Here is a 54,853-nt window from a genome sequence, read left to right on the forward strand (position 1 = left end):
CCACCCGGGCGGTGATCATCCAGTTGAACAGGGCGAGCAGGAGCACGAAGGCGAGGCCCCGCACCGGGGCCGGCCCTCCGCGCGTCAGGACCGGGCCAGCAGCCGGCGCGGGTCCTCCAGCAGGCGGGCGGTGTCGGCCAGCACCCGCGAGCCGAGCTCGCCGTCGACCAGACGGTGGTCGAAGGAGAGCGCGAGGGTGGTCACCTGCCGGGGCCGGACCTTGCCCTTGTGCACCCAGGGACGCTCCCGGACCGCGCCGAAGGCCAGGATCGCGGCCTCCCCGGGGTTGAGGATCGGGGTGCCGGTGTCGACACCGAAGGTGCCGATGTTGGTGATCGTCACGGTGCCGCCGGCCAGCGCGGCGGGCGTGGTGCGCCCGGCCCGGGCGGTGGTGACCAGCGCGTCCAGTTCCTCGGCCAGCCGGCGCAGGGTCAGCCGGCCGGCGTCCTTGACGTTCGGGACCAGCAGCCCGCGCGGGGTGGCCGCGGCGATGCCGAGGTTGATCCGGCCGTGCTGGACGATCTCCTGCGCGTCCTCGTCCCAGGAGGCGTTGATCTCCGGGTGCCGGGCGATCGCGGCGAGCAGGGCCCGGCAGACCAGCAGCAGGACGTTGACCCGCACGCCGGACAGTTCGGGATCCTCGCGCAGGGCCTTCACCAGCCGCATCGTCCGGGTGACGTCGACGGTGACGAACTCGGTGGCGTGCGGGGCGGTGAAGGCGCTGGCCACCATGGCCCGCGCGGTGGCCCGGCGGACGCCGCCGACCGGGATCCGGCGGTCCTGCGGGCCGTCCGCCGGGGCGGGCGCCGCCGGGGCGGGCCGGGCGGCGGCCAGCACGTCCTCCCGGGTGATCACGCCGTCCGGGCCGGTGGGCGGGACGGCGGCGAGGTCCACGCCGTGGTCCCGGGCCAGCTTGCGGACCGGCGGCTTGGCCAGCGGCAGGGCCGACGGCGCGGGACCGGCGGCCGGCCCGGACACGGGCCCGGGCCCGGACACGGGCAGGGACACAGGCGCGGGCACGGCCGCGGGTGCCGCGGTGGCGGCGGGTGCGGCCGGCGCGGGGCGCGGGCGGCGGCGGGCCGGTTCGGCGGCGCCGTAGCCGACCAGGTTGGGCTCCCGGGCGACGGGCGCCGCGGGCTCCGGGCCGGGGCCGGTGTCCACGGTGATGATCACCGTGCCGACGTCCACCGTCGTGCCCTCGGGGAAGCGCAGCTCGTGCACCACTCCGTCGTAGGGGATCGGCAGCTCGACGGCGGCCTTGGCGGTCTCCACCTCGCAGACCACCATCCCGTCGTGCACCGGGCTGCCGGGCGAGACGTGCCACTGGAGGATCTGTGCGTCGGTCAGCCCCTCGCCCACGTCGGGCAGGACGAACTCACGAATGCGGCTGGTCACGGGTTCCTCGGGTGCTCGGATGAGGGGGTCAGAACGAGAAGGACCGGTCGATCGCGTCCAGGACGCGGTCCGGCGTCGGCAGGTACTCCTCCTCCAGCCGGGCCGGCGGGTACGGCGCGTGGTAGCCGCCGACCCGCAGCACGGGGGCCTGGAGGTGGTAGAAGCAGTCCCGGGTGATCCGGGCGGCGATCTCCGCGCCGGCCCCGAAGAAGACCGGTGCCTCGTGCACGACCACCAGCCGGCCGGTGCGCCGCACCGACTCGGCGAGCGTGGCGGTGTCCAGCGGGGAGACCGAGCGCAGGTCCACCACCTCGACGCTGCGCCCCTCCGCCGCCGCCTCCTCGGCCACCTGCAGGCAGGTGCCGACGGTCGGGCCGTACCCGGCCAGGGTGATGTCCCGGCCCGGGCGGCGGACGACGGCCGCGTGCAGCGGGTGCGGCGCGGCGGCGGTGTCCACCGGGCCCTGCTGGTAGTACCGGCGCTTCGGCTCGAAGTAGATCACCGGGTCGTTCCCGGCGATGGCCTGACGGAGCATCCAGTAGGCGTCCTCGGGGGTCGACGGGGAGACCACCTTGAGCCCGGCGACGTGCGCGAACAGCGCCTCGGGGGACTCGCTGTGGTGCTCCACCGCGCCGATGCCGCCGCCGTAGGGGATCCGGATGACGACCGGCAGCGCGAGCGCGCCCTCCGAACGGGCCCGCAGCTTGGCGAGCTGGGTGACGATCTGGTCGTAGGCGGGGAAGACGAAGCCGTCGAACTGGATCTCCAGGACCGGGCGCCAGCCGCGCAGGGCCAGGCCGATCGCGGTGCCGACGATGCCGGACTCGGCGAGCGGGGTGTCCAGCACCCGGCGGTCGCCGAAGTCCTTGTGCAGGCCCTCGGTGATCCGGAAGACGCCGCCGAGCCGGCCGATGTCCTCGCCCATCAGGACGACCTTCGGGTCCGCCTCCATGGCGTGCCGCAGGGCGGTGTTGATCGCCCGGCCGAGGCTCAGCACGGCCGGCGTCCGGTCCGGGTCGGTCCCGGTGTCCGTGCTCTCGGGTGTCATGACGGCCATGTCAGCGGCTCTCCGCTCCGGCGAACGACGCCTGGTAGGCGCGGAACTCGGCGCGCTCCTCGTCGACGAGCGCGTGTCCGTCCGCGTGGATGTGGTCGAAGATGGCCTCCGGACGCGGGTCGGCCATGGTGCGGACCCCCTGGCGCACCCGCAGCGCGGCGGCCTCGGCGGCCTCGTCGACGCCGGCGAGGAAGGTCGCGTCGGCGAGGCCCTCCAGCTCCAGGTGGGCGCGGAGCCGGGCGATCGGGTCGCGCCGGGTCCACTCCTCGACCTCGGCGGCGTCCCGGTAGCGGGTGGGGTCGTCGGAGGTGGTGTGGGCGCCCATGCGGTAGGTGTAGGCCTCGATCAGCATCGGGCCCTGGCCGGTGCGGGCCCGCTCCAGGGCGGCCCGGGTGACCGCGAGGCAGGCGAGCACGTCGTTGCCGTCGACCCGCACGCCCGGGAAGCCGAAGCCGGCGGCCCGCTGATGGATCGGCACCCGGGTCTGGCGGTGGTTGGGCTCGGAGATCGCCCACTGGTTGTTCTGGCAGAAGAAGACCACCGGGGCGTCGTAGACGGCGGCGAAGTTGAACGCCTCGCTGACGTCGCCCTGGCTGGTGGCGCCGTCGCCGAAGCAGACCAGCACGGCGCTCCCGGCGTCCTCCATGGCGGCGCCCATCGCGTAGCCGGTGGCGTGCAGCGTCTGGGAGCCGATCACCAGGGTGTAGAGGTGGAAGTTGTGCTCGGCCGAGCGCCACCCGCCGTTGCTGACGCCGCGGAACAGGGCGAACAGCTTCAGGGGATCGAGTCCGCGGCAGAGCGCGAGGCCGTGGTCGCGGTAGCTCGGGAAGACGTGGTCGTCGCCGGCGAGCGCGTGGGCGGCGCCGACCTGGGCGGCCTCCTGGCCGAGCAGCGAGGGCCACAGGGCGAGTTCGCCCTGGCGCTGGAGGGTGATGCCCTCGGCGTCGATCCGCCGGGCGACCGTCATGTCGCGGTAGAGCGCGCGCAGCAGGTCGGGCCCGGCGTCGAGCCGGTAGTCGGGGTGGGCCACGCGGCGGCCGTCCGGGGTCAGCAGCTGGACCTGGTCGGGAGCGGTGGGCGGGATGGGATGTGCCACGGTGCTACTCCGGGGTTTCGTCGTTCGCGGGGCCGTGGTCAGGCGTGGACCGGGGTGGGCGCCGCCATCTGGGCGGGGACCCGGTACAGGGAGAGGTCGCCGCGGCCGGGGGCCTGGTCGAGCGTCGGGTCGGAGGTGAGGATCGCCTGCTGGAGGGTGCGCACCCGCGGGGACGGTTCGAGGCCGATCTCGTCCACCAGGGTGGTGCGCAGCCGGCGGTACACGTCCAGGGCGATCGGTCGGCGGCCGGCCCGGTAGAGCGCCAGCATGTACTGGGCCTGCAGGCTCTCGTGGTACGGGTGGCTGATGGACAGCGCGGCCAGGTCGCCGAGCACCTCGTGGTGGCGGCCCAGGCGCAGGTAGGCCTCGACCCGGTGCTCGACCGCGGCGAGCCGGCACTCGTCCAGCCGGGCCCGTTCGGCCTCCAGCAGGCGGCCGACGCTGACGTCGGCGAAGGCCGGGCCGCGCCACAGGGCGAGCGCCTGGTCGAGGACGGCGGCCGCCTCGTGCTCGCGCCCCTCGGCGAGCAGGTGGCGGCCGCGGGTGGTGAGCGTCTGGAAGACCTCCAGGTCGAGGGTGCGCCCGGCGGTCTGGAAGAGGTAGCCGCCGGCCCGGGTGACCAGGACCTCCTTGGCCGTCGTGTGGTCGGCGAGGCCGAGTGCGGTCACCAGCGCCTTGCGCAGCTGGAGCACGTAGGTCTGCAGCGTGGTCATCGCGCTGACGGGTGGTTCGGTGCCCCACAGCTCGGCCATCAGCGCCGAGAGCGGGACGATCTGGCCGCCGTGGGCCAGCAGGAGCGCGAGCAGCTTGCGCGGCTTGGGCGCCACCTGGTCGAAGGCACACTCGTCTGACTCGACCGCCAGTGGCCCCAGTACGCGGATATCCATCGTTTCCCCCCGTGGATCTGTTAAAAAATCAAATTATCTCGTCGAACTCCCGAGATATCCGGCGTCCCTCCGCCGCGCCGTCGAGCATGCGCCAAGATATGGCGGAGCCTCGCAATCCGGATTGGTTAACCAGCGTACGGTAGGCGGCTTCCGGCGGCGGTCGCTCCTTCTGTGATCTCGATCACGACAGGGCGAAAAGGTCAATTCTTGGACATGTCGGAGCCGCCGTGAATTTCCCGAATCCTCCTTCCAGCCGGTCTCCAGCGGCGCTCAAGGTGGCGGTCGCAGGCTTGGTGGGGTCGGCACGGAGCGTCCGGTGCCGGGGCGTCGCGGTTGCATGTACGCGACAATGTTCAGGTGGAGGAGTGCGGGGAACTTGACCAGGAAAGTGGCAATAACGGGAATAGGCGTGGTGGCCCCCGGTGGGACCGGAACAAAGGCGTTCTGGCAGCTGCTCACCGACGGCCGGACCGCGACGCGTACCATCTCTTCATTCGACGCCTCACCCTTCCGATCCCGGGTCGCCGCCGAATGCGACTTCGACCCGGCCGCGAACGGACTCTCCCCCCGGGAGATCCGCCGGCTCGACCGGGCCGGGCAGTTCGCCCTGGTCTCGGCGCGGGAGGCGATCGCCGACAGCGGGCTCGAGGTCGAGGGGCTCGACCCCCACCGGATCGGGGTCTCGCTCGGCAACGCCGTCGGCTGCCCGACCAAGCTGGAGCAGGAGTACGTCGTCACCAGCGACGGCGGCCGGCACTGGGAGGTCGACCACCGCTACACCGTGCCGTACCTGTTCGACTACCTGGCGCCCAGCTCGATGGCGGCCGAACTCGCCTGGGACGTCGCGGCCGAGGGACCGGCGGCGATGATCTCCACCGGCTGCACCTCCGGGCTCGACTCGGTCGGCTACGCCGCCGACCTGATCCGCGAGGGCGGCGTGGACGTCATGCTGGCCGGCGGCACCGAGGCGCCGATCTCGCCGATCTCGGTGGCCTGCTTCGACGTCATCAAGGCGACCACCCCCCGCAACGACGACCCCGAGCACGCCTCCCGGCCGTTCGACATCAGCCGCAACGGGCTGGTGCTGGCCGAGGGCGCCGCGGTCTTCGTCCTGGAGGAGCTGGAGCACGCCCGCAGGCGCGGCGCCCACGTGTACGCGGTGATCGGCGGGTACGCCACCCGCTCCAACGCGTTCACCATGACCGGCCTGCGCCCGGACGGCCGGGAGATGGCCGAGGCCATCCGGGTCGCCCTGGACGAGGCGAAGATGGACGGCGACCGGATCGACTACATCAACGCCCACGGTTCGAGCACCAAGCAGAACGACCGGCACGAGACCGCCGCGTTCAAGCGCGCCCTCGGCGACCACGCGTACCGGACCCCGGTCTCCTCCATCAAGTCGATGATCGGGCACTCGCTCGGCGCGATCGGCTCGATCGAGATCGCGGCCTGTGCGCTCGCCATCGAGCACAACGTGGTACCGCCCACGGCCAACCTGCACCAGCCGGACCCGCAGTGCGACCTGGACTACGTACCGCTGACCGCCCGGGACCACCGCACCGACGTCGCGCTCACCGTGGGCAGCGGCTTCGGCGGCTTCCAGAGCGCGATGGTGCTCGCCCGTCCCGAGGAGGTGGCCGCATGAGCACGACCGTCATCACCGGCATCGGCGTCGTCGCGCCGAACGGCCTCGGCACCGAGGCCTACTGGTCGGCCACCCTGGCCGGCTCCAGCGGCATCGCCGAGCTGACCCGCTTCGACGCCTCCGAGTACCCCGTCCGGCTGGCCGGCGAGGTACCGGGCTTCGAGCCGGCCGAGCACCTGCCGAGCCGGCTGCTGCCGCAGACCGACCACATGACCCGGCTGGCGCTGGCCGCCGCCGACTGGGCGCTGGAGGACGCCGAGGCCGACCCGGCCGCGCTCGGCGAGTACCAGGCCGGCGTGGTCACCTCCGCCACCCTCGGCGGCTTCGAGTTCGGCCAGCGCGAGCTCCAGCACCTGTGGAGCCAGGGCCCGGGCTTCGTCAGCGCCTACCAGTCCTTCGCCTGGTTCTACGCGGTGAACACCGGCCAGATCTCCATCCGCAACGACCTGCGCGGCCCCTCCGGCGTGCTGGTCTCCGACCAGGCCGGCGGCCTGGACGCGATGGCCCACGCCCGCCGGGGCATCCGCAAGGGCCACCCGATGATGGTCACCGGCGGCGTGGACAGCGCGCTGTGCCCCTACGCCTGGACGCCCCGGATGGGCACCGGCGAGATGACCACCGTCGCCGAGGCGGACCGCGCCTACCTGCCGTTCGACGAGGCCGCCAGCGGCTACGTCGCCGGCGAGGGCGGCGCCATCCTGATCGCCGAGGACGCCGAGTCGGCCCGGGCCCGCGGCGTCGAGCGGCCGTACGGCGAGATCGCCGGCTACGGCTCCACCTTCGACCCGCCCCGGGGCAGCGGACGCCCGCGCGGCCTGGCCCGGGCCATCCGGCTCGCGCTGGCCGACGCCGGGCTGGAGCCCGGCCGGATCGACGTGGTCTTCGCCGACGCGGACGGCCGGCCGCAGGAGGACGCCGACGAGGCGGCCGCGCTCAACGAGGTCTTCGGCACCGGCGGCGTCGCCGTCACCGCCCCGAAGACCATGACCGGACGCCTCGGCGCCGGCGGCGCTCCGCTGGACGTGGCCGCCGCGCTGCTGTCCATCCGGGACGGCCTGGTGCCGCCCACCGTCAACCTCACCAGCCCGCGGCACGGCCTGGACCTCGTCCTCGGCGAGGCCCGGTCCATGCCGGTGAAGGCCGCGCTGGTACTGGCCCGCGGCCGGCACGGCTTCAACTCCGCGATGGTCCTGCGCGCCTGCGCCTGATGACCCCCGGGGCGGGGGATCGCCCCCGTGCCCCCGCCCCGGCCCCCTCTTCCTCCCCGAGCTCCGCCGAGCACCGCCGAGCTCCATCGAGCACCACCGAACAGAGAGTGAGCAGACCATGAGCCGCATCACCATCGAGGACCTGACCCGGATCATGCGCGAGTGCGCGGGCGAGGACGAGGCGGTCGACCTCGACGGCGACATCGCCGACACCCCGTTCGAGGAGCTCGGCTACGACTCCCTCGCGCTGCTGGAGGCCGTCGCCCGCGTCGAGCGCGAGTACGGCGTGAAGCTCGCCGACGACCTCGCCGGCACCGCGGAGACCCCGCGCCAGTTCGTCGACCTGGTCAACGACGCCGCCCCGGTGGCCGTCTGATCGGCCCCGGCCGCGGGCGCCCACCCCTTGCGCCCGCACGGAGAAGCGCCCGGACCCCTACCCCTGGTCCGGGCGCTTCTCGCGTTGTCGTCCCGCCGGAAGCCCGCCGGAAGCCCGCCGGAAGCCCGCCGCCCCCGCCGGCCGGGCCGACGGGGGCGGACGGCGGCGGGTTCAGTCGCGCGCGATCAGGTCGTCGCGCAGGATGTGCCGGCTGCGGATCAGCCAGCCGCCGTGCTCGCCGCGGACCAGGACGTCCTCGCAGAGCGTGCTGCAGTAGATCTCGGTGCGCGCCTTCGGCAGGGTCTCCAGCACCATCACGTACGAACGGGTCCGCACCGAGCCGTCCGCGGCCGGCTCCAGGGCCAGCGTGGTGAGCACGTGCCGGCGCACCACCCCGGTCGGCCTGCGGGCCTCCTCGCCCGCCGCGGTGGCCGCCTCGATCGCCGCCCGGCCGACCACCGGCTCCGGGAAGGCGTTGGTGGAGAACACGCCGTCCTCGGTGAAACCGGCGGCCCAGGCGGCGACGTCGCCCAGGTCCACGGCCTGCATGTGGCGGGCGTAGAAGTGCTGGATCTCCAGGTGGAGCGCGGTGTCGACGGCCCCGGTGGTCGTCGCGGTGTCGAACAGTGCGGTCATCTGACGTCTCCTCGGGTCTGCCTCCGGAACGGGCGCTCCGGCGTCCGCCGAGCCTGTCGGGCGCCGCTGGAGGGCCGCTGGAGCCGGACTGGACCCGTCCGCCGCGTCCAGTCCGGCTCCAGCGGCCCTTGAGGGGCGCCCGTGAGCATCGAGACCGCGCCGGCCCGTTCGCGGGGCCGGGCACGGAACCGAACGGACGGAGTGGCAATGGGCGGGGAGCGGAACCGCGGCAGCGCGGTGATCACCGGCGGCACCAGTGGGATCGGCCTGGCGGTGGCCCGGCACCTCGGCGCGGCGGGGTACCGGGTGTTCGTCGGCGCGCGCGACGAGGCGGTGGTCGAGGCGACCGTCAAGGAGCTGGTGGGCGAGGGGATCCAGGCCGCCGGCGCCCGGCTGGACGTCCGCGACGTACGGAGCGTCGGCGGGTTCACCGCCGCCGCGGTGGACGCGTTCGGCCCGGTCGAGGTGCTGGTCAACAGCGCCGGCCGGGGCGGCGGCGGCACCACGGCGGAGCTCGCCGACGAGCTCTGGGAGGCCGTGATCGACACCAACCTCAACGGCACCTTCCGGATGGTCCGCGAGGTGCTCACCACCGGCCGGATGCACGAGCTGTCCCGCGGCCGGATCATCAACATCGCCTCCACCGGCGGCAAGCAGGGCGTGGTGCTGGCGGCGCCGTACTCCGCCTCCAAGCACGGCGTGGTCGGCCTGTCCAAGGCGCTCGGCCTGGAGCTGGCCAAGACCGGGATCACCGTCAACGCCGTCTGCCCGGGCTTCGTCGAGACGCCGATGGCCGAGGAGGTGCGCAAGGGCTACGCCGCCGTCTGGGACACCACCTCCGAGGACGTCCTGCGGCGCTTCGAGGCGCGCATCCCGCTGGGCCGCTACACCACACCGGAGGAGGTGGCCGGTCTGGTCGGCTACCTGACCACCGACCTGGCCGCCTCCATCACCGCGCAGGCGATCAACGTCTGCGGCGGTCTCGGCAACTACTGACCGGCCCGCACACCGACCGGCACGATCCACGAGGGGGAAGTACCCATGGCAGAGAACACCGCCGACGCCGGCCGGCCCGCGGCCGGCGCCGCCCACGAGGTGACGCACACGATCACCGTGGCGGCACCCGCCAAGGCCGTCTACGACCTGGTCGCCGACGTCACCGCCTGGCCCCAGGTCTTCGGGCCGACCGTGCACGCCGAGCGGCTCGGCCTGGCCGACGGGCAGGAGCGGATCCGGCTCTGGGCCTTCGCCAACGGCGAGGTCCGCAACTGGACCTCGCTGCGGCAGCTCGACCCGGCCGGGCTCGGCGTGTCCTTCCGGCAGGAGCGCTCCAGCAGCCCGGTGGCCGCGATGGGCGGCGCCTGGCGGCTCACCGAGCAGGCCGACGGCACCACGCTGGTCGAGCTCGACCACTACTGGCGGGCCGTCGACGAGGACGACGAGCAGGCCGTCCGCTGGATCGAGCGGGCCTGCGACCGGAACTCCACCGCCGAGCTGGCCGCCCTGCGGGCCGCCGCCGAACTCGGCGACACGGCCGGCGAGCTGTCCTTCAGCTTCGAGGACACCGAGGAGATGCCGGGCGCCGACGCGGCCGCGGTGTACGCGTTCCTGCACCGCTCCGACCTGTGGCCGCAGCGGCTGCCGCACGTGTCCCGGCTGGACCTCACCGAGGACGAGGACGGCGTCCAGACCATGGAGATGGACACCCTCGCCGCCGACGGCTCCGTCCACACCACCAAGTCCGTCCGGCTCTGCTTCCCGGACCGCATCGTCTACAAGCAGACCGGCCTGCCGCCGGTGATGACGGCGCACACCGGGCAGTGGCTGTTCACCCCGGTGGAGGGCGGCGTCCGCGTCACCTCGCGCCACTCGGTGGTGCTCGACCCGGCCGCGCTGGCCGCCGCCTTCGGGCCGGACACCGACTACGCCCAGGCCCGGACCACCGTCCGCGACGCGCTCGGCATCAACAGCCGCACCACGCTCCGCCACGCCCGTGCCCACGCCACCCCCGGGGAGAACCAGTGACCGACCCGATCGCCGCGCCGTTCCTCAGCCACGGCACCGAGCTGCCGCCCGTACCCGGCGGCAGCGTGGACGGCCTGCTCACCCGGGCCGCCGAGCGGTTCGGCGACCGCCCGGCCGTGATCGTCCCCGGTGCCGGGCAGGTCACTTTCGCCGAACTGGACCGCCAGGCCGACGCCTACGCCCGCGGCCTGGCCGGGCTGCTCGGTTCGGACGGGGCGCCGGTGCTGCTCTCGATGGCGCTGGTCCCCGAGTTCCCGGCGCTCTACTACGGCATCATCCGCAGCGGCAACGTGGTCAACCCGGCCAACCACATGTACAGCGCCGAGATGCTGGAGCACGCGCTCAGCCTCTCCCGGGCCCGGGCCGCCGTGGTCACGCCCGAGGTGTACCAGCGGCTGGCGCCGCTGCGCGAGCGGCTGCCCGACCTGGAGCACGTGCTGCTGATCGGCCCCGCCCAGGACGGCGTCCCGTCGGTCCTGGACCTCCTGGCCGACGCGCCGGCCGGCCCGGCACCGGTACCGAGCCAGGGCGAGGCCACCGCCTGCGTCCTGTTCACCAGCGGCTCGACCCGCAAGCCCAAGCCGGTGCAGCTCAGCCACCGCAACCTGCTGACCGGCGCCGTGCAGCTGTCCACCGCGCACGAGCAGGACGCCGGCTCGGTGGTGCTCAACGGGCTGCCGCTCTACCACCCGATGCACATGAACGCCTCGACCCACGTGGGCGCCACCCACGTCCTGTCCGGCGGGGACGTGGTGGACTCGGTGGGCCACGCCAACGAGTACCGGGCGACGCACTTCTACACCCTGCCGTTCCGGCTGATCCAGCTCTCCGGCCACCCCCGGCTCGGCGAACTGGAGCTGGCCACCGTACGGATGGTGGCCTCCGGCGGCTTCCCGCTGCGCCCCACCGTGCTGCGCGCGCTGGACCGGCAGTTCGGCGTCCCGATGCTCCAGGGCTACGGCATGTGCGAGACCTCCTCGCTGGCCGCCTCGGACCTGCTCTCGGCGCCCCGGCCCGGCTCGGTGGGCCGCCCGCTGCCCGGCAGCCGGCTGCGGATCGTCGACCTGGAGTCGCGGCTTCCGGTGGCCCCGCACGCGATCGGCGAGATCCAGGTGCAGGGCCCGAACGTGATGAAGGGCTACCTGGTGCCGCAGCCCGAGGAGGCCGTCGACGCGGAGGGCTGGCTCTCCACCGGTGACGTCGGCTACCTCGACGAGGAGGGCAGCCTGTTCTTCCTCGACCGGGTCCGGGACGTCTTCACCACCGGCGGCGTCCTGGTCGCCCCCGGGCAGATCGAGTGCTTCCTGGCCGAGGAGCCCGAGGTCGCCGAGTGCGCGGCGGTGGACGCCCCGGAGGGCGGGGAACTGGTGCCGGTGGCCTTCGTGGTGATCCGCCCGGCGCACCGCCCGGACGGCCCGCAGGCCCTGGCCGCCCTGCTGGAGGGGGTGCGCGAGCGGGTCAACGCCCAGCTGGAGCCGCACCAGCGGCTGCACCGGGTGGAGGCGCTGGACGAGCTGCCCCGGCTGGCGAACACCAAGGTGGACCGGACCGCGCTGCGCAAGCGCGTCCGCTGAACACCGGTACCGAGTGAACCGACCAACAACGCTGCGGGAGACGAGAGCATGCGACTGATCGACCTGTCCTCGCCCATCGACGCCGACTTCTGGGAGGCGGAGCCGATGGAGCACAAGGTCATGACGCCGGCCGAGGCGGCCGTCTACATGACCGACGGGATGCGCGAGCAGTTCGGGGTCGACCTCGACCCGGCGGTACTGCCGGACGGCGAGTTCCTCAACCAGGACATCCTGACCGTCAGCACCCACATCGGCACCCACGTCGACGCCCCCTCGCACTACGGCACCCGGACCGGGCACGGCGGCCCGCCGCGGACGATCGACGAGATGCCGCTCGACTGGTTCCAGCGCCCGGCCTTCGTCCTGGACGTGCGCGGCGCCGGCACCGGTGCGGTGGGCGCCGACGTGCTGGCCGAGGAACTGGCCCGGATCGGCTACCAGCCGCAGCCGCTGGACATCGCGCTGATCCACACCGGCGCCTCCGCGTGGGTCGGCACCCAGCGGTACTTCACCGAGTTCACCGGGCTGGACGGCTCGGCGGTGAACTTCCTGCTGGACTTCGGCGTCAAGGTGATCGGGACGGACGCGTTCAGCCTGGACGCGCCGTTCTCGGACATCATCCGCCGCTACCGCGAGAGCGGCGACCGCTCCGTGCTCTGGCCCGCGCACTTCGCCGGCCGCGAGCGGGAGTACTGCCAGATCGAGCGGCTGGGCGGGCTGGACGCGCTGCCCCGGCCGTCGGGGTTCACCCTGACCTGCTTCCCGGTGAAGATCGCCCGGGCCGGCGCCGGCTGGACCCGCGCGGTGGCCACGGTCGAGGACTGACCCGGCACGAGCCGACACGACGAGGGAGGGTCCGCCCCACCGGGGCGGACCCTCCCTCGTCGTACGACCCGGGAACGTCAGTCCTGCCACGCCGGCCGGTGCTCGATCTCCAGTACCGCACAGGACCAGGTGAACCCCGCCCCCACGCCCATCACCAGGCACCGCTCACCGGGCAGGAGCCGCCCGGTGGCGGCCAGGTGGTCCAGCCCGGCGAACTGGTCGGCCGCGCCGAGGTGGCCCACGCCGCTGCCGAACTCCCAGGTGGTGCGCGCGATGTCGACGCCCAGCCGCTCCAGGAAGACGGCCTGCAGCCGGCGCCGGCCGAAGTGCGGCAGCACCAGGGTGGCGATGCCGTCGAGGTCGGTGTCGGCCTCCGCCAGCGCCTGCTTGAGCGCGGCCTCCTGGCCGGCCAAGGTCCGGGCCAGTACGAAGGACTTGCCGGCGGTGGCCAGGAACTGGCGCTTCAGCGGGTCCAGGTCGATCGGGGAGCGCAGCGCGCCGAGGCCGGTCTCGAACGGGTCGTCGCCCCGGTGCATGCCCTCCAGCTCCGGGTCGGAGACGGTCACCAGGCTGCGCAGCCGGGCGAAGCCGCCCCGGCGGCTGAGCACCAGCGCCGAGCCGCCGTCCCCGTAGACCGTTCCCGGGTCGCTGCGCCAGCGGTCGAAGTGCCGCCCGGCGAAGCGGTCGGCGGCGGTGAGCACCGCGGCCGTGCCGTGCTGCCCGGCGGGGGAGCCGAGGAAGGCGGCGGCGAGTTCCAGCGCGGCCATGCCGCCGTTGGACATCTGCCGGACCTCGACGGCCGGGCACTGGTTGCCGATCGCCACCCGCTGCACGTACGAGGCCGGCGGCCAGAGGTCGTGGCCCTGGTACCAGACGGTGGCGTGTAGCAGCAGCTGCACCTCCGCGGGCGCGTGGCCGCTGCGGGCCAGCGCGTCGGCGGCGGCGCGCGCGGCCAGTTCCGGCGGGGAGTCGCCCGGCCCGGCGACGGTGACCGCCCGGATGCCGGTCGAGACGGCGGTGCGCCGGTCGACCAGGCCGGCGGCCAGTGCCTCCTCCACCGGCATGCCCGGCGGCAGCGCGCTGCCGGTCGCCGCCACGTACACATCCTCGTACCTCATGCGTCCTCCGCTGCTCGAACTGGCCGGGCCGCCCGGCCGGTTGACGGGCAGCAGCCGTCCCCCACCCTGGGCGGGACGGCTCGATCTGCCCTCGAACCGGGCTGGAGAGGCGCTGGTGGCGGGGCTTCTCCAGCGGAGTTCCAGCGGGCTTGGAGGTGCGGGGGACAGGGTCGGGTACCCGGACCGTCGTCAGGGCGGCCGGTGGATTCTCGATGGGTGGGGGCGGCGTCATGGTCGATCAGGACTGCGCGATTGTCAGGGGCATGGTCAGGCTGGAAGGGGCCGCCGACACGTTCGCCGCGCCGGGCTGGGCCGGGCTGCTGCTGACCTGGCTCGGCGTCGGCCCGGAACGGCTGCCGGTCCGCACCCGCTTCGTCGTGGCCGGCCCCTACGCGGCGGACCCGGCCGGCCCCTACCCGGTGGAGCCGGTCGCCGGCTCCCGGGCCGCGCTGTTCGCCGCCTGCCGGGCGCTGGAGCGCGGCGAGGCGGACACCGTGGTCGCGGTCGGCCTGCACGAGCCGCAGCCCGGGGCCGTCGCCGCCGTGGTGCTGCGCCGCTCGGTGGAGGCGCTGGCCGAGGGCGAGCGGGTGCTCGGCCTGCTGCGCGCCTGCCCCTGGCCGCCGGCCGTCCCCGAGGGGGAGCCGGTCTCCGTCATCAGCGACCTGCGTCCGCTGTTCGGCTGGGGCGCGTGGCCGACCGACGCGGTGCTGCGGCCCGGTCCCGAGCCCACCGACGGCCGGGCGGTGCTGCTGATGCCCCCGGGCGAGCGGCTCAGCCGCAGCCCCGGCGTCGGGCCGTACCTGCACGCCTGGTCGGCGCAGGACGCGGAGGCCGAGGAGCGGATGCGCGACGAGGCGCTGCGGGCCCTGGAGTCGGAGCGGTGCGCACCGCTGCCGGAGCTCTTCCGGCAGCCGGTCGAGCCGGTCCGCGGCTGCCTGGTGGCCGCCTCGCGGGAGGAGGCCGTGGCGGCGCTGCGGACCGGTGGCCCGCTGCTGCGCGGCACCGTGACCGAGCGCCGGGGCGTCGCGCTGCTCTTCCCCGGCCAGGGCTCGCAGTACCCGCGGATGGGCGCCGGGCTGTACGGCCACGAGCCGGTGTTCACCGCCGCCGTCGACGCGGTGCTGCACCTGCTGGAGGACGGCGACCGGGTCCGCGACGTCTGGCTGTCCGGCGAACCGGTCGACGCGACCGAGTACTCCCAGCCGCTGCTGTTCGCGGTCGGCTACGCGATGGGCCGGCTGGTGATGAGCTGGGGCGTGCGGCCGCACGCGCTGCTCGGGCACAGCATCGGCGAGATGGTGGCGGCGACCCTGGCGGGCGTGTTCACCCTGCCGGACGCGGTGCGGCTGGTCCGCGAGCGGGTGGAGCTGGTGGCCGACGCCCCGCCGGGCGGGATGCTGGCGGTGGCGGCCGCTCCGGACCGGCTGGCGCCGTACCTGATCGGCGACGTGGTGGTGGGCGCGGTCAACGGCTCGCGGCAGTGCCTGCTGGCCGGGCCGGACGCCGACCTGGCCAAGGTGGCCGGGGCGCTGGAGGACGACGGCATCACCTGCCGTCCGGCCAGGTCCCACAAGGCCTTCCACAGCCCGGCGCTCGCCCCCCACGCGGCGGCCTCCACGCCCTCGTTCGCCGCGGTGCGCCGCAACCTGCCCTCGATCCCGGTCCACTCGGCGGCCGGGGGCGGTCCGCTGACCGCCGAGCAGGTCGCCGATCCCGCCTTCTGGGCGGGGCAGCTGGCCGGCCCGGTGCTGTTCGGTCCGGCGCTGAACAGGCTGCTGGCCGACGGGGACTACCTGCTGGTCGAGGCCGGTCCCGGACAGGGGCTCGCCGCCCTGGCCCGCCGCCATCCGGCGGTCCGGGCCGGGCGGAGCGCCGTCACGGCGTTGCTGCCGACCCGGCCGGGAACGCCGGAGGATGACCGGCGGGCGCTGCTGTCCGGGGCCGGCCGGCTCTGGGTGGAGGGCCACGACCTGGACCGGGACGCCCTGCAGCCTCCCAAGTGAGCCGTCAGCCGGCCTGGCCGCCCAGGGTGGCCTGGCCGGCCACGACCTTCTCCAGCAGCCGGCGCAGCGTGTCCAGTTCCTCCGTGGAGAGGAACTGGCCGAAGTGCCGGCGGATGTTGCCGATCTGGGTGGGCAGCGCCGAGGTGAGGGTGATCCGGCCGGTGTCGGTGATCACGGCGTAGGTCACCCGGCGGTCGTCGGTGGAGGTCTGCCGACGGACCAGGCCGGCCAGTTCCATCCGGTCGATCAGCTTGGTGACGCTGGCCTTGGACACCACCAGCGACTGGGAGAGCTCCTGCATCCGCAGCCGCCCCTCCGGCCGGCGGTGCAGCCGGGCCAGCACCTCGAACCAGGCCAGCGAGACCCCGTGGGCGTCCATCAGCTCACGGTCGAGGGTCTTGGAGACCAGCGAGAACGCGTGGACCACGGTCATCCAGGCCTGGAAGCCGGCCTCGCCGGCCTCCGGCGGGGCGCTGCCCAGGGGGAGTGACGCCGAATGTTTGATTGACATGGAAACCATCATACGGCTAGATTGCCGATCGGAACGGTTTCCAAGTTAATTAATCTCAACGCGCCCCCCTAGTGCGCGGCGCGTACCTCCTGAGGGGACGTCATGTCCGAACGTGTAACTCTCTCGGCTGATTCGGCGACCCGTGGGCACCCCGTCCGGACCGCGATCGTGGTCGGGATCGCCTTGTTCATGGCCTCGTTGGACAACCTGATCGTCACCACGGCGCTGCCGAGCATCCGCGAGGAACTGCACACGGACGTCGAGGGCCTGGAATGGACGGTCAATGGCTACACATTGACCTTCGCGGTCTTTCTCATGATCGCTTCGGCGGTCGCCGACCGGTTCGGCCGCAAGCGGCTCTTCGCGGTCGGACTCGCGATCTTCACCGGCTCCTCCGCGCTCGCCGCGCTCTCCAGCAGCATCGAGACGCTGATCACCGCCCGCGTCATCCAGGGCCTCGGCGCGGCCATCGTGCTGCCGCTCACCCTGACCATGCTCTCCGCCGCCTTCCCGCCCGAGAAGCGCGGTGCCGCGCTCGGCGCCTGGGGCGGCATCGGCGGCCTGGCCGTCGCGCTCGGCCCGCTGGCCGGCGGCGTGGTGCTGAACAACCTCTCCTGGTCCTGGATCTTCTGGATCAACGTGCCGATCGGCATCGTCCTGCTGGCGCTCATCCCGGGCTGGCTCACCGAGAGCCACGGCCCGAGCACCAAGCTCGACCTGGTCGGCACCCTGCTCGCCGGGCTCGGCATGCTCGGCCTGGTGCTCGGCATGGTCCGGGCGGGTGAGCGCGGCTGGACCGACGGCCAGATCGTCGCCAGCCTGGCCGCCGGCGTGCTGTTCTTCGCCGCCTTCGTCTGGTGGGAGGCCCGTACGCCCACCCCGATGCTGCCGCTGCGCTTCTTCCGCAGCGCCACCTTCACGGCGGCCAACCTGGCCTCGCTCTTCATGTACTTCGGCATGTTCGGCGTGGTCTTCCTGATCACCCAGTACCTGCAGACCGTGCAGGGCGCCTCGCCGCTCGGCGCCGGCGTCAAGATGCTCACCTGGACCGGCATGACCCTGCTCGCCGCCCCGGTCAGCGGCATCCTGTCGGACAGGATCGGCGGCAAGCCGATCGTCGCGGCCGGCCTCTTCCTCCAGGCCGCCGGCATCCTCTACCTGGCCGTGGTGGTCAGCCCGACCGCGTCCTACGCCGTCCTGATCCCCGGCTTCATCGCCAACGGCCTCGGCATGGGTCTCTACTACGGCCCGGTCGCCAACCTCGTGCTCGGCTCGGTCGGCCGTGCCGAGGAGGGCATCGCCTCCGGCGCCAACAACGCCATCCGCGAGCTCGGCGGCGTGTTCGGCATCGCCGTGCTGGCCTCGATCTTCACCGCCGAGGGCGGCTACGGCAGCGCCCAGAGCTTCACCGACGGCCTGGCCCCGGCGCTGTGGGTCGGCACCGCGGTGGTCATGCTCGGCGGCGTCTCCGCGCTGTTCATCAAGAGCCGTCCGGCGGCGCAGGCCACCGGGGCGCCGGCCGGACCGGCCGCCGAGCCGGTCAAGGAGGCGGCGGGCCGTCCCGGCGGCGCCGTCCTCACCGAGATCGAGATCTGACCCGTTCCGTACCGGCGCGGCCCCCGGGCAACCGCCCGGGGGTCGCGCCCACGACCGAGAGGTTAGGCCGCCGTGGCGCGTCCGGTCATGCTGCTCGCCCTGGTCTGCACCGGCCTGTTCGCCGGGTTCTGCTTCTGTTACGCCTTCGCCGTGGTCCGCGCCCTGGCGCGGCTCGACGACCGGGCCTACGTCGTCGCGATGCGGCACCTGAACGAGGCGGTCCCCAGCCCGCCGTTCCTGGTGGTGCTGGCCGGGACGGCGCTGCTGCCCTGGGCCGTCCTCGCGGGCGGCTTCGGCGACGGGGGTTCGCGCACCTGGCTGCTGGGCGCGGCGGCGCTCTGCGCGGCCGGGGCGATCGCCGTCACCCTGCTCGGCAATGTCCCGATGAACGCCCGGCTGGCCGCCGGGAACCCGGTCACCGAGGCGGACTGGCACGCGCTGCGGCAGGGGTTCGAGGCGCGCTGGAACGCCCTGCACGCCGCGCGCACCGCGCTCGTGGCGGCCGCCTTCGGCCTGCTCGCGGCCGGCGGCCTGAAGTAGCCGACGGCCCGAAGCCGCCGGCCACCCGGCGTCACCGCGGGGGCTGCCCGTGCCCCGCGGTGGCGCTACGCCCGTCCGCGCAGTCCGCGCAGGTGCTCGGCGACCGGGGCCAGCGCCTCGTACATCGCGTCGAGCTGCTCCGGGGTGAACCGGTCGATGAAGTGCGCCCGGACGCTGCGCACATGGCAGGGCGCGACCCGCTGCATGGTCTCCCAGCCCTGCTCGGTGAGGTGGGCGTAGAGGCCGCGGCGGTCGCCCGGACACTCCTGGCGCAGCACCAGGCCGGCGTTCTCCATCCGGGTGATCTGGTGCGAGAGCCGGCTCTTGGACTGGAGGGTGGCGGTGGCCAGGTCGGTCATCCGCATCCGCCGCTCGGGCGCCTCGGAGAGCACCACCAGGATCTCGTAGTCGTTGATCGCGAGGCTGTGCGGTTGGAGCTCACGGCTCAGCTGGTAGTCGAGGAGCTTGGCGACCTCCAGGTGGGCGCGCCACAACCGCTGCTCCCGGGCGGTGAGCCAGGGAGTCTCCTCCTCGGGCCGGTCGGGCGGTGGGGCCGAGGGGTCGGCGGGTTCGATCGTGTGCGTCTCCATGCGGCCCAGGATACCGCATTTAGTTCAATGTTGTACGACTTTATCCGCCGTTCACATCCGGTGGCCGTCGCGATCCGGCCACGGCGCGGCGGGGCGCCCCCCGCGCCGCGGCCGGGTGCGGTCAGAGTCCGAAGCGCCGTCCGAGGTCGCCCAGGTTACCGAGGCCGGGCACGTTCATGTTGGACGACTGGCTCCCGTGCCCCGAGGCGTGCTGGCCCGGTACCCCGCCCATCGGCACCCCGGCCTCGGCGTGCACCTGGCCGACCGCCCGCTCCGCCATCAGGACCTCGGAGGACTGCAGCAGCACCTGGCCGGCGCCGATGAACTCGAACTGGTGCTCCTCGCCGGACGCCCCGCCCACCCCGGTGAGCCGGCGCAGGCCGCCGAGCAGCCCGTGCATGTAGTCGTGGTCGTAGTGGTGGCACGGCGCCGGGCAGTCCGCCCAGCCGACCAGGGCCTGCGGGTCCACCCGGATCGGCGGCTCGACGAAGTGCACAGGCCCGTTCGAGGCGGCGACGAACTTGCCGGTGCCGATCAGGGTCAGGAAGCCCGGGATGATCGACTGCTTGAGCCTCAGGGTGGGCTCGAAGGCCAGCAGGTTGCCCGAGCGGACCGTCAGGTTCCCCTCCTCCAGGTCGTAGGAGTTGAGGTCGAAGGCCCGGTCGGCCAGCAGCAGCTTGCCGCGGCCCTCGGCGACCACCCAGTCCGCCGCGTGCATCGGCGAGTTGAAGTGCTGGCCGAGCATGCGGTCCACCGCGCCGGCGCCGACGCCCTTGAAGGAGATGTCGCCGTAATAGGCGATCATCTTGCCCTTCTGCAGGAAGTACGAGCCGTTGAGGTCCACCGAGAAGGCGTACGGGTTGACGTTGTCGTTGGACGGCAGGCTGTGCGCGTCGTGCACCACCGGGCCGGAGCCGTCCTGCGCCTTGGGCAGCGGGGCCTGCGCGCCGCCGTACTGCTCCTGGGCGTACTGCTGCGGCGGCTGGGCCGGGTAGCCGGGCGGCGGGGGCGGCGGGTAGCCGCCCTGCTGCGGGTACCCCTGCGGGGGGTACTGCTGCGGCGGGTACGGCTGACCCGGCGGCGGGTACGGCTGCCCCTGCGGGGGGTAGGGCTGGCCCGGCGGCGGGTAGCCGGGGTGACCGGGCTGGGTCGGCTGGCCGTACGGGTCCTGCGGCTGCCCGTACGGGGGCTGCGGCGGGTAGGACATCAGAGCTTCTCCTCGCTCGCCTGCACGTACACCGTGCCGTTCCCGGACAGCTCCAGCTGGAACGCCTCGCCGGAGCCGCGGCCGATCATGTCGCGCCAGCCGAGCGCGGTGGACAGCTTGTTCTGGACCTGGCCGCGGTGCGCGACGTACGCCTGCGGGTCGACGTGCACCGGCTGGTGCGGGGTGATCGGCAGCTCGAAGACACCGCCGTGCGCCATCACCGCGACCGCGCCGTGGCCGTCCAGCTTGGTGGTGAACAGGCCCTGGCCGGTCACCTGGCCGCGGACCATGCCCATCACGCCGCCCTGCGAGCCCATGAACATGGTGGACTGCTGCAGCGAGCCCTCGAAGGCGAGCAGCCGGTCCGCCTCGACGTACAGGGTGTCGCCGGTCAGGTCGATCACGTGCACGTGGTGGCCGCCGTGCCCGAACATCACGCTGCCCTGGCCCTCGACGGTCATCAGCGGGGTGTCCTCGTTGGCCACCCGGCGGCCGATCATCGACATCACGCCGCCCTGCCCGCCGGTCATGTTCGGCGTGAACCGCACCTCGCCGGTGTACGCGAGCATCGCGCCGCGCTGGCTGAACAGCCGCTGGCCCGGGACGACCAGGGCCTCGATCATCTTGCTGTTGATCTTCGTGAACGCCATCAGACGTCGCCCCCGACGGTCAGCTTCTCGGAGGGCTGCACGTAGACCAGGCCCTCGCCGGTGAACTCCACCTGGACGGCCTCGCCGCCGCCCTCGCCGATGAAGGTGCTCCAGCCGGCGCCGGACTTGATGGAACGGTTGAGGTTGCCGGTGTGGGCGACGTACGCCCCGGGGTCCACCCGCAGCGGCATGCCCTGGGAGACCCGCAGGATCACCGCCGGGCCCTTGGAGGTGACGGCGGCCCAGCCGTGGCCCTCGACCTTGGTGGTGAACAGGCCGTTGCCGGAGGAGACGCCGTTCAGGCCGGTGAAGCTGGTGCCGGTCTTCAGCGTGCCCTCGGTGCAGAGCAGGTTGTCGGACTCGACGTAGAGCGTCTCGCCGTTCAGCCGCACGAGGTTGATCTCGGTGGCCTGGTCGGCGAAGTAGCAGGTGCCCTGTCCCTTCACCTCCATGACGGTCATCTGCTCGCCGGTGAGCCGGCGGGTGACCATGCCGCGCAGGCCGTCACCGCCGCCGCTGAGCTTCTTGAAGTTCATCTGGCCCGTGTAGGCGACCATGGAGCCGTTCTTGGCCTTCACGGAATCGCCGGTCATGTCGACGGCGAGCGTCTTTGACCCCTGGAGTCGAAACTGTGCCACGGCCGCAATCTAGCGGTCGGCGGGCGCGGCGGGGGAGGGGGTGAGGGTGTTCTGGTACGTGTCTGCGACAAAGCGGGCGGCCGAGGCGGGCCGCCACCCCGGCGGCGGGTTCGGACATGTGCTCGGTGATAATGGAGCGGATCCTTGTGAGTCCGTTCACAAGCGATCTCCGAGCCCCCCGCGTATCGAGGTACCCATCGTGAACAGCAGCGCCGTCCACCGCCTGCGCCTGGTCTCCGGCCCCGAAGGGGTCTCCTTCCTGCTCCTGCTGCTCTGCTCGGTGCTCAAGCGCACCACCGACTTCAACGCCGTGCCGGTGATGGGCATGATCCACGGGATCCTGTTCATCCTGTACGTCGTCTTCTGGATCCTGGCCTGGCAGACGCAGAAGTGGGACGTCAAGCGCGGCGCCCTGCTGTTCATCCTCTCGGTCCTGCCCGGCGGCGGCTTCGTGGCCGAGCGGATGCTCGCCAAGGAGGAGCGCGGCGCGGCCGCGGTGCCGGCCGCGGCCTGACCTCCCCGCGACGCGCCGGCAGGCTGCCGGGGCCCCCTCTCCCAGTGGGCCCCGGCAGCCTGCCGTTTTTCCGGGGGTGGTCCGACGCGGCTAGTTGACGTTCACCGCGCTCCAGGCCGCGGCCACCGCGTTGTACTCGGTGCTGCTGAGCCCGTAGAGGTCCTTGGCGGCGTTCAGGGTGCCGGTGCGGGCGGCCTTGTAGTTGGTGCTGGAGGTGAAGTACACGGTCAGTGCCCGGTACCAGATGGCGGCGGCCTTGTCCCGGCCGATGCCGGTGACGGTCGAGCCGTTGGAGGTCGGGCTGTTGTAGCTGACGCCGTTGATCACCTTGGCGCCGCTGCCCTCGGCCAGCAGGTAGAAGAAGTGGTTGGCCACGCCCGAGGAGTAGTGGACGTCGATGCCGCCGATCCCGGAGTACCAGGAGTCCTTGGACGAGCCGTCCTTGGAGGGCTTGTCCAGGTAGCGCAGCGGCTGGCCGTTGCCGAAGATGTTGATCTTCTCGCCGATCAGGTAGTCCGGCACGTCCACCGGCAGGTTGGCGTACCACTCGACCAGGGTGCCGAAGATGTCCGAGGTGGCCTCGTTGAGGCCGCCGGACTCGCCGGAGTAGGTGAGGTTGGCGGTCGCCGAGGTGACGCCGTGGCTCATCTCGTGGCCGGCCACGTCGACGGCGGTCAGCGGGTTGCTGTTGCCGCTGCCGTCGCCGTACGTCATGCAGAAGCAGGAGTCCTGCCAGAAGGCGTTGACGTAGGCGTTGCCGTAGTGGACCCGGTTGCTGGCGCCGACGCCGTTGTTCTTGATGCCGTTGCGGCCGAAGGTGTTCTTGTAGTAGTCCCAGGTGGCGCCGGTGCCGTACTGCGCGTCCACCGCGGCGGACTGGGTGTCCGAGGCGAGCCCGTTGCCCCAGTTGTTGTCCGCGTCGGTGTAGAGCGCGTTGCCGCTCTTGGCGTTCCCGGTCCACTGGTTGCCGCGGGACGGGTCCTTGAGCTGGTAGGTGGAGCCGCTCTGGGTGGTGGTCAGGCTGACCGACCCGACGTGCACGCCCTTGCCGGTGCCGGCCGCGGTCTGCACCTCCTCGTGGGTGGAGAGCACCTGGCCGGTGGCGGCGTCGGTGACCAGCCGCTGGCTGCTCGGGGTGCCGTCGGCCCGCTCGCCGTGCACCACCGTCCGGTACGCCAGCCGCGGGCTGCCGTCGCCCGCCCAGACCACCAGGGCCGGGGCGCTCGCGCCGTCGACCCGGGTGACCGGCGAGGCGTCCGCGTCGGCCGGGGCGACGCCGACGGTGGCCCGGACCGCGTCGACGGCCTGGGTGGAGGCGGTGCCGGCGGATAGCGCCGGGGTGAGGCTCGCCAGTGCGAGCCGGCCCTCGAAGGCGCGGTCCACCGAGGCGATCGCGCCGTTGGCCTTCTGGTGGACGACGAGGTCGCCGCCGAGCACCGGGAGGCCGGCGTAGGTGCGGTCGTAGCGCAGGTGGCGTGTGCCGTTGGCGTCGACCACCACGTCCTTGACGACCAGCTGCTCCTGGCCGCCGAGGGCGAGCGCCCTGGCCACCGGCGCGGCCTGCTGGCCGGCCAGGGCGACGAGGGCCTCGCGCTGCTGGACGGGGGCGGCCTGGGCCGGGGCGGCGGCGACCTGGATGGCGCCGGCCAGCAGGGCGGAGGCGGAGAGTACGGCGCCGGCTGTCAGCTTTCGCTTCACGTGCGGGTTCCTTCCACGAAACCGCGGGTGCGCGGTCACGCCACGTACCGGGGCGCCGGGGTCGGCGCCAGGGGGCGGTAGGGCGCGGACGTGCTGCTGCTCCGTGCGGCCTGACGCACCGTCGATGGGTGGGGGCGACGGGCGTCCGGACGGGGCTTTGGACAGAAGCATGACAATGCAGGTCGTGAAAGAACAGGGCGCCGCCGGGGATTGGCCAGGTCTCGCCAAGACCCGCACGGGTGGTGGCGGTGGGGAGGATGTCGGGGTGTGCGCGGCGTGTTCCGTGGCGGGATCCCGCCAGCGGCGGGCCTTGTCGGCTCCGTCCGGCGTTGCTACGCGGGCCGCGCGCGCGGGCGCCCGGGGCCCTCCCCCCAGTGGGGCCCCGGACGCCCGGCGGGCGGACGTCAGTTGACGTTGACGCCGCTCCACGCGGCCGCCACCGCGTTGTACTCGGCGCTGCCGGCGCCGTAGAGGTCGGCCGCCGCGCTCAGCGTGCCGGTGCGGGCCGCCTTGTAGTTGGTGGTCGAGGTGAAGTAGACCGTCAGCGCCCGGTACCAGACCGCCCCCGCCTTGTCCCGGCCGATGCCGGTGACGGTCGAGCCGTTGGAGGTCGGGCTGTTGTAGCCGACGCCGTTGATCACCTTGGCGCCGCTGCCCTCGGCCAGCAGGTAGAAGAAGTGGTTGGCCACGCCCGAGGAGTAGTGGACGTCCAGGCCGCCCACCGAGGAGGACCAGGAGTCGGCCGAGGCGCCGTCCTTGGAGGGCTTGTCCAGGTAGCGCAGCGGGGTGCCGTCCCCGTTGATGTCGATCTCCTCGCCGATGAGGTAGTCCGGCTTGTCGGCGGGGAGGTTGGCGGACCACTCGACCAGGGTGCCGAAGATGTCCGAGGTGGCCTCGTTGAGGCCGCCGGACTCGCCCGAGTAGTTCAGGCCCGCGGTGGCCGAGGTGACGCCGTGGGTCATCTCGTGGCCCGCGACGTCCAGCGCGGTCAGCGGGTTGGTGTTGTTGGTGCCGTCGCCGTACGTCATGCAGAAGCAGGAGTCGTTCCAGAACGCGTTGACGTAGTTGCGGCCGTAGTGGACCCGGCTGGTGGCGCCGACGCCGTTGTTCTTGATGCCGTTGCGGCCGAAGGTGTTCTTGTAGTAGTCCCAGGTGGCCGCCGCGCCGAACTGCGCGTCCACCGCGGCCGACTGGCGGTTGGCGGCGGTGCCGTCGCCCCAGACGTTGTCGGTGTCGGTGAGGAGGGTGCCGGAGCCGGAGGTCTTGCCCTTGAGGTCGCTGGTGGACTGGCCGCCGCGCGAGGCGTCCTTGAGCGAGTAGCCACCGCTGGTGCTGGTGGTGGTCAGCGGAACGGTGCCGACGAAGACGCCGGTGCCGGTGCCGGAGGCGGTCTGCACCTGCTCGTGGCTGGAGAGCACCTGGCCGGTGGCGGCGTCGGTGACCAGCAGCCGGCTGCTCGGGGTCCCGTCGGCGCGCACGCCCTCCACGGTGGTCCGGTAGGCGAGCCGCGGGCTGCCGTCGGCGGCCCAGACGACCAGCTGGGCGGCGCCGGCCCGGTGCACCTCGGTGACCGGGGACTCGTCCTTGTCGGCGGCGATGCCCACGGTGGACTGCACCGCGCCGGAGGCCTGGGCGGCGGCCCTGTCGGCGGGGATCTTCGGGGTCAGGCTCGGCACCGAGATCTGCGCGGCGACGGCCTTGTCGACCGCCTTGACGGTGCCGTCGGCGGCCTGGTGCACGACCAGGTCGCCGCCGAGGACCGGCAGTCCGGCGTAGGTGCGCTCGAAGCGGAGGTGGCGCGTGCCGTTGGCGTCCACCACGGCGTCCTTGGCGACCAGCGCCTCCTGGCCGCCCAGCCCGAGGGCCTTGCCCAGCGGGCCGGCCTGACCGCTCGCCAGCGCGATCAGGTCGGCGCGGTGCTGCGCGGCCTGCGCCTGGACCGAGGGGGTCGGGGTGGCCTGGGCGGCGGTGCTCACCTGGATCACGCCGGTGAGCAGGGCGGTGGCGGAGAGTACGGCGCCGGCTGCGAGGCTTCGCTTCACGTACAGGTCCTTCCGGGAAACCGCGTGTGCGCGGTCGCGCCGCGTTCCGGGGTGCCGGGGTTGGCACCTGAGGGGCGGAACGGGCGCTGACGTGCTGCTCCGTGCGGTCCACGGTGACCACCGGTGAGTGGGGTGGCGGCCACCGGACGGGGCTGGCGGAAAGCATGACAATCCAACAAGTGAAATGACAGGTCTTGTTCATGGATTGGCCAGGTCCCGCCAACGTTGCGGAAGGTGAACAGGGTGACGAACCGGGCGAATCACCCGGTCTTTCGGCGGGTTACCGTCCGAACCGAGGCCTGGTAGCGCGGTGGACGCCCTCCGGCGGGTCAACCGTGCGGCGCGGTCGGATGGTTGGTGCCCGTTCACACCCGCGCAACGTGCTGGTACGTACCTGGCGGACCGCCTGGCGTGTTCCCGCCACGTGTCGCGCTTGTCCACCATCAGGACGCCTGCTAGCCCCGGCCCCGCCCGCCGGTACGGTAAGCGGGTGGCCAAGCCCCTCGCACTCGACTTCGACCCGATCGCCCGCGCCGACGAGCTGTGGACCCGCCGCTGGGGGGCCGTCCCCGCGATGGCGGCGATCACCTCGGTCATGCGGGCCCACCAGATCCTGCTCTCCCGCGTGGACGCGGTGCTCAAGCCGTACGGGCTGACCTTCGCCCGCTACGAGGCGCTGGTGCTGCTCACCTTCAGCCGGACCGGCGAGCTGTCGCTCTCCAAGATCGGCGAGCGCCTCATGGTCCACCCGACCAGCGTCACCAACACCGTCGACCGCCTGGAGCGGGCCGGCCTGGTCGCCCGCCGCCCCAACCCGCTGGACGGCCGAGGGGTGCTCGCCGCGATCACCGACCGGGGCCGCGAGGTCGTCGAGGGCGCCACCCGGGAGCTCATGGCGATGGAGTTCGGGCTGGAGGAGTACGGCGCCGACCAGTGCCGCGAGGTCTTCGAGCTGCTGCGCCCGCTGCGGGTCGCCGCGGGCGACTTCACCGAGCCGCCGGGCGAGGGGCCTGCGCGGTCCGGGGCGTGAGGGCGGCTACCCTCGTGTGAGCGGTGCGCGGATCAGGACGTACCCCCCCCGATGCTGCCGAGCGAGGCGATGAAGACGATGAAGGCGACCCCCCTGCTGGGCTGGTACCGCGCCCTGGCCGTTGCGACCGGTGTGGCGCTGCTGGTGTTCTGCGGCTTCATGGTCGCGAAGTACGGCTTCGACGCGGCCGAGGACCTGACCACCTACGTCGCGATGCTGCACGGCTACCTCTACATCGGGTACTTCGTGGTGACCTTCATGCTCGGCCAGAAGCTCAAGTGGCCGCTGGGCCGGATGATCTTCACCCTGGCCGCCGGCTGCATCCCGTTTGCCTCCTTCGTCGCCGAGCGCAAGGTGGCCGCCGAGGCGGCCGCCAAGCTGCCCGCCGGCGACGCCCGCCAGCCGGCCGGCGTCTGAGCGGAGCCCCGCGGCGGGAATTCAGGGCGCCTTTCCCAAGGGGGGAGGGCGCCCTTCCGCATGTCCCGCTAGCCTCTGCCGGGCGTCCATCGACAAGTAGTAGGACGTCCGAGTAAATTGGTAGGACGTCCTAACAGCTGTGCCGCCCGCTGGTGTGGCGGCCGTACGGAGCGGAGTTCGGGGTCATGGACGCCGAGGAGATCGAGCGCGGGCGGCAGCGCTGGCAGCAGCGGTACGACAGTGCCCGCAAGCGGGACGCGGACTTCACCACCCTCTCCGGGGACGAGGTCGAGCCGGTCTACGGTCCGGCCCCCGGGCAGGCCTACGAGGGCTTCGAGCGGATCGGCTGGCCCGGCGAGTACCCCTACACCCGCGGCCTGCACCCGACCGGCTACCGGGGCCGGACGTGGACCATCCGCCAGTTCGCCGGCTTCGGCAACGCGGAGCAGACCAACGAGCGGTACCGGATGATCCTGGAGGCGGGCGGCGGCGGCCTCTCGGTCGCCTTCGACATGCCCACCCTGATGGGCTACGACTCCGACGACCCGCGCTCGCTCGGCGAGGTGGGCCACTGCGGTGTGGCGATCGACTCGGCCGCCGACATGGAGGTGCTGTTCCGCGGCATCCCGCTCGGCGAGGTAACCACCTCGATGACGATCAGCGGCCCGGCGGTGCCGATCTTCTGCATGTACCTGGTGGCCGCCGAGCGGCAGGGCGTCGATCCGGCGGTGCTCAACGGCACCCTGCAGACCGACATCTTCAAGGAGTACATCGCCCAGAAGGAGTGGCTCTTCGCCCCCGAGCCGCACCTGCGGCTGATCGGCGACCTGATGGAGTACTGCGCCGGCGGGATCCCGGCCTACAAGCCGCTCTCGGTCTCCGGCTACCACATCCGCGAGGCCGGGGCGACGGCCGCGCAGGAGCTGGCGTACACCCTGGCCGACGGCTTCGCCTACGTCGAGCTGGGCCTGTCCCGGGGCCTGGACGTGGACGTCTTCGCGCCGGGCCTGTCCTTCTTCTTCGACGCGCACCTCGACTTCTTCGAGGAGATCGCCAAGTTCCGCGCGGCCCGCCGGATCTGGGCCCGCTGGATGCGCGAGCGGTTCGGCGCGAAGACCGACAAGGCCCAGTGGCTGCGGTTCCACACCCAGACCGCCGGTGTCTCGCTCACCGCCCAGCAGCCGTACAACAACGTGGTCCGCACCGCCGTCGAGGCGCTCTCGGCGGTGCTCGGCGGTACCAACTCGCTGCACACCAACGCCCTGGACGAGACCCTGGCGCTGCCCTCCGAGCAGGCCGCCGAGATCGCCCTGCGCACCCAGCAGGTGCTGATGGAGGAGACCGGCGTCACCAATGTGGCCGACCCGCTGGGCGGCTCCTGGTACGTCGAGGCGCTGACCGACCGGATCGAGCAGCAGGCCGAGGAGATCTTCCGGAAGATCCTGGACAAGGGCCGCGAGGACCACCCGATCGGTCCGGTCACCTCCGGCATCCTGCGCGGCATCGAGGACGGCTGGTTCACCGGCGAGATCGCCGAGGCCGCCTTCCAGTACCAGCGGGGGGTGGAGAAGGGCGAGAAGCGGGTCGTCGGCGTCAATTGCCACCCGCGCAGCGTCACCCCCGAGCTGGAAATCCTGCGGGTCAGCCACGAGGTGGAGCGCGAGCAGGTCCGGGTGCTGGGCGCGCGCAAGGCGGCCCGGGACGAGGCCGCGGTCAAGGCCGGGCTGGACGCGATGCTGGCCGCCGCGCGCTCCGGCGCGTCGATGATCCCGCCGATGCTGGACGCGGTGCGCGCCGAGGCGACCCTGGGCGAGATCTGCAACGCGCTGCGCGAGGAGTGGGGCATCTACCGGGAGGCCGCCCGGTTCTGAGTCCGGCCGACGGCCGCCCGGCGCCCTGCGAGGGCGACGGGCGGCCGTCGCGCGCGCTCAGCCGCTCACGGGCCCGGGAAGGTGCCGAGCAGCAGGCCGGTGAAGCGCCGGGTCCACTCGGGGGTGATCGGCTCGCCGCTCACCAGCACCCGGTGCTCGACCGTGCCGGCGATGGTGTCGAAGATGATGTCGACCTCCTCGCGGGCGGTCGCCTCGTCGTCGTCCGGGGCCAGCTCGCCGCGGGCCTGGGCCGCCGCGCGGCCCTGCCGGACCAGCCGCTTCTGCGGGTCGACGATCGCCTCCCGGATCCGCCGGCGCAGCTCACCGTCGCGGGAGCCCTCGGCGAACAGGGCGAGCAGCGCCGCCTGGCTCTCCGGGCGGGCCAGCAGTTCGGCGAACTGGGCCACCACCGCCTCGATGTCGGCCTGCAGGCTGCCCAGGTCGGGCATCGCCAGCTCGTCGAAGAGGCTGGCGACGGCGTCCACCACCAGCTCGTTCTTGGACGGCCAGCGGCGGTACAGGGTGGTCTTGGCGACCCCGGCGCGGGTCGCGACGTGGCCCATGGTGAGCCCGCCCCAGCCGAGTTCGGCGAGGGCCTCGCGGGTGGCGTCCAGGATGGCGCGGTCGGCGGCGGCGCTGCGCGGGCGGCCCTTGGTCCGGGTGACGGCGGTCTCCGGGCTCTCCGGGAGGGGTGGCTGGGGGGCCGGCACCGGGCCTCCTTGCGATTTACCGGTAAGTAACTTGGGTGGGAGCGGTAACGGTAGCGACTTTCGCGTGTCCAGGTCAGCCGGGCCGCCCGGGAAAGTGGCCCACCTCACGTCGGCCGGGGGGCGGCAGGGGTTGCGGCGGATGCCCCGGGTCCAGTTACGCTACGACTCGTAGCGAAAGCGACGATCAGGCGCCGCGTCCCGTGGGACGGGAGCGGCGCGGGCGCGGATGGGGATCCGTGCCGAAACGGTTCAGGCTATCGGGCAGTGGCTCCGCCACCCCGGGAATCGGGACCGCGCAGCCCGCGCGGGGCGTTTTCCGGGAGGTTGGTGCCCACCAGCGGCGCGGGCGGGGGAGGATGGTGCCATGCAGCCACGGAATTCTCGTCTCAACAGTGCCGCCCTGCGTGGTGCGGTCGACCTCGCCGCGGTGAAGGCAGCCGGCGAGGCTGCCCAGAAGGCCGAGCAGGCCAGGGCCGAGCGGGCCCGCCAGTCGGCCGCCGGTGAGGCGGCCGGGGACGCCCCGGCCGGGGCCGGGTACCCGCTCGTCGTCGACGTCACCGAGGACACCTTCGAGGCCGAGGTGGTCCAGCGGTCCACCGAGGTGCCGGTGGTCGTCGACTTCTGGGCCGAGTGGTGCGGGCCCTGCAAGCAGCTCAGCCCCATCCTGGAGCGCCTGGCCGAGGAGTACGCCGGCCGGATCGTGCTCGCCAAGATCGACGTCGACGCCAACCAGCTGATCGCCCAGCAGTTCGGCATCCAGGGCATCCCGGCCGTGATGGCCGTGGTGGCCGGCCAGCTGGTCCCGCTGTTCCAGGGCGCCGAGAACGAGGCCAACGTCCGCAAGGTGCTCGACCAGCTGATCCTGGTCGCCGAGCAGCGCTTCGGCATCGTCGGCACCGGCGGCGCGCCCGCCGAGGGCGCGGAGGCGGCCGCCCCGCTCCGTCCGGAGGACCCGGCGCTGTCCGCGGCCCACGACGCGCTCGACCAGGGGGACCTGGGCGGTGCCATCCAGGCCTACCGGAACGTGCTGGCCGACCAGCCGGGCAACGCCGAGGCCAAGCTCGGCCTGGCCCAGGCCGAGCTGCTGCAGCGGGTCGAGGGGCTGGACCTGCAGACCGTGCGGGCCGCCGCCGCGGCCGACCCGAAGGACGTCGAGGTCCAGCTGAGGGCGGCCGACCTGGACCTGGTCGGCGGGCACGTCGAGGACGCCTTCGGCCGGCTGGTGTCGACGGTCGGCAGGACCTTCGGCGCGGACCGGGACGCCGCCCGGCTGCGGCTGCTGGAGCTGTTCGAGGTGATCGGCCCCGAGGACCCGCGGGTCACCGCGGCGCGCCAGGCGCTGGCCCGGGTGCTGTTCTGAACTCCGGTCGGCGACACGGCGGATGACCTGCGGTGCCGCCGGGTGATTTGGCGACAATCCGGCCATCACCGCTGAGGTTTACCAAATCTTGACAACACCCGTGGACGGTCACGACATGTGACCGTCCGCGGGTGTTTCACTGATGTTTCCGAGGGATTTCGCCCCCACGAATCCTCCATTTGGTGACGCTGCGTATCCGGGGCGCCGATTTCATGATCATCCGCGCCCAAGTGGGATTACCCGTCAGTAATGCAACCTCTTGTGCTTCGCCCGGGATTCGAGCAGCATCGGCACGCCCGGTCCCCACACTTCGACCCCCGCCGGCAGCCGGTCGGCGGACCCGGAGGAGGGGATCCCCACCGGGCGGCCGGCGGTCATGCCGCCGGCGAGAGGGCAGGGGGGTATCCGCGGTCCCACGGCGGTTCCTGTCCTTCGCACGGCCGCGCTGCCCGCGCGGTCACTGGTTGTCGCTCGGGGGGATCGCCGGTGTTGCCACGGCGCTCTCCGCTACCGAGGACGTAGCTCTCTCCCATCCCAGGCCCCACCGGTGCGGGACTCGCCACCGGGGAGCCGGAGATGTACGTCCCAGAAGGAGGACACGCATGTCCAAGACCTACGGCAAGACCCGCTGGAAGCGCTTCGCCCTGGTGATGGTGCCGAGCCTCGCGGCCACCGCCGCGGTCGGCGTCGGCCTGGCGAACAGCGCGCTCGCCGCCTCGTTCAGCATCTCGGGCCAGCAGTTCAAGGTCAGCGCCAAGGAGCTGCACGGCACCAAGTTCGCGCAGTTCGGCTCGATCGACGTCGAGAAGGACAAGACGACCCACCCGGTCGCGGTCTCGGCCTTCGACACGGCCCGGATCAAGGGCCTGTGCCAGTCGCTGGTCACCGACCCGAACGTGATCCCGCTGCCGTTCAAGCTCCCGAAGATCACCCTCCGCCTGGAGGCCGGTGACAGCGAGCAGCAGGACCGCCAGGTCGAGGCCGCCAACCTGCTGATCGACCTCGATTCCCTTGAGGCCGACGCCGAGTTCGGCAACATCAACATCGGCCAGGACGCCTCCACCCTCGACGGCACGGCGACCAAGAACTGGAAGTCCGCGCTCGGCTCCGGCCTGCCCAGCGGCAAGACCGGCTTCGCGCAGGCCGCGGAGACCGCCGACCTGTACGGCGCCAAGCAGACCGCGTGGGCCACCTCGGCGGGCACCTTCAAGCTCAAGGGCCTGAAGCTCAACCTCTACACCGACGCGGGCCACGAGTGCTTCTGAGCCGGTTCCCCGGCTGACCGGCTGACCGCCTGACGGCGGGTCGGGGGCCGGGGACGGTGGCCGTAGGGGCCGCCGTCCCCGGGCTCCCCCTTTCCGTTTCACCTCGTCACACCTCCGAGGAGCTGCTCCGTGTCCAGCACCCTTGCCGAGCCGCGGCCCGCCGAACGCGAGAACCCCCTGCGGTGGGTGCGCCGGGTGTTCCGTGACTTCCGCCGCTCCCGGCCGTTCTGGGGCGGACTGCTGGCCGTCCTCGCCGGCATCCCGATCATGTACTTCCCGTACGCCAACCTGTCGTTGAACGGCATGACGCTCGCCATGGCCACCACCGGGGGCGCGGGCTCGCTGATCATCGGGATGCTGCTGATCGTGCTCGGGCTGACCGCCTGGTTCCAGCCGGTCGTCCGGGTCTTCGCGGGCATCGCCACCACGCTGCTCACCCTGGTCGCGATCCCGGTCTCCAACCTGGGCGGCTTCGGGCTGTCGGTCCTGCCCGGTCTGATCGGTGGCGGTCTGATGATCGCCTGGGCGCCGCTTCCGCCCGCCGACGACGCGGCCGGGGCCGACGGTGTGCTCGCCGCCGAGGCGGCCCCCGCGCCCGTTGCCGAGGCTCCCGCCGGTGACGCGCCCGCCGCCCAGCAGCCCCCGGCCGCCGCCGGGGGAACCGTTCCGGCGCAGCAGGCCGGCGAGCCGAAGGAGGTCCGGTGAGCGACCCGCGCGAGGAGCTTCCGCAGGCCCCGGCGCAGCGCTCGCCCCGGCACGCGGCGCCCCGTACGCCCGTGCGGGTCCGGCTGCGCGGCCGGGCGCTGGCGATGGCCGCCGTGCCGACCGCGCTGCTGATGGCCGCCGCCTACACGCCGAACCCGGCGATCGCCGAGTCCACCGCCGGCAAGCCGTGCGCCACCGCGCCGGACGCCGTGCCGCAGCCGCCCGCCGTCGCCGAGACGCCGGTGCCCAAGAGCGAGCTGCCGCCGCCGATCCCCGGCCCGACCGTGCCGGTGCCCAAGGCCATCGCCACCAGGACGTCCGCGCCGACCGCCGCACCGACGAGCGCCGGCCCGGCGAGTGTGCCGAAGCCGGCCGCGACCGGGACGGCGACCGCGACCGCGCCCGCGACCGCCCGCGCGAGCACCGGCGGCGGGGCCGTCCAGGCCGGTCCGATCGACGACATCGTCGGCGCCACCACCGACCCGGTCCGCCCGAGCGGCTCGGCGAGCCCCACCGCGAGCCCGTCCGCCGGCGCGCGCGCCGCCGCCCCGGCGCCGACCACCCAGGCACCGGCCGCCGGGACCGGGGCGCCGACGGGCACCCCGGCCGCCGAGCCGACGGGGACGCCGGCCGGCACCGCCGCGCCCACGCCCTCCGCCACCCCGGGAACGCCCGAGCCGACCGCCTCGACGGCGCCGGCGAGCCCGCGGCCGACCGACACCCCCTCGTCGACCGCCGAGCCGTCCGGCAGCCCGTCCGCCGGCCCCTCCGGGACCCCGTCCGGGACCCCGTCCGCCTCGGTGAAGCCGAGCGCGTCCGGCAGCCCCTCGGCCACGCCGTCCAAGGACCCGAACTGCCTGGTCGGCACCGAGGGGCTCGCCCCCGACGGCAAGCCGGCCGACAACCCGATCCTGGTGCCGGAGCAGAACTGGACCCTGCAGACGACCCGGCTCGGCCTCAACCACGCCGTGCTGCTCGGCGTGGTCGACGTCCGGACGCCGACCGGCACCAAGCGGGTGCTGAAGTTCGAGGTGGAGAGCGTCGACATCGAGAACCTGCACATGTCGACGCTGCAGGGCAACGGCAAGACCTTTCACGTGAAGGGCGCGCCCGGCTCGACCTCGACCATGCGCAAGGGCCCGGTCACCATGTACGTGGAGCGGCTCTCCGGCCACCTGTCCAAGGTGCTCGGCCTGCCGATCCCGATCGACCTCGGCGAGCTCACCCTCACCCCGGACGGTCCGCTGCCGCAGTGGCTGTACGACCTGATCGGCCAGCTCCAGCTCCCGCTGTGGATCGAGCTGACCGGGGTGACCGCGATCCAGTCGGGCCAGTTCGGCGGCACCCTGAAGATCCCCGGCATGCAGCTCTACAACGACGACAAGCCCTACCCCGGGAACGCCTGACCCCGGGCTCCCGGCCCGCCGAAACGCCCGTGGGGCGGCCCCTCCCGTCCGGAGGGACCGCCCCACGGGCGTGTTCCGCGCCGCCTTACGAGGTGCGGGTGCCCAGGTGGTGCACCTGGACCATGTTGGTGTTGCCGGGGATGCCGGGCGGGGAGCCGGCGGTGACGATCACGGTGTCGCCCTCGCCCAGCTCGCTGATGCGCAGCAGCTCGCGGTCGACCTGCGCGACCATCTCGTCGGTGGTCTCCACCTGCTCGGTCACGTGCGCCTCGACGCCCCAGCTCAGCGAGAGCTGGTTGCGGGTGGCGTGGTCCGGGGTGAAGGCGATCACCGGGATCGGCGAGCGGTAGCGGGAGAGCCGCCGCGCGGTGTCACCGGACTTGGTGAAGGCGACCAGCGCCTTGCCGTTCAGGAAGTCGCCCAGCTCGCACGCGGCGCGGGCGATGGAGCCGCCCTGGGTGCGCGGCTTGCGGCCCGGGTTGAGCGGCTGGAGGCCCTGGGAGACCAGCTCCTCCTCGGCCTTCTCGCAGATCCGGCTCATGGTGCGGACGGTCTCGACCGGATACTTGCCGACGCTGGACTCGGCGGACAGCATGACCGCGTCGGTGCCGTCCAGGATGGCGTTGGCGACGTCGGAGACCTCGGCGCGGGTCGGGCGCGAGGCGTGGATCATCGACTCCATCATCTGGGTGGCGACGATGACCGGCTTGGCGTTGCGGCGGGCCAGGGTGATCAGCTGCTTCTGGACCAGCGGCACCCGCTCCAGCGGGTACTCGACGGCCAGGTCGCCGCGGGCCACCATGATCGCGTCGAAGGCGAGGACGATCTCCTCCATCGCCTCGACGGCCTGCGGCTTCTCGATCTTGGCGATGACCGGCACCCGGATGCCGACCTCGTCCATGACCGCGTGGACGTCCTTGATGTCCGCGGCGTTGCGGACGAAGGACAGCGCGACCATGTCGACGCCCAGGCGCAGGGCGAAGCGCAGGTCCTCCTTGTCCTTCTCGGACAGCGCGGGCACGTTGACGGCCGCGCCGGGGAGGTTGATGCCCTTGTTGTTCGAGAGCACGCCGCCCTCGACGACCACGGTCCTCACCCGCGGGCCGTCGACGCTGACGACCTCCAGGGCGATGACGCCGTCGTTGATCAGGACCGGGTCACCGGGCTTGACGTCGCCCGGCAGGCCCTTGTAGGTGGTTCCACAGATGTGCTGGTCACCGGGGACGTCCTCGGTGGTGATGGTGAACTCGTCGCCGTTGTCGACGGTCACCGGTCCGTTGGCGAAGGTCGCCAGACGGATCTTGGGGCCCTGGAGGTCGGCCAGAACGCCGATGGTCTTGCCGGTGTCCTCCGAGACCTGGCGGACCTTGCGGTACCGCTCCTCGTGTTCCGCATGGGAGCCGTGGCTCATGTTCAGTCGGGCGACGTTCATGCCCGCCTCGACGATGGCCTTGAGCTGTTCGTAGGAGTCCGTCGCGGGACCCAGGGTGCAGACAATTTTCGCTCGGCGCATATCGATCAGTCTATCCGTTCGTGTTATGGGTGCATTCGGCCCGAAAGGAGAGGAATCGCCGACGAAGGAGTCCGCGGATCGAGACGACGGGGGGTCAGTTTTCGGACGTCCGGTGCACCAGGGCGAAGGCCTGCCGGGCGATCTCCAGCTCCTCGTCGGTGGGGACGACGGCGACCGCCACCCGCGCCCTGCCGCCCGAGGGCAGCAGCGCGGGGGAGATGATCCTCGGCTCGCGCGAGCGTACCGAGTTGAGTTCGGGGTCGACGGCGATGCCCAGTTCCTCCAGCCCGGCCGCGGCGGCCGCCCGCACCGGTGCCGCGTTCTCCCCGACACCCGCGGTGAAGGCGATCGCGTCCACCCGGCCGAGCACCGCGTAGTACCCGCCGATGTACTTGCGCACCCGGTGGACGTACGTGTCGAAGGCCAGCTTCGCGTCCGCGTCGCCCTCGTCGGCGCGGCGCATGATCTCGCGCATGTCGTTGTCGCCGCACAGGCCCAGCAGGCCGCTGCGGCGGTTGAGCAGGTCGTCGATCCCGTCGATCGACAGCCCGCCCACCCGGTGCAGGTGGAAGACCACGCCCGCGTCGATGTCACCCGAACGAGTGCCCATCACCAGACCTTCCAGGGGGGTCAGGCCCATCGAGGTGTCGACGCAGCGCCCGCCGCTCACCGCCGAGGCGGAGGCGCCGTTGCCCAGGTGCAGCACGATCACGTTGACCTCGGCCGGGTCCTTGCCGAGCAGCCGCGCGGTGGCCCGCGAGACGTACTGGTGCGAGGTGCCGTGGAAGCCGTAGCGGCGCACCCGGTGCTCGTCGGCCACCGCCTTGTCGATCGCGTACCGGGCCGCGTACTCGGGCATCGAGGCGTGGAAGGCGGTGTCGAAGACGGCCACCTGCGGCAGGTCGGGCCGCAGCGCGCGGGCCACCTCGATGCCGGTGATGTTGGCCGGGTTGTGCAGCGGCGCCACCGGGATCAGCCGGCGGATCTCCTTGAGCACGTCGTCGGTGATCACGGTCGGCTCGGTGAACCGCAGCCCGCCGTGCACCACCCGGTGGCCGATCGCGGCCAGCTCGGGCGAGTCCAGCCCGAGGCCGTCGGCGGCCAGCTCCTCGGCGACCGCCTTGAGGGCCGCGCCGTGGTCGGGGAAAGCCTGGACGGTCTCCCGCTCCGGCCCGCCGCGCGGGGTGTGCACCAGCCGGCCGCCGGCCTCGCCGATCCGCTCGACCAGCCCGGAGGCGAGCCGGTCGCCGTCCAGCATGTCGATCAGCTGGTACTTCACCGACGAGGAGCCGGCGTTCAGCACCAGGACCCGCGTACCCGCACTCATGCCGTGCCCCCTTCGGCGCGCGGCCCCGACCCGCGCTCCTGCGACTGGATGGCGGTGATCGCCACCGTGTTGACGATGTCCTGGACCAGTGCGCCGCGCGACAGGTCGTTGACCGGCTTGCGCAGCCCCTGGAGCACCGGCCCGACGGCGACCGCCCCGGCCGAGCGCTGGACCGCCTTGTAGGTGTTGTTGCCGGTGTTGAGGTCCGGGAAGATCAGGACGGTCGCCCGGCCGGCCACCGGCGAGCCCGGCAGCTTGGTCGCCGCGACGTGCGTGTCCACCGCGGCGTCGTACTGGATCGGCCCCTCGACCAGGATGTCCGGGCGCAGCTCGCGCACCAGCTCGGTGGCCTTGCGGACCTTGTCGACGTCCGCGCCGGAGCCGGAGGTGCCGGTCGAGTAGGAGAGCATCGCGACCCTCGGCTCGACGCCGAACTGGGCGGCGGTGGCGGCCGACTGGATGGCGATGTCGGCGAGCTGCTGGGCGTCCGGGTCGGGGTTGACCGCGCAGTCGCCGTAGACCAGCACCTTGTCCGCCAGGCACATGAAGAAGACGCTGGAGACGATGGACGCGCCCGGCGAGGTCTTGATCACCTCGAAGGCGGGCCGGATGGTGGCGGCGGTGGAGTGCACCGCGCCGGAGACCATGCCGTCGGCGATGCCCTCCTGCACCATCAGGGTGCCGAAGTAGGAGACGTCGGTGACCACGTCCAGGGCCAGCTCGACGGTCATGCCCTTGTGCGCCCGCAGCTTGGCGTACAGCTCGGCGAACTGGCGGCGCAGCGGGCTGGTCGCCGGGTCGACGATCCGCACCTGGGCGCGGTCGGCGCCGGGCTCCTCCGTCGGCAGGTCGATGCCCAGGGCCGCGGCCTTGCGGCGAACGGCGTCGGCCTCGCCGAGCAGGGTGAGGTCGCAGATGTTGCGGCGCAGCAGGATCTCGGCGGCGCGCAGCACCCGCTCCTCGGTGCCCTCCGGCAGCACGACGTGCCGGCGGCCCGCCCTGGCCCGCTCCAGCAGCTCGTGCTCGAACATCATCGGGGTCACCCGCTCGGACCGGCCGACCTCGATCAGCTTGGTCAACTCGTCGGTGTCGACGTGCAGTTCGAACAGGCCGAGGGCGGTCTCGGCCTTCCGCGGGCTGGCCGCGGAGAGTTTGCCCTCCAGGTGGGTGAGGGCGGCGGCGGTGAGCCAGCTGCCCTCGGGGACGACCGCGACCGGGGTGCCGGGGGCCAGCCGGGCGGCCAGCGCCATCACGTTCGGGCCGGGGTGCTGGCCCAGGGTGAGCAGCACGCCGGCGATCGGCGGGGCGCCGGCGGCGTGCGCGGCCAGCGAGCCGATCACCAGGTCGGCGCGGTCCCCGGGGGTGACCACCAGCGCGCCCTCGGTCAGCGCGTCCAGGAAGGTCGGCAGCATGGCGCCGCCGAAGACGAAGCCGCGCACGTCCCGGGCCAGCCCGGCCGCGTCGCCGAGCAGCACCTCGGCGCCGGTCGCGTCGACCAGCTGGGCGACGGTCGGCGCGGCCAGTGCCGGCTCCTCGGGGATGACGTACGCCGGGATCGGCAGCTTCTCGGTGAGCTTGCGCTGGACCGGCTGCTTGGCGGCGGGGGCGACCCGGTTGGCGATCATCGCCAGGGTCTCGCAGCCGAGGTCGGTGTAGGCCCGGTGGGCGTTGCGGACCTCGGCGATCACCGTCTCGGCGTCCTCGCCGTGCCCGCCGACCACCGGCAGCACCGCGGCGCCGAACTCGTTGGCGAGCCGGGCGTTGAAGGCCAGCTCGTCGGGGATGTTGGTGCCGGCGAAGTCGGTGCCCAGCACCAGGACCGCCTGGCAGCGCCGCTCCAGCGCGTGGAAGCGGTCCACCAGCACCGAGACCAGCTCGTCCTGCCCCTGCGCGGCCTGCAGCGCGGTGGCCTCCTCGTAGGTGAGGCCGTACAGCTCGGTGGCCGGCAGGTCCAGCCGGTACCGGGCGCGCAGCAGCTCGACCACGTGGTCCGAGCCGGCCTCGCCCGGTGCCTGGGCGTGCACCAGGGGGCGGAACACCCCGACCCGGTCCACCCGGCGGGTGAGCAGCTCCATGACCCCGAGCTCCACCGCCTGGCGACCGTCCCCGCGGTCGATCCCGGTCACGTACACGCTGCGCGCCACGCGGCTCTCTCCGTCCCGTCGTCTCAGGAAGTGGTCATATCGACCATACCTTCGCACCGTGAACGGCCGTCCGCGAGCAGAGCGCCCGGGCGGGGGCAAGGGGCCGAAGGTCATCGGTGGAGCCGCGGGTCATCAGGGGAAGCGGTCGGGGCCGGTGAGCCGCACGGCCACCCCGGCGGGCCGCTCGGCGAGGGACAGCCGGGTGACGCGCTTGTCCAGCAGCCAGCCGTGCCGGTGGACCAGGCTCTCGCCCGGGCCGGGCCCCGGCCGCCAGCCGTCGGCGGCCAGCCGGGCCCGCAGCCGGAGTGCCGCCTCGGTGACGGACAGGCCCCCGGTGCTCACGACCAGGAGGTCGCGGCGGCAGGCGTGCAGTCCGCAGCTGCGGTCAGGGCCGCTGTCCTCGGCGACGGCGAGGCCGGGCGGCAGCGACAGCTCGGAGCGGTCCGGGGAGAAGGGCTCGTGGACGGCCAGCTGGTAGAGCAGGCCGATGACGAGGCCGACCAGGGAGTGGGCGGCGATCGCGATGGTCGCCCCGGCGGCCGGCTGGCCGGAGCCCCGGGCGGGCCGGGGCCCGTACCGCCGCCGCTCGGCCAGGGCGCCGAGCAGGACCACCAGTCCGGCGGCGAGCGGGTAGCCGGACTGGGACTCGGCGGTGGCCCGGCTGTGGAACCACGCGTACTCCAGCCCGACCGGGATCACCGCCAGGGCGGCCAGGACGGCGGCGACCACCACCCCGACCACCCTCGTGCGGGCCAGTGCCGCCCAACAGGCCAGCGGCAGCAGGACATAGCCCCAGCCCAGCACCAATCCCACAGAAGGCCCCCCGCCCGCTGCCGACGTCTCAGGCGGGGAGCCTAGAACGTCACGCCGGGCGGAGCCAGAGGGTCGCGAGCGGCGGCAGCACCAGCTCGGCGCTGCGCGGCTGGCCGTTCCAGGCGATCGCCTCGGCCTTCACCGGACGGGAGTTGGCCGTCCCGCTGCCACCGTACTCCGCGGCGTCGGTGTTGAGGGCCTCCTCCCACAGCTGGTCGCGGCCGGTCAGCTCGGGCAGGCCGACCCGGTGGCCGTGCCGGACGACGGGGGAGAAGTTGCAGACGGCCACCAGGGGGGTGCCGTCGGCGGCGTGGCGGACGAAGGAGAGCAGGTTGTCCTCGGCGCAGCCGCCGTCGAGCCAGCGGAAGCCCGCCGGCGTGGTGTCCTGCTCCCAGAGCGCCGGGCTCTCGAGATAGCACCGGTTGAGGTCGCGGACCAGCCGGCGTACGCCCCGGTGCTCCTGGTGCGCCGGCCACTGCTCGTCGAGCACCCACCACTGCGGGCCCTGCTCGTGGTGCCACTCCGAGCCCTGGGCGAACTCCTGCCCCATGAAGAGCAGTTGCTTGCCGGGGTGGGCCCACATGAAGCCCAGGTAGGCGCGGTGGTTGGCGCGCTGCTGCCACCAGTCGCCGGGCATCTTGGCGACCAGTGCCTGCTTGCCGTGCACCACCTCGTCGTGCGAGATCGGCAGGATGTAGTTCTCCGAGTAGGCGTACACCATCGAGAAGGTGATCTCGTTGTGGTGGTACTTGCGGTGCACCGGGTCCTTGCTCATGTAGACCAGGGAGTCGTGCATCCAGCCCATGTTCCACTTGAGGCCGAAGCCGAGGCCGCCCTGGTCGGTGGGCCGGGTGACGCCGTCCCAGGCGGTGGACTCCTCGGCGACGGTGAGCACGCCGGGGCAGCGCCGGTAGACGGTGGCGTTCATCTCCTGCAGGAAGGCGGCCGCGTCGAGGTTCTCCCGCCCGCCGAACCGGTTGGGCGTCCAGCCGCCGCTGTCGCGCGAGTAGTCGAGGTAGAGCATGGAGGCGACGGCGTCCACCCGCAGGCCGTCGACGTGGAACTCCTCGCACCAGTAGACCGCGTTGGCGACCAGGAAGTTGCGCACCTCGATCCGGCCGTAGTCGAACTCCAGGGTGCCCCAGTCCGGGTGCTCGGCGCGCAGCGGGTCGGCCGGCTCGTACAGCGGCTCGCCGTCGAAGCGGGCGAGCGCGAAGTCGTCCTTGGGGAAGTGCGCCGGCACCCAGTCGACGATCACGCCGATGCCGTGCTGATGCAGGGTGTCGACCAGGAAGCGGAAGTCGTCCGGACTGCCGAGCCGGGCCGTGGGCGCGTAGTAGCCGGACACCTGGTAGCCCCAGGAGCCGCCGAACGGGTGCTCCATGACCGGCATGAACTCCACGTGGGTGAAGTTCAGCTCCTTCAGGTAACCGGGGAGTTCGGCGGCGATGGCACGGTAGTCGGTGAGGTCGGGGCGCCAGGACGGCAGGTGCAGCTCGTACACCGACATCGGCGCGCGGTGGTGCGCGGTGCGCGCCCGGCGGGCCATCCACTCGCCGTCCTGCCACCGGTGGGCGGAAGCGGTGACGACCGAGGCGGTGCCGGGCGGGACCTGCGCGGCGCGGGCGAGCGGGTCGGCCTTGTCGAGCACCCAGCCCTGCCGGGTGTGGATCTCGTACTTGTACTGGGCGCCCTCGCCGAGGTCCGGGACGAACAGTTCCCAGACGCCGGAGGAGCCGAGCGAGCGCATCGGGTGGCCGGTGCCGTCCCAGTGGTTGAAGTCGCCGATCAGCCGCACGCCCACGGCGTTCGGCGCCCAGACGGCGAACGCGGTGCCGGGCACGCCGTCCACGGTGCGCAGGTGCGAGCCGAGGGCCTTCCAGAGCTGCTCGTGCCGGCCCTCGGAGATGAGGTGCAGGTCGAGCTCGCCGAGGGTGGGCGGGGTGCGGTAGCCGTCGTGCTGGCGGATCGGCTCGCCGCCCGGGTAGCTGACCAGCAGCCGGTAGTCGGGCGCCTGCGGCGCGGCGAGCAGGCCGGTGAACAGGCCGCCCTGCTGGTGGGTGAGTTCGACGGGCCCCTGCCCGGTCTCCACCACGACCCGCTCGGCGAACGGGCGCAGCACCCGGATCGCGGTGCCGCCGTGCACCGGGTGGGCGCCGAGCAGGGCGTGCGGGTCGTGGTGCTGGCCGCCGACCAGCCGGTCCACCTCGCCGGGCGGCAGCGGCGCCTCGGGCAGCCGCAGCGCCCCCGCGGGCGCGGCGGGCGCCGGCTCGGCGGCTCCGGGGGCGGGCGCCGGCTCGGCCCGCCGGTCGGTCGCGGGCTCACGCTTCGGGGAGTCCGGGCCGGCCAGGAAGGTGGCCGGCACGGGGCGGGTGGTGCGGCCTGGCGGGTCGAGCGGCGTCACGGCGAGGACCTCTCTCGGAGCGGGGGGAGGGACGGGGGACGTCAGACGGTGAGGGCCAGCCGGTTGATCGCGGCGAGCGGGATCGGCAGCCAGCTCGGCCGGTGCCGGGCCTCGTACACCACCTCGTAGACCGCCTTGTCGATCTCCAGCGCGCGCATCAGCTCCGGCGAGGCGGCCGGGTCGGTGCCGCCGCCCGCGGTGTAGCCGGCGCAGAAGGCGGTGCGGTTGCGCTGCGCCCAGGCGGCGGCCAGGTGCGCCAGCTCCGGGTCCGGCGGCCCGCCGGCCAGCAGGTGGGCGGCGGCGTAGTCGAAGGAGCGGAGCATCGCGGCGACGTCCCGCAGCGCGGTCTGCGGCTCGCGCCGCTCGGCGACCGACTTGGCCGGCTCGCCCTCGAAGTCCAGCAGCACCCAGCCGTGCGGGGTGCGCATCGCCTGGCCGAGGTGCAGGTCGCCGTGGATCCGCTGGACCGGCAGGCCGTCCGGGTGGGCGTCGGCCATCTGCCCGAAGGCCGAGCGCAGCGCGCCGCGGTAGCGCGTCAGCCCGGGGACGGCGCTCACCGCGCCGTCCAGCCGGTCGGCCATCGCGGCGGCCAGTTGCCGGGTCTGGGTGCGGTCAAGCCGGGCGACCGGCATCGAGCGGGCGAGCACCCGGTGCACCTCGGCGGTGGCCCGGCCGAGCCGGTGCGCCTCGATCGCGAAGTTGCCCGGCGACGGGTCGCCCTTGAGCCGGCCGACCTGGTCGAGGGCGAGCTCCCAGCCGTCCTCGGCCTCGGGGAGGTAGCGCTGGAGCAGCCCGAGGGTGGCCGGCTCGGCGCGCTCCAGGCGGCTCTCGAACCAGGCGGCGACCCGGGGGATGCGGGTCGAGCCGGCCCGGGAGAGCGCGAGCGACAGTTCGAGGTCGGGGTTGGTGCCGGGGTGGACGCGGCGGAACAGCTTCAGGATGTACGAGGTGCCGTAGATGACCGAGCTGTTGGACTGCTCGGCGGTGGAGGCGCGGCCGGGCAGGTTGGTGGGCAGTCCGGAGCCGGGGGTGCGGCGGAAGGACAGCGAGCCGAACCGGTCGCCGGTGGCCAGGTGCTCCAGCAGCCGCCCGGTGAGCTCCGGGTCGTGCACCGCGTCGTAGAGCGCCGCCCCGTCGTACGGGCCCTGGGTGAGCCGGCCGAGGACGGCGGCCGGTTCGATGACGGTCGGGCCCTGCGAGCGGATGCCGAGCAGCAGTTGGTACAGGTCGCCCTGCGGTGCGCCGGTGGTGGCGTGCTCGACCCGGAGCAGCAGGTGCAGCAGGGCGGGGTCGCCGACCTGCAGGGGGGTGCCGACCACGGGGACCAGACCGGTGATCGGCCGGCCCTTCCCGGCGTACCAGCGTTGGGTGGGGAGCCACTCGGCGATCAGCGGCAGCGCCGCCTGGACGAGTTCGCTGACCCCCAGGGCGGTCCTCCGGACCCCGGTGCCCCGCGGGGCGGCCGCCGCGGTGGCGGCGGGGGCGTCACGGTGCAGGGGGGCCTGCGAACGGGAGGTTTCGGACATGACTCCCTTTCCCCGGAGGAGCTGGGCGGACCGCCCGACGGGTCTGGCCGGGTCCGTCAGTCTTCCGGATTGCGGCGGCGCGGCGGCGCGGCACGCGAGCGGTGGGCCCGGGTGTCACGCCTTCGTGTGGGTGGCCGTTGGGCTGTTCTCCGTACGCGGTGGTGCAGAGACGACCGGGGGCGCGGGGTGAGAACTCGCGCCCCCGGAGGCTTCGGAGGGGTCTGCGGCAGGGTGCCGGATCGTTACTTCGATCGCCTGGTTCCGCTCAGCCTGGGGGGCTGGCGGAGCTGGAACCAGTAGAAGCCGTGGCCGGCGAGGGTGAGCAGGTACGGCCACTCGCCGATCGAGGGGAAGCGCACCCCGCCGATCAGCTCGACCGGGTTCCGTCCGCCGTACTGCCTCAGGTCCAGTTCGGTCGGCTGCGCGAAGCGGGAGAAGTTGTTCACGCACATGACCAGGTCCCCCTCGTGCTCGCGCACGAAGGCCAGCACCGCGGGGTTGCTGGAGGGCAGTTCGGTGTAGGTGCCGAGGCCGAACGCCGGGTTGAGCTTGCGGATCTCGATCATGCGACGCGTCCAGTGCAGCAGCGAACTCGAACTGCTTTGCTGCGCCTCGACGTTGGTCACCTGATAGCCGTACACCGGATCCATGATGGGCGGCAGACTGAGCCTGCCCGGGTCGGCGGAGGAGAAACCCGCGTTGCGGTCCGGGGTCCACTGCATCGGGGTCCGGACGCCGTCCCGGTCGCCCAGCCAGATGTTGTCCCCCATGCCGATCTCGTCCCCGTAGTAGAGCACCGGTGAGCCGGGCAGGGAGAGCAGCAGGGCGGTGAAGAGCTCGATCTGGTTGCGGTCGTTCTCCAGCAGCGGGGCGAGCCGCCGGCGGATGCCCACGTTGGCGCGCATCCGCGGGTCCTTGGCGTACTCCGCGTACATGTAGTCGCGCTCCTCGTCGGTGACCATCTCCAGGGTCAGCTCGTCGTGGTTGCGCAGGAAGATGCCCCACTGGCAGCCGTGCGGGATGTTGGGTGTCTTGGCGAGGATCTCCGAGACGGGGTAGCGGGACTCCCGGCGGACCGCCATGAAGATCCGCGGCATCACCGGGAAGTGGAACGCCATGTGGCACTCGTCGCCGCCGGAGGCGAAGTCGCCGAAGTAGTCGACGACGTCCTCCGGCCACTGGTTGGCCTCGGCGAGCAGCACGGTGTCCGGGTAGTTGGCGTCGATCTCCTTGCGGACCCGCTGGAGGAACTCGTGCGTCTCCGGCAGGTTCTCGCAGTTGGTGCCCTCGCGGGCGAACAGGTACGGCACCGCGTCCAGCCGGAACCCGTCGATGCCGAGGTCGAGCCAGAACCGCAGCCCGGCGATCATCTCGTCCTGGACCCGGGGGTTGTCGTAGTTGAGGTCCGGCTGGTGGGAGAAGAACCGGTGCCAGAAGTACTGCTTGCGCACCGGGTCGTAGGTCCAGTTGGAGGTCTCGGTGTCGACGAAGATGATCCGGGCGTCGGGGTACTGCTTGTCGTCGTCGGCCCACATGTAGAAGTCGCCGTACGGGCCGTCCGGGTCCTCCCGGGAGGCCTGGAACCACGGGTGCTGGTCGCTGGTGTGGTTCATGACGAAGTCGATGATCACGCGCATGCCCCGGGCGTGCGCGGCGTCCACGAACTCCATGAAGTCGGCGAGGTCGCCGAACTCCGGGAGCACCGCCTTGTAGTCGGACACGTCGTAGCCGCCGTCGCGCAGCGGCGAGGCGAAGAACGGCGGCAGCCAGAGGCAGTCGACGCCGAGCCACTGCAGGTAGTCGAGCTTGGACGTGAGCCCCTTGAGGTCCCCGACCCCGTCGCCGTTGCTGTCCTGGAAGGACCGCACCAGCACCTCGTAGAAGACCGCGCGCTTGAACCACTCCGGGTCCAGGTTCTTCTCGGAGGTCTCGGGGAAGGTGTCGGGGACGGGCTCGTTCACTGTCACGCTGGGTTCCTCCGAACCGTGAGGAGGTGGGCCGGCTCGGCGGAGGGGTCGAGCCGGACGTAGTTGTGCCGGCCCCACGTGTAGGCGGCACCGGTGAGCTCGTCGTGGACCGCGTACGGCCCGTCCCCGTCCAGGGTGACGGTGGCCTCCTGGGCGTGGTGGGGATCCAGGTTGACCACGGTGATGAGGTGGTCGGTGAGGCCGTCGGGTGTCAGGGCGGTCTTGGAGTAGGCGAGCACCTGGTCGTTGTCGGTGGGGTGGAAGCGCAGCGAACGCAGCTGCTGGAGGGCCGGGTGACGGCGGCGCAGCCGGTTCAGGACGGTGAGCAGCGGGGCGAGGGTGTCGGTGCGGCTCCAGTCCCGGGGGCGCAGTTCGTACTTCTCCGAGTGCAGGTACTCCTCGGATCCGGGGTGGGCCGGCTCGTTCTCGTGGAGCTCGAAGCCGGCGTACACGCCGTAGCTGGGGGAGAGGGTGGCGGCCAGCACGGCGCGGATCGCGAAGGCGGCCGGGCCGCCGTGCTGGAGGAAGGCGTGCAGGATGTCCGGGGTGTTGGCGAAGAGGTTGGGCCGCATGTACGAGGCCGTCTCGCCGGCCAGCTCGGTGAGGTACTCGGTGAGTTCCGCCTTGCTGTTGCGCCAGGTGAAGTACGTGTACGACTGGTGGAATCCGATCTTCCCCAGGGTGTGCATCATCGCGGGGCGGGTGAAGGCCTCGGCGAGGAACAGGACGTCCGGGTCGGTGCGGGCGATGTCGGCGAGCACCCGCTCCCAGAAGACCACCGGTTTGGTGTGCGGGTTGTCGACCCGGAAGATCCGTACGCCGTGCGCCATCCAGAACCGGAGGACCCGGATCGTCTCCTTGACGATTCCGTCCATGTCCTGGTCGAAGTTGATCGGATAAATATCCTGATATTTTTTCGGCGGATTTTCGGCGTAGGCGATGGTGCCGTCCGCGCGGTGGCTGAACCATTCCGGGTGCTTGTTGACCCACGGGTGGTCCGGCGAGCACTGGAGCGCGAAGTCCAGCGCCACCTCCAGGTGCAGCGCGGCGGCCTCGGCCACGAAGTGGTCGAAGTCCTCGATGGTGCCGAGGTCCGGGTGGACGGCGTCGTGGCCCCCCTCCGGCGAGCCGATCGCCCACGGCGAGCCGACGTCGTGCGGACCGGCCGTCAGGGTGTTGTCCGGGCCCTTGCGGAAGGCTCGCCCGATCGGGTGGACCGGCGGCAGGTAGACCACGTCGAAGCCCATCGCGGCGATCGCCGGCAGCCGCTCGGCGGCGGTCCGCAGGGTGCCCGAGCGGGGCGGCTCCACCCCGGCCGGGTCGACCACCGCGCCCTCTGAACGGGGGAAGAACTCGTACCAGGAGCCGAACAGCGCGCGCTCCCGGTCCACCTGGAGCGGCGCCGGCCGGGAGGCGCTCACCAGTTCGCGCAGCGGGAAGCGGCCGAGCAGCTCCTGCACCTCCGGGGCGAGCGCGGCGGCCAGCCGGGACAGCGGCGGCAGGCCCGGGTCGCGCAGCGCCTGCGCGGCGGCCAGCACCACCGCCCGGCCGTCCTTCTTCGGCACCCCGGTGGCCGCGCGCTCCAGCAGCTGGGCGCCCTCCTCCAGGACGAGCGCGGTGTCGATCCCGGCCGGCAGCTTGACCGAGGCGGTCCTGCGCCAGGTGGCCACCGGGTCGGACCACGCCTCCACCAGGTACGACCAGCGGCCGGGGGCGGTCGGGGTGACGTACGCGCCCCAGCGGTCGCTGCCCTCGGCCAGCTCGCGCATCGGCGTCCACGGGCCGCTGCGCCCGCGCGGGTCGCGCAGCACGACGTTGGCGCCGACCGCGTCGTGGCCCTCGCGGAACACGGTGGCGCAGACCCGGAAGGTCTCGCCGACCACGGCCTTGGCCGGGCGGCGGCCGGCGTCTACGAGGGGGCTGACGTCCAGGACGGGGATGCGGCCGATCACGGTGTCGCTCTCTGTCGTCTTGCGGGCGGCGGTCTTGCGGGGGGCCGCGGGCTTGGCACGGGCGTGCCCGGCGGCGGTCCGCGCGGCCGCGGTCCGCTCCGGTGCGGCGCCCTCGGCCTGCGCGGCCGAAGGGGTGGCGGTGCTCGCGCTGCGGCGGGTGGTGGTGCGCTTGCGCGGGGTCTCTGCCCGGTGGGGCCGGCCCTCCTCGGCCCCGGGTTGCCGGGCCGGTTCGTCCGGTCGCTCCGTACGCATAGCCACGGCACCCCTGGGCCCCGGCATCGCCGCGTCTGTCCGAGTGTCAGAATCCATCCGTCCGGCGGATTCCGCGACCGCTGCGTCGAGGGTGTCGGCCACCGGTGTGGACTGGTCCCGCGTGTCGCCGTGCATGCCAAACTCCTGCCCGAGATCGGCGGCAGCTCCCGCGGGCCGGTGTGGCCAGGGGAGTACCGGGAGGACTACTGGGTGGGGAGGACGTGCGACCGGAAGCCTGCCCGCGCCGCCGTTCCGGGCAACCTGCCCCGCTCCTGCTCGGCCCGTGGCACAGGGCCCGAGAGCCCGCGCGCGTTCCGGCGCACGCCTCTCCGGGCGTGCCCTCGGACGACCCGACCCACCCGTGAACGAGCAGGGCGGGACCGAGGACACGCGGCGGTCCGCGATGGGCGCCGAATGGACCAATCAGGATGAGGAACGGTCAACGCGAAAAGGATTCGGACGTGCTGCTTCGCGGGGGAACGCCACCCGTCTCCGCACACCCCGCAGCATCAACGACCGTGCTTCATCCTCGCACCGGTGGCCCCGATTCCGCAGCGGTACGCGAGGAGTTTCAGCGCCGATCGGCCGCGGACCCGCCGGCGGAAATGGATCTGTTCCACGGTGTTCACGCATTGGTGGCGCGGCCCCGCCGAAAGTGCGCCTCGCGCGCCCCCCGTGCAGACCAATGCGCCGAATGCGATCTCATCAATAGGCCGAACGGATGCCGAATAGCCCAACTGACGCACCATCATGCCATCCGCCGAGGCTACGCTTCACGCCGTGAAGGCAATCCGCAGATTCACCGTCCGCACCGTCCTGCCCGAACAACTCCAGCCGTTGCACGAGCTGGCCCTCAACCTGCGCTGGTCCTGGCACCCCGAGACCCGGGACCTCTTCCGGTCCGTGGACCCGGACGTCTGGGCCGCGACGGGCGAGGACCCGGTGCGACTGCTCGGGGAGGTGCCCGCCGCCCGGCTCGTCGCGCTCGCCGCCGACCGCCGGTTCCTGCGCCGGCTCGGCGACCTCGCCGACGACCTGCGGGAGTACCTGGCCGGCCCGCGCTGGTACCAGAGCGCCGGGCAGCAGGCCGCCGCCCCGCTGCCCGCCGCCATCGCCTACTTCTCGCCCGAGTACGGCATCGCCGCCGCGCTGCCCCAGTACTCCGGCGGCCTCGGCATCCTGGCCGGCGACCACCTCAAGGCCGCCAGCGACCTCGGCGTCCCGGTCATCGGCGTCGGCCTCTTCTACCGGCACGGCTACTTCCGGCAGTCCCTGGACCGGGACGGCTGGCAGCAGGAGCGCTACCCGCTGCTGGACCCGGACGAGCTGGCCGTCACCCTGCTCCGCGAGGCCGACGGCACCCCCAGCCGGGTCGACCTCGCCCTGCCCGGCGGCCGCACCCTGGCCGCGCACATCTGGAAGGCCCAGGTCGGCCGCGTCCCGCTGCTGCTGCTCGACTCCGGCATCGAGGCCAACTCGCCCGCCGAGCGCGACGTCACCGACCGCCTCTACGGCGGCGGCAGCGAGCACCGGCTGCTCCAGGAGATGCTGCTGGGCATCGGCGGCGTCCGGGCGGTGCGCGCCTACCAGCGGCTCACCGGCCACCCCGCCCCCGAGGTCTTCCACACCAACGAGGGCCACGCCGGCTTCCTCGGCGTCGAGCGGATCCGCGAACTGGTCGCCGACGCCGGCCTCGACTTCGCCGCCGCCCTGGAGGCGGTCCGGGCCGGCACCCTGTTCACCACCCACACGCCCGTCCCGGCCGGCATCGACCGCTTCGACCGCGAGCTGGTCGCCCGGCACTTCGGCGGCGACACCGCGCTGCCCGGCGTCCCGGTCGAGCAGGTGCTCGCGCTCGGCGCCGAGACCTGGCGCGGTGGCGACCCCAAGCTGTTCAACATGGCCGCCATGGGCCTGCGGCTCGCCCAGCGCGCCAACGGCGTCTCCACCCTGCACGGCGAGGTCAGCCGCTCGATGTTCAACGGCCTCTGGCCCGGCTTCGACCCCGCCGACGTGCCGATCACCTCGGTCACCAACGGCGTGCACGCCGCCACCTGGATCGACCCGGCCGTCGTGCGGCTCGGCGCCGCCGAGATCGGCGCCGACCGCGCCGAGGAGGCCATGACCACCGGCGACACCCAGCGCTGGACCGGGCTGGAGAGGATCGGCAACACCGAGATCTGGGACCTGCGCCGCACCCTGCGCGCCCAGCTGGTCGACGAGGTCCGCGACCGGCTGCGCGCCTCCTGGCGCCAGCGCGGGGCCGGGGAGGCCGAACTCGGCTGGGTCTCCTCGGTGCTCGACCCCGACGTGCTCACCATCGGCTTCGCCCGCCGGGTGCCCTCCTACAAGCGGCTCACCCTGATGCTCCGCGACCCGCAGCGGCTGCGCGCGCTGCTGCTGCACCCGACCCGGCCGGTGCAGATCGTGGTCGCCGGCAAGGCCCACCCGGCCGACGACGGCGGCAAGCGGCTGATCCAGCAGATGGTCGCCTTCGCCGACGACCCCGCCGTCCGGCACCGGATCGTCTTCCTGCCGGACTACGACATGGCGATGGCCCGGCGCCTCTACCCCGGCTGCGACGTCTGGCTGAACAACCCGCTGCGCCCGCTGGAGGCCTGCGGCACCTCAGGGATGAAGGCGGCGCTCAACGGCTGCCTCAACCTGTCGGTGCTGGACGGCTGGTGGGACGAGTGGTTCGACGGCCGGAACGGCTGGGCGATCCCCACCGCCGACACCGGCGAGCGGGTGCTCGACCCGGACAGCCGGGAGGCCGAGCGGCGCGACGACATCGAGGCCGCCGCGCTCTACGACCTGATCGAGGAGCAGGTGGCCGGCCGGTTCTACGACCGGGGCTCGGACGGCCTGCCGCACCGGTGGATCGCCATGGTCCGGCACACCCTGGTCACCCTCGGGCCCAAGGTGCTGGCCGGGCGGATGGTGCGCGAGTACGTCGAACGGCTCTACGCCCCGGCCGCGCTGGCCCAGCGGGAGCTGGCCGGGACGGGCGCGTTCCGGGCCGCCCACGAGCTGGCCGAGTGGAAGGCGAAGGTGCGCGAGGCCTGGCCGGCCGTCCGGGTGGAGCACGTCGAGGCGGACTCCCCGGACGAGGCGCAGGAGCTGGGCAGCGCGCTGGCGCTGCGGGTGCAGGTGGCGCTCGGCACCCTGCAGCCGGCCGACGTCGAGGTGCAGGCGGTCTCCGGCCGGGTCGACGAGTCGGACCGGATCTCCGACGCCTGCCTGCTCGCCCTCAAGCCGGTCGGCGGGCCCGACCTGGACGGGCGGACCAGGTACGAGGGCTCCCTGGAGCTCTGCCGCACCGGGCCGTTCGGCTACACCGTGCGGGTGCTGCCCGCCCACCGCCGGCTGGCCTCGCCCGCCGAGCTGGGCCTGGTGGCGCTGCCGCCGGAGGCGGCGGGGATGGACGCCGGGCTGCTGCGCTGAGCCGGCTTTCGGAAGGGGCGGGGCGCCGGTCCGGCCGGCGCCCCGCCCGCCCCACCTACCGCACGGCGGCCACCAGGGCGTCGGTGACCGAGCGCCAGGCCACCCCGGCCTCGGCGAAGCCGGCCTCCCGCAGCCGCTCGACGTGCCAGCCGGTCGGGTGGGACTCGCCGTCGGCGTGCGAGCCGTACAGCCGGTTGCGGGCGGCCACCTGCTCGGTGAGCAGCGGGTCGGCCGCGGCGGCGAGCCACCAGCCCTCCCAGTCCAGGACGCCCTCGGCCTTCTCGCGCTCCTGCCGCCCGTGCCGCAGGGTCCGTTCGGCGGTGTTGAGCAGCGGGATCGCCGGGTCGGGCATGTGGTCGGCGTTGAGGAACACCCCGCCGGGGCGGAGCAGGCCGGCCAGGTCGCCGAAGAGCCGGACCAGGGCGGTGCCGGGCAGCCAGTGCAGCGCGGTGGCGGTCACCACCGCGTCGAACGGGCCCGGCGGCAGGGCGTCGGCCCACCGCGGGTCCTTGAGGTCGGCGGTGACCAGGGTGAACCGCTCGTCCTCGCCGAGGACGCCGCGGGCGATGGCCATCAGCGCGGGGTCCTGGTCGACGCCGACGCTGGTGGCGCCGGGCAGCCGGGCGAGCAGGCGCTCGGTGATGCTGCCGGTGCCGCAGGCGAGGTCGAGGACGCGCGGGGCGGGCCCGGTCACCGCCTCGACGAGGTCGAGCATCACCCGGAACCGCTCCTCGCGGTCGGGCAGGTACCACTCCTGCTGGCGGTCCCAGCTGCGCTGCCACTGCTCCCAGTGGTGACGGTCGACCATGGTCGCTCCCCTTCGTGAGGCGTGGGTGGGGCGGGTGGGTGAGGCGGGCCTGTGGGCCGGGCCGATGGGCCCCGGGAACGACCATAGGCCCTTTCGGTAATGGACGAAAGGGCCCTGGGTCTCTTACCTGTGGAGTGTCGGCGGTCAGACCAGGCTGTCCCGCCAGGCCCGGTGCAGCTGGGCGAAGCGTCCCTCGCGGTCGATCAGCTCGCGCGGGGTGCCGTCCTCGACGATCCGGCCCTGGTCCATCACCAGCACCCGGTCCGCGATCTCCACGGTGGAGAGGCGGTGGGCGATGATCACGGCCGTCCGGCCGGCCAGCACGGTGCGCATCGCCTGCTGCACCGCCTGTTCGCCGGGCACGTCCAGCGAGCTGGTGGCCTCGTCCAGGATCAGCACCGCCGGGTCGGCGAGCAGCGCGCGGGCGAAGGCGACCAGCTGCCGCTGGCCGGCCGAGATCCGCCCGCCGCGCTTGCGCACGTCGGTGTCGTAGCCGTCCGGCAGCTCGGCGATGAAGTCGTGCGCGCCGATCGCCTTCGCGGCCGCCTCGATCTCGGCGCGCTCGGCACCCGGACGGCCGATGGCGATGTTCTCGGCGACCGTGCCGGAGAACAGGAAGGACTCCTGGGTCACCATCACCACCCCGCGCCGCAGCTCCGGGCCGGACAGCTCGCGCAGGTCCACCCCGTCCAGGGTGATCCGGCCCTCGGTCGGGTCGTAGAACCGGGCGAGCAGCTTGGCCACCGTCGACTTGCCCGCGCCGGTCGCGCCGACCACGGCGACGGTCTGCCCGGCCGGCAGCAGCAGGTCGAACGGCGGCAGCACCTCCTTGCCGGTCCGGTAGGCGAACCGGGTCTTCTCGAAGTGCACCTCCCGGCCCTTGATCGTCGAGGCCGGCAGCTCCGTGGGCGCGGCCGGCTCGGCCACGGTGGGCTCGTGGGCGAGCAGGCCGGCGATCTTCTCCAGCGCGGCGGCGGCCGACTGGTAGCTGTTCAGGAACATCGCCAGCTGGTCGATCGGCTCGAACAGCCGGTGCAGGTAGAGCACGAAGGCGGTCAGCACGCCCAGCTCGACCGAGCCGTCGGTGACCAGGTACGCGCCGAGCACCACCACGCCGGTGGTCCAGATGTTGGCCGTCATCCGGGACAGGCCCCCGTACCGGGCGACCTCCAGCAGGCTGTCCGCGGTGGCGTCGGCCGACTGCCGGTTCACCACGCCGAAGGCGGCGTCGTTGGTCCGCTCGCGGCGGAACGCCTTCACCGGGCGGATGCCGTTCATGGTCTCGGTGAAGCGGACGATCAGCGAGGCCGCCGCGGTGCGCGAGCGCCGGTAGACCAGTCGCGAGCGGCGCCGGAACGACTGGGTGATCAGGGCCAGCGGGAGGAAGGCGAGCAGCGCGGCCAGGCCGAGCTGCCAGTCCAGCACCAGCAGGATCACCGATATGGAGCAGACCGACAGGGAGACCGTCAGCAGCTCCTGGAGCCCTTCGGACAGCAGCTCGCGCAGCGCCTCCACGTCGCTGGTGGCGCGCGAGATGATCCGGCCCGAGGTGTACCGCTCGTGGAAGTCCAGGCTGAGCCGCTGGGCGTGCCGGAAGATCCGGCCGCGCAGGTCCATCAGGACGTCCTGGTTGACCCGGGCGCTGACCCTGATGAACGTCCACTGGAACAGCGTGCCGAGCAGCGCGCAGCCCAGGTAGGCGGCGACCACGGCGACCAGCGGGCCGGCGTCGTGGTCGCGCAGCGCCGGGATGCCGCGGTCCATCGCGAGGGCGACCAGCAGCGGTCCGGACTGCAGGGCGGCCTGCTGGAGCAGGATCACCACCATCGCGGCGGCGATCCGGCCCCGGCGCGGGCCGAGCAGCGAGCGCAGCAGGGCGCTGGGTGCGCCGGGCGGGACGGGGATGTCCTCCTCGTCGGCCGGCGGGGTCGGCAGCTCCTCCTCGGCCGGGCCGGCCGCCCGGGTGCGGGCGTCCTTGGTGCGGGTGTCGGCGGGCTCGCAGGTGGTGGTCATCGGGCGGTGCTCCCCTCGGGGGGGGGGGGGGGGGGGCGCCCCCCCCCGGGGGGGGGGGGGGGCGGGAGAGGCACGTGTTAGGAGGAGGTGGCGGG

At 73.1% G+C, this 54,853-nt stretch carries 43 protein-coding genes; 19 read left to right on the forward strand and 24 right to left on the reverse strand.

The window, feature by feature from the left end; all coding sequences use genetic code 11:
* Positions 1 to 84: 84 nt before the first annotated feature.
* Genes ABT238_RS32315 through ABT238_RS32330 form a run of 4 tightly spaced genes read right to left on the reverse strand, consistent with a single transcriptional unit; the run spans position 85 to position 4,435 of the window.
* Positions 85 to 1,395 carry a dihydrolipoamide acetyltransferase family protein gene (locus tag ABT238_RS32315; protein WP_350802268.1) on the reverse strand — a complete coding sequence of 437 codons (1,311 nt, stop codon included), beginning with the start codon at positions 1,393 to 1,395 and terminating at the stop codon, positions 85 to 87.
* Positions 1,396 to 1,423: 28 nt separating this feature from the next.
* A complete protein-coding gene (locus ABT238_RS32320) occupies positions 1,424 to 2,443 on the reverse strand; it encodes an alpha-ketoacid dehydrogenase subunit beta (RefSeq protein WP_350562542.1) in 1,020 nt (339 codons plus the stop codon).
* Between the two features lie 10 nt (positions 2,444 to 2,453).
* Positions 2,454 to 3,548 (reverse strand): pyruvate dehydrogenase (acetyl-transferring) E1 component subunit alpha, encoded by a 1,095-nt coding sequence (pdhA, locus tag ABT238_RS32325; RefSeq protein ID WP_350802269.1) that lies wholly within the window; start codon positions 3,546 to 3,548, stop codon positions 2,454 to 2,456.
* Positions 3,549 to 3,586: 38 nt separating this feature from the next.
* Entirely contained in the window at positions 3,587 to 4,435 is an 849-nt protein-coding gene (locus tag ABT238_RS32330; protein ID WP_350562538.1) for an AfsR/SARP family transcriptional regulator, read from the reverse strand.
* Between the two features lie 376 nt (positions 4,436 to 4,811).
* Here ABT238_RS32330 and ABT238_RS32335 point away from each other — a divergent pair, with 376 nt between their 5' ends.
* From ABT238_RS32335 to ABT238_RS32345, 3 genes are all read left to right on the forward strand, one after another.
* Entirely contained in the window at positions 4,812 to 6,080 is a 1,269-nt protein-coding gene (locus tag ABT238_RS32335) for a beta-ketoacyl-[acyl-carrier-protein] synthase family protein (RefSeq protein ID WP_502891484.1), read from the forward strand.
* Positions 6,077 to 7,288 (forward strand): ketosynthase chain-length factor, encoded by a 1,212-nt coding sequence (locus tag ABT238_RS32340; protein WP_350802270.1) that lies wholly within the window; start codon positions 6,077 to 6,079, stop codon positions 7,286 to 7,288. The genes ABT238_RS32335 and ABT238_RS32340 overlap by 4 nt, the downstream gene beginning before the upstream one ends.
* A gap of 118 nt (positions 7,289 to 7,406) precedes the next feature.
* Entirely contained in the window at positions 7,407 to 7,664 is a 258-nt protein-coding gene (locus ABT238_RS32345; protein WP_350562534.1) for an acyl carrier protein, read from the forward strand.
* A gap of 171 nt (positions 7,665 to 7,835) precedes the next feature.
* On the opposite strand, the gene ABT238_RS32350 is transcribed toward ABT238_RS32345, so the two are convergent.
* Complete coding sequence (locus tag ABT238_RS32350; RefSeq protein WP_350562532.1) at positions 7,836 to 8,300, reverse strand: nuclear transport factor 2 family protein; 465 nt, start codon at positions 8,298 to 8,300, stop codon at positions 7,836 to 7,838.
* 207 nt (positions 8,301 to 8,507) lie between these two features.
* On the opposite strand from ABT238_RS32350, the gene ABT238_RS32355 reads away from it, so the two are divergent.
* Genes ABT238_RS32355 through ABT238_RS32370 form a run of 4 tightly spaced genes read left to right on the forward strand, consistent with a single transcriptional unit; the run spans position 8,508 to position 12,724 of the window.
* Positions 8,508 to 9,296: an SDR family NAD(P)-dependent oxidoreductase gene (locus ABT238_RS32355; protein WP_350562530.1), complete on the forward strand. Its 789-nt coding sequence runs from the start codon at positions 8,508 to 8,510 to the stop codon at positions 9,294 to 9,296.
* A gap of 45 nt (positions 9,297 to 9,341) precedes the next feature.
* Positions 9,342 to 10,325 carry an aromatase/cyclase gene (locus tag ABT238_RS32360; RefSeq protein ID WP_350802271.1) on the forward strand — a complete coding sequence of 328 codons (984 nt, stop codon included), beginning with the start codon at positions 9,342 to 9,344 and terminating at the stop codon, positions 10,323 to 10,325.
* Positions 10,322 to 11,899: a class I adenylate-forming enzyme family protein gene (locus ABT238_RS32365; protein WP_350802272.1), complete on the forward strand. Its 1,578-nt coding sequence runs from the start codon at positions 10,322 to 10,324 to the stop codon at positions 11,897 to 11,899. The genes ABT238_RS32360 and ABT238_RS32365 overlap by 4 nt, the downstream gene beginning before the upstream one ends.
* A gap of 48 nt (positions 11,900 to 11,947) precedes the next feature.
* Complete coding sequence (locus ABT238_RS32370; protein WP_350562524.1) at positions 11,948 to 12,724, forward strand: cyclase family protein; 777 nt, start codon at positions 11,948 to 11,950, stop codon at positions 12,722 to 12,724.
* A 77-nt stretch (positions 12,725 to 12,801) separates the two neighbouring features.
* Here ABT238_RS32370 and ABT238_RS32375 read toward each other — a convergent pair whose 3' ends face one another.
* Positions 12,802 to 13,842: a ketoacyl-ACP synthase III family protein gene (locus ABT238_RS32375; protein WP_350562522.1), complete on the reverse strand. Its 1,041-nt coding sequence runs from the start codon at positions 13,840 to 13,842 to the stop codon at positions 12,802 to 12,804.
* 263 nt (positions 13,843 to 14,105) lie between these two features.
* Here ABT238_RS32375 and ABT238_RS32380 point away from each other — a divergent pair, with 263 nt between their 5' ends.
* The gene (locus ABT238_RS32380) at positions 14,106 to 15,845 is read left to right on the forward strand and encodes an acyltransferase domain-containing protein (protein WP_350802273.1); all 1,740 of its coding nucleotides are present in this window, start codon (positions 14,106 to 14,108) and stop codon (positions 15,843 to 15,845) included.
* A 4-nt stretch (positions 15,846 to 15,849) separates the two neighbouring features.
* Here ABT238_RS32380 and ABT238_RS32385 read toward each other — a convergent pair whose 3' ends face one another.
* Complete coding sequence (locus tag ABT238_RS32385; RefSeq protein WP_350562518.1) at positions 15,850 to 16,356, reverse strand: MarR family winged helix-turn-helix transcriptional regulator; 507 nt, start codon at positions 16,354 to 16,356, stop codon at positions 15,850 to 15,852.
* A gap of 102 nt (positions 16,357 to 16,458) precedes the next feature.
* Between ABT238_RS32385 and ABT238_RS32390 the strand changes: the two genes are divergently transcribed.
* Both ABT238_RS32390 and ABT238_RS32395 read left to right on the forward strand, forming a co-directional pair.
* Positions 16,459 to 17,952, forward strand: coding sequence for an MFS transporter (locus ABT238_RS32390; protein ID WP_350802274.1), 1,494 nt, complete (start codon positions 16,459 to 16,461; stop codon positions 17,950 to 17,952).
* 72 nt (positions 17,953 to 18,024) lie between these two features.
* Positions 18,025 to 18,492: an anthrone oxygenase family protein gene (locus ABT238_RS32395; protein WP_350802275.1), complete on the forward strand. Its 468-nt coding sequence runs from the start codon at positions 18,025 to 18,027 to the stop codon at positions 18,490 to 18,492.
* 65 nt (positions 18,493 to 18,557) lie between these two features.
* Here ABT238_RS32395 and ABT238_RS32400 read toward each other — a convergent pair whose 3' ends face one another.
* The 4 genes from ABT238_RS32400 to ABT238_RS32415 all read right to left on the reverse strand — a co-directional run bounded on the left by ABT238_RS32400 (position 18,558) and on the right by ABT238_RS32415 (position 21,577).
* Positions 18,558 to 19,082 (reverse strand): MarR family winged helix-turn-helix transcriptional regulator, encoded by a 525-nt coding sequence (locus tag ABT238_RS32400; protein WP_350562512.1) that lies wholly within the window; start codon positions 19,080 to 19,082, stop codon positions 18,558 to 18,560.
* Between the two features lie 121 nt (positions 19,083 to 19,203).
* The gene (locus ABT238_RS32405) at positions 19,204 to 20,016 is read right to left on the reverse strand and encodes an AIM24 family protein (protein ID WP_350562792.1); all 813 of its coding nucleotides are present in this window, start codon (positions 20,014 to 20,016) and stop codon (positions 19,204 to 19,206) included.
* 272 nt (positions 20,017 to 20,288) lie between these two features.
* Positions 20,289 to 20,939: an AIM24 family protein gene (locus tag ABT238_RS32410; protein ID WP_350562510.1), complete on the reverse strand. Its 651-nt coding sequence runs from the start codon at positions 20,937 to 20,939 to the stop codon at positions 20,289 to 20,291.
* Positions 20,939 to 21,577 (reverse strand): AIM24 family protein, encoded by a 639-nt coding sequence (locus ABT238_RS32415; protein ID WP_350562508.1) that lies wholly within the window; start codon positions 21,575 to 21,577, stop codon positions 20,939 to 20,941. The genes ABT238_RS32410 and ABT238_RS32415 overlap by 1 nt, the downstream gene beginning before the upstream one ends.
* Positions 21,578 to 21,773: 196 nt before the next feature.
* On the opposite strand from ABT238_RS32415, the gene ABT238_RS32420 reads away from it, so the two are divergent.
* A complete protein-coding gene (locus ABT238_RS32420; RefSeq protein WP_350562790.1) occupies positions 21,774 to 22,091 on the forward strand; it encodes a DUF3817 domain-containing protein in 318 nt (105 codons plus the stop codon).
* Positions 22,092 to 22,181: 90 nt separating this feature from the next.
* Here the strand turns inward: ABT238_RS32420 and ABT238_RS32425 are convergent, their stop codons facing one another.
* Complete coding sequence (locus ABT238_RS32425; protein WP_502884188.1) at positions 22,182 to 23,828, reverse strand: M4 family metallopeptidase; 1,647 nt, start codon at positions 23,826 to 23,828, stop codon at positions 22,182 to 22,184.
* Positions 23,829 to 24,193: 365 nt separating this feature from the next.
* Positions 24,194 to 25,831 (reverse strand): M4 family metallopeptidase, encoded by a 1,638-nt coding sequence (locus ABT238_RS32430; protein ID WP_350802276.1) that lies wholly within the window; start codon positions 25,829 to 25,831, stop codon positions 24,194 to 24,196.
* A gap of 490 nt (positions 25,832 to 26,321) precedes the next feature.
* Between ABT238_RS32430 and ABT238_RS32435 the strand changes: the two genes are divergently transcribed.
* The 3 genes from ABT238_RS32435 (at position 26,322) to icmA (ending at position 29,149) form a co-directional block, all read left to right on the forward strand.
* Positions 26,322 to 26,861 carry a MarR family winged helix-turn-helix transcriptional regulator gene (locus ABT238_RS32435; RefSeq protein ID WP_350562502.1) on the forward strand — a complete coding sequence of 180 codons (540 nt, stop codon included), beginning with the start codon at positions 26,322 to 26,324 and terminating at the stop codon, positions 26,859 to 26,861.
* Between the two features lie 51 nt (positions 26,862 to 26,912).
* Positions 26,913 to 27,278, forward strand: a complete 366-nt coding sequence (locus ABT238_RS32440) for a DUF3817 domain-containing protein (protein ID WP_350562500.1) — start codon at positions 26,913 to 26,915, stop codon at positions 27,276 to 27,278.
* A 185-nt stretch (positions 27,279 to 27,463) separates the two neighbouring features.
* Complete coding sequence (gene icmA / locus ABT238_RS32445; RefSeq protein WP_350562498.1) at positions 27,464 to 29,149, forward strand: coenzyme B12-dependent isobutyryl-CoA mutase large subunit; 1,686 nt, start codon at positions 27,464 to 27,466, stop codon at positions 29,147 to 29,149.
* A gap of 65 nt (positions 29,150 to 29,214) precedes the next feature.
* Here the strand turns inward: icmA and ABT238_RS32450 are convergent, their stop codons facing one another.
* Complete coding sequence (locus ABT238_RS32450) at positions 29,215 to 29,859, reverse strand: TetR/AcrR family transcriptional regulator (protein WP_350562496.1); 645 nt, start codon at positions 29,857 to 29,859, stop codon at positions 29,215 to 29,217.
* Between the two features lie 364 nt (positions 29,860 to 30,223).
* On the opposite strand from ABT238_RS32450, the gene trxA reads away from it, so the two are divergent.
* The 4 genes from trxA (at position 30,224) to ABT238_RS32470 (ending at position 34,595) form a co-directional block, all read left to right on the forward strand.
* Positions 30,224 to 31,219, forward strand: a complete 996-nt coding sequence (gene trxA / locus ABT238_RS32455) for a thioredoxin (RefSeq protein ID WP_350562494.1) — start codon at positions 30,224 to 30,226, stop codon at positions 31,217 to 31,219.
* A gap of 602 nt (positions 31,220 to 31,821) precedes the next feature.
* Positions 31,822 to 32,484, forward strand: coding sequence for a DUF6230 family protein (locus ABT238_RS32460; protein ID WP_350562492.1), 663 nt, complete (start codon positions 31,822 to 31,824; stop codon positions 32,482 to 32,484).
* A 129-nt stretch (positions 32,485 to 32,613) separates the two neighbouring features.
* The gene (locus ABT238_RS32465) at positions 32,614 to 33,189 is read left to right on the forward strand and encodes a DUF6114 domain-containing protein (protein ID WP_350802277.1); all 576 of its coding nucleotides are present in this window, start codon (positions 32,614 to 32,616) and stop codon (positions 33,187 to 33,189) included.
* The gene (locus ABT238_RS32470; RefSeq protein ID WP_350802278.1) at positions 33,186 to 34,595 is read left to right on the forward strand and encodes a hypothetical protein; all 1,410 of its coding nucleotides are present in this window, start codon (positions 33,186 to 33,188) and stop codon (positions 34,593 to 34,595) included. The genes ABT238_RS32465 and ABT238_RS32470 overlap by 4 nt, the downstream gene beginning before the upstream one ends.
* A gap of 85 nt (positions 34,596 to 34,680) precedes the next feature.
* Here the strand turns inward: ABT238_RS32470 and pyk are convergent, their stop codons facing one another.
* From pyk to ABT238_RS32510, 8 genes are all read right to left on the reverse strand, one after another.
* Positions 34,681 to 36,108 (reverse strand): pyruvate kinase, encoded by a 1,428-nt coding sequence (gene pyk / locus ABT238_RS32475; protein ID WP_350562486.1) that lies wholly within the window; start codon positions 36,106 to 36,108, stop codon positions 34,681 to 34,683.
* A gap of 94 nt (positions 36,109 to 36,202) precedes the next feature.
* A complete protein-coding gene (locus ABT238_RS32480) occupies positions 36,203 to 37,435 on the reverse strand; it encodes an acetate kinase (protein WP_350562484.1) in 1,233 nt (410 codons plus the stop codon).
* On the reverse strand, positions 37,432 to 39,579 hold the full coding sequence (gene pta, locus ABT238_RS32485) for a phosphate acetyltransferase (RefSeq protein ID WP_350802279.1): 2,148 nt from the start codon (positions 39,577 to 39,579) through the stop codon (positions 37,432 to 37,434). Before pta ends, ABT238_RS32480 begins: the two co-directional genes overlap by 4 nt.
* 132 nt (positions 39,580 to 39,711) lie before the next feature.
* Positions 39,712 to 40,392, reverse strand: coding sequence for a hypothetical protein (locus tag ABT238_RS32490; protein ID WP_350562480.1), 681 nt, complete (start codon positions 40,390 to 40,392; stop codon positions 39,712 to 39,714).
* 49 nt (positions 40,393 to 40,441) lie between these two features.
* Positions 40,442 to 42,796, reverse strand: coding sequence for a 1,4-alpha-glucan branching protein GlgB (gene glgB, locus ABT238_RS32495; protein WP_502891485.1), 2,355 nt, complete (start codon positions 42,794 to 42,796; stop codon positions 40,442 to 40,444).
* 41 nt (positions 42,797 to 42,837) lie between these two features.
* Entirely contained in the window at positions 42,838 to 44,322 is a 1,485-nt protein-coding gene (locus ABT238_RS32500) for a maltokinase N-terminal cap-like domain-containing protein (RefSeq protein ID WP_350562478.1), read from the reverse strand.
* A gap of 242 nt (positions 44,323 to 44,564) precedes the next feature.
* A complete protein-coding gene (gene treS / locus ABT238_RS32505; protein ID WP_350562476.1) occupies positions 44,565 to 46,289 on the reverse strand; it encodes a maltose alpha-D-glucosyltransferase in 1,725 nt (574 codons plus the stop codon).
* Positions 46,286 to 48,241 (reverse strand): alpha-1,4-glucan--maltose-1-phosphate maltosyltransferase, encoded by a 1,956-nt coding sequence (locus ABT238_RS32510; RefSeq protein ID WP_350562786.1) that lies wholly within the window; start codon positions 48,239 to 48,241, stop codon positions 46,286 to 46,288. The genes treS and ABT238_RS32510 overlap by 4 nt, the downstream gene beginning before the upstream one ends.
* A gap of 1,032 nt (positions 48,242 to 49,273) precedes the next feature.
* Between ABT238_RS32510 and glgP the strand changes: the two genes are divergently transcribed.
* Positions 49,274 to 51,937 (forward strand): alpha-glucan family phosphorylase, encoded by a 2,664-nt coding sequence (glgP, locus tag ABT238_RS32515; protein WP_350562474.1) that lies wholly within the window; start codon positions 49,274 to 49,276, stop codon positions 51,935 to 51,937.
* Between the two features lie 55 nt (positions 51,938 to 51,992).
* Here glgP and ABT238_RS32520 read toward each other — a convergent pair whose 3' ends face one another.
* Together ABT238_RS32520 and ABT238_RS32525 are read right to left on the reverse strand one after the other, a co-directional pair.
* Positions 51,993 to 52,745 carry a class I SAM-dependent methyltransferase gene (locus ABT238_RS32520; protein ID WP_350562472.1) on the reverse strand — a complete coding sequence of 251 codons (753 nt, stop codon included), beginning with the start codon at positions 52,743 to 52,745 and terminating at the stop codon, positions 51,993 to 51,995.
* Between the two features lie 144 nt (positions 52,746 to 52,889).
* On the reverse strand, positions 52,890 to 54,758 hold the full coding sequence (locus ABT238_RS32525; protein WP_350562470.1) for an ABC transporter ATP-binding protein: 1,869 nt from the start codon (positions 54,756 to 54,758) through the stop codon (positions 52,890 to 52,892).
* Positions 54,759 to 54,853: the final 95 nt, after the last annotated feature.

The sequence above is a fragment of the Kitasatospora sp. NPDC001527 genome (assembly GCF_040298605.1).
In the GTDB taxonomy this organism is placed as follows: domain Bacteria; phylum Actinomycetota; class Actinomycetes; order Streptomycetales; family Streptomycetaceae; genus Kitasatospora.

Coding starts and splice junctions, on each gene's coding strand:
- ABT238_RS32525 (WP_350562470.1), bottom strand. CDS start 54,758: ATGACCACCACCTGCGAGCCCGCCGACACCCGCACCAAGGACGCCCGC.
- pyk (WP_350562486.1), bottom strand. CDS start 36,108: ATGCGCCGAGCGAAAATTGTCTGCACCCTGGGTCCCGCGACGGACTCC.
- ABT238_RS32460 (WP_350562492.1), top strand. CDS start 31,822: ATGTCCAAGACCTACGGCAAGACCCGCTGGAAGCGCTTCGCCCTGGTG.
- ABT238_RS32340 (WP_350802270.1), top strand. CDS start 6,077: ATGAGCACGACCGTCATCACCGGCATCGGCGTCGTCGCGCCGAACGGC.
- ABT238_RS32330 (WP_350562538.1), bottom strand. CDS start 4,435: ATGGATATCCGCGTACTGGGGCCACTGGCGGTCGAGTCAGACGAGTGT.
- ABT238_RS32350 (WP_350562532.1), bottom strand. CDS start 8,300: ATGACCGCACTGTTCGACACCGCGACGACCACCGGGGCCGTCGACACC.
- trxA (WP_350562494.1), top strand. CDS start 30,224: ATGCAGCCACGGAATTCTCGTCTCAACAGTGCCGCCCTGCGTGGTGCG.
- ABT238_RS32355 (WP_350562530.1), top strand. CDS start 8,508: ATGGGCGGGGAGCGGAACCGCGGCAGCGCGGTGATCACCGGCGGCACC.
- ABT238_RS32320 (WP_350562542.1), bottom strand. CDS start 2,443: ATGACACCCGAGAGCACGGACACCGGGACCGACCCGGACCGGACGCCG.
- ABT238_RS32360 (WP_350802271.1), top strand. CDS start 9,342: ATGGCAGAGAACACCGCCGACGCCGGCCGGCCCGCGGCCGGCGCCGCC.
- ABT238_RS32440 (WP_350562500.1), top strand. CDS start 26,913: ATGCTGCCGAGCGAGGCGATGAAGACGATGAAGGCGACCCCCCTGCTG.
- ABT238_RS32480 (WP_350562484.1), bottom strand. CDS start 37,435: ATGAGTGCGGGTACGCGGGTCCTGGTGCTGAACGCCGGCTCCTCGTCG.
- ABT238_RS32385 (WP_350562518.1), bottom strand. CDS start 16,356: ATGTCAATCAAACATTCGGCGTCACTCCCCCTGGGCAGCGCCCCGCCG.
- ABT238_RS32370 (WP_350562524.1), top strand. CDS start 11,948: ATGCGACTGATCGACCTGTCCTCGCCCATCGACGCCGACTTCTGGGAG.
- ABT238_RS32410 (WP_350562510.1), bottom strand. CDS start 20,939: ATGGCGTTCACGAAGATCAACAGCAAGATGATCGAGGCCCTGGTCGTC.
- ABT238_RS32345 (WP_350562534.1), top strand. CDS start 7,407: ATGAGCCGCATCACCATCGAGGACCTGACCCGGATCATGCGCGAGTGC.
- ABT238_RS32390 (WP_350802274.1), top strand. CDS start 16,459: ATGTCCGAACGTGTAACTCTCTCGGCTGATTCGGCGACCCGTGGGCAC.
- icmA (WP_350562498.1), top strand. CDS start 27,464: ATGGACGCCGAGGAGATCGAGCGCGGGCGGCAGCGCTGGCAGCAGCGG.
- ABT238_RS32500 (WP_350562478.1), bottom strand. CDS start 44,322: ATGTCCGAAACCTCCCGTTCGCAGGCCCCCCTGCACCGTGACGCCCCC.
- ABT238_RS32380 (WP_350802273.1), top strand. CDS start 14,106: ATGGTCAGGCTGGAAGGGGCCGCCGACACGTTCGCCGCGCCGGGCTGG.
- ABT238_RS32520 (WP_350562472.1), bottom strand. CDS start 52,745: ATGGTCGACCGTCACCACTGGGAGCAGTGGCAGCGCAGCTGGGACCGC.
- ABT238_RS32400 (WP_350562512.1), bottom strand. CDS start 19,082: ATGGAGACGCACACGATCGAACCCGCCGACCCCTCGGCCCCACCGCCC.
- ABT238_RS32375 (WP_350562522.1), bottom strand. CDS start 13,842: ATGAGGTACGAGGATGTGTACGTGGCGGCGACCGGCAGCGCGCTGCCG.